This window comes from Pararobbsia silviterrae, from assembly GCF_003628125.1.
GTDB lineage: Bacteria > Pseudomonadota > Gammaproteobacteria > Burkholderiales > Burkholderiaceae > Pararobbsia > Pararobbsia silviterrae.
Map to the genome: position 1 here is coordinate 114,741 of NZ_RBZU01000004.1, position 57,671 is coordinate 172,411.

The 57,671-nt window shown below is 65.1% G+C and carries 49 protein-coding genes, 1 pseudogene and 1 riboswitch (2 of these 51 cut by a window edge); of the genes and pseudogenes, 17 read left to right on the forward strand and 33 right to left on the reverse strand.

The annotated features are described in order from the left end of the window. The 3 genes in view from D7S86_RS10985 to D7S86_RS10995 are tightly spaced (at most 7 nt apart) and all read left to right on the forward strand, a layout consistent with a single transcriptional unit that may run on beyond the window. Positions 1-169, forward strand: the end of a protein-coding gene (locus tag D7S86_RS10985; RefSeq protein WP_121086330.1) for a cupredoxin domain-containing protein. 395 nt of this gene lie to the left of the window's left edge; 169 of the gene's 564 nt are visible here — the last part of the coding sequence; the start codon falls outside the window, past its left edge; its stop codon occupies positions 167-169. Positions 170-176: 7 nt separating this feature from the next. Next, entirely contained in the window at positions 177-1,781 is a 1,605-nt protein-coding gene (locus D7S86_RS10990; RefSeq protein ID WP_205962799.1) for a b(o/a)3-type cytochrome-c oxidase subunit 1, read from the forward strand. Further along, positions 1,778-2,578, forward strand: coding sequence for a c-type cytochrome (locus D7S86_RS10995; protein WP_121086334.1), 801 nt, complete (start codon positions 1,778-1,780; stop codon positions 2,576-2,578). The genes D7S86_RS10990 and D7S86_RS10995 overlap by 4 nt, the downstream gene beginning before the upstream one ends. Positions 2,579-2,594: 16 nt before the next feature. Here D7S86_RS10995 and D7S86_RS11000 read toward each other — a convergent pair whose 3' ends face one another. Further along, positions 2,595-4,013, reverse strand: a complete 1,419-nt coding sequence (locus tag D7S86_RS11000; protein ID WP_121086336.1) for a tetratricopeptide repeat protein — start codon at positions 4,011-4,013, stop codon at positions 2,595-2,597. 352 nt (positions 4,014-4,365) lie between these two features. Between D7S86_RS11000 and D7S86_RS11005 the strand changes: the two genes are divergently transcribed. Further along, a complete protein-coding gene (locus tag D7S86_RS11005; RefSeq protein WP_121086338.1) occupies positions 4,366-5,076 on the forward strand; it encodes a DUF899 family protein in 711 nt (236 codons plus the stop codon). A 167-nt stretch (positions 5,077-5,243) separates the two neighbouring features. Further along, a complete protein-coding gene (dinB, locus tag D7S86_RS11010; RefSeq protein ID WP_121086340.1) occupies positions 5,244-6,401 on the forward strand; it encodes a DNA polymerase IV in 1,158 nt (385 codons plus the stop codon). 92 nt (positions 6,402-6,493) lie between these two features. On the opposite strand, the gene D7S86_RS11015 is transcribed toward dinB, so the two are convergent. From D7S86_RS11015 to D7S86_RS11025, 3 genes are read right to left on the reverse strand one after another with little or no spacing between them, the layout of a single operon-like run. After that, entirely contained in the window at positions 6,494-7,270 is a 777-nt protein-coding gene (locus D7S86_RS11015; protein WP_121086342.1) for an ABC transporter ATP-binding protein, read from the reverse strand. After that, entirely contained in the window at positions 7,260-8,279 is a 1,020-nt protein-coding gene (locus D7S86_RS11020; RefSeq protein ID WP_121086344.1) for an ABC transporter permease, read from the reverse strand. The genes D7S86_RS11015 and D7S86_RS11020 overlap by 11 nt, the downstream gene beginning before the upstream one ends. A 43-nt stretch (positions 8,280-8,322) precedes the next feature. Then, the gene (locus D7S86_RS11025) at positions 8,323-9,306 is read right to left on the reverse strand and encodes an aliphatic sulfonate ABC transporter substrate-binding protein (protein ID WP_240648110.1); all 984 of its coding nucleotides are present in this window, start codon (positions 9,304-9,306) and stop codon (positions 8,323-8,325) included. Between the two features lie 245 nt (positions 9,307-9,551). On the opposite strand from D7S86_RS11025, the pseudogene D7S86_RS11030 reads away from it, so the two are divergent. Next, a pseudogene (locus D7S86_RS11030) lies at positions 9,552-10,166 on the forward strand (ParB-like protein); the annotation flags it as partial. A gap of 415 nt (positions 10,167-10,581) precedes the next feature. After that, the gene (locus D7S86_RS11035; protein WP_147432295.1) at positions 10,582-10,983 is read left to right on the forward strand and encodes a hypothetical protein; all 402 of its coding nucleotides are present in this window, start codon (positions 10,582-10,584) and stop codon (positions 10,981-10,983) included. 78 nt (positions 10,984-11,061) lie between these two features. Here the strand turns inward: D7S86_RS11035 and D7S86_RS11040 are convergent, their stop codons facing one another. Next, on the reverse strand, positions 11,062-11,652 hold the full coding sequence (locus tag D7S86_RS11040) for a TMEM165/GDT1 family protein (protein ID WP_121086352.1): 591 nt from the start codon (positions 11,650-11,652) through the stop codon (positions 11,062-11,064). A gap of 16 nt (positions 11,653-11,668) precedes the next feature. Next, positions 11,669-11,842, reverse strand: a riboswitch (yybP-ykoY riboswitch). Positions 11,843-12,219: 377 nt separating this feature from the next. Here D7S86_RS11040 and D7S86_RS11045 point away from each other — a divergent pair. The 4 genes from D7S86_RS11045 to D7S86_RS11060 all read left to right on the forward strand — a co-directional run bounded on the left by D7S86_RS11045 (position 12,220) and on the right by D7S86_RS11060 (position 15,973). Beyond that, entirely contained in the window at positions 12,220-14,643 is a 2,424-nt protein-coding gene (locus D7S86_RS11045) for a hybrid sensor histidine kinase/response regulator (protein WP_121086354.1), read from the forward strand. 215 nt (positions 14,644-14,858) lie between these two features. After that, on the forward strand, positions 14,859-15,053 hold the full coding sequence (locus D7S86_RS11050) for a CsbD family protein (RefSeq protein WP_121086356.1): 195 nt from the start codon (positions 14,859-14,861) through the stop codon (positions 15,051-15,053). A gap of 243 nt (positions 15,054-15,296) precedes the next feature. Further along, the gene (locus tag D7S86_RS11055) at positions 15,297-15,587 is read left to right on the forward strand and encodes a nucleotidyltransferase family protein (RefSeq protein ID WP_121086358.1); all 291 of its coding nucleotides are present in this window, start codon (positions 15,297-15,299) and stop codon (positions 15,585-15,587) included. Next, on the forward strand, positions 15,584-15,973 hold the full coding sequence (locus tag D7S86_RS11060) for a HepT-like ribonuclease domain-containing protein (RefSeq protein ID WP_121086360.1): 390 nt from the start codon (positions 15,584-15,586) through the stop codon (positions 15,971-15,973). Before D7S86_RS11055 ends, D7S86_RS11060 begins: the two co-directional genes overlap by 4 nt. 105 nt (positions 15,974-16,078) lie before the next feature. Here the strand turns inward: D7S86_RS11060 and mdcE are convergent, their stop codons facing one another. The 5 genes from mdcE to mdcA form a co-directional block, all read right to left on the reverse strand. Beyond that, the gene (gene mdcE / locus D7S86_RS11065; RefSeq protein ID WP_121086362.1) at positions 16,079-16,900 is read right to left on the reverse strand and encodes a biotin-independent malonate decarboxylase subunit gamma; all 822 of its coding nucleotides are present in this window, start codon (positions 16,898-16,900) and stop codon (positions 16,079-16,081) included. Further along, positions 16,897-17,748 carry a biotin-independent malonate decarboxylase subunit beta gene (locus D7S86_RS11070; RefSeq protein ID WP_121086901.1) on the reverse strand — a complete coding sequence of 284 codons (852 nt, stop codon included), beginning with the start codon at positions 17,746-17,748 and terminating at the stop codon, positions 16,897-16,899. Before D7S86_RS11070 ends, mdcE begins: the two co-directional genes overlap by 4 nt. A 19-nt stretch (positions 17,749-17,767) precedes the next feature. Next, positions 17,768-18,073, reverse strand: a complete 306-nt coding sequence (locus D7S86_RS11075) for a malonate decarboxylase subunit delta (RefSeq protein WP_121086364.1) — start codon at positions 18,071-18,073, stop codon at positions 17,768-17,770. Next, positions 18,073-18,993, reverse strand: a complete 921-nt coding sequence (locus D7S86_RS11080; protein ID WP_420813236.1) for a triphosphoribosyl-dephospho-CoA synthase — start codon at positions 18,991-18,993, stop codon at positions 18,073-18,075. Before D7S86_RS11080 ends, D7S86_RS11075 begins: the two co-directional genes overlap by 1 nt. Positions 18,994-19,133: 140 nt before the next feature. Then, positions 19,134-20,795: a malonate decarboxylase subunit alpha gene (gene mdcA / locus D7S86_RS11085; RefSeq protein ID WP_121086366.1), complete on the reverse strand. Its 1,662-nt coding sequence runs from the start codon at positions 20,793-20,795 to the stop codon at positions 19,134-19,136. A gap of 429 nt (positions 20,796-21,224) precedes the next feature. Here mdcA and D7S86_RS11090 point away from each other — a divergent pair, with 429 nt between their 5' ends. Continuing rightward, positions 21,225-21,464, forward strand: a complete 240-nt coding sequence (locus tag D7S86_RS11090) for a hypothetical protein (protein ID WP_121086368.1) — start codon at positions 21,225-21,227, stop codon at positions 21,462-21,464. Between the two features lie 112 nt (positions 21,465-21,576). Here the strand turns inward: D7S86_RS11090 and D7S86_RS11095 are convergent, their stop codons facing one another. The 7 genes from D7S86_RS11095 to D7S86_RS11125 form a co-directional block, all read right to left on the reverse strand. Beyond that, a complete protein-coding gene (locus D7S86_RS11095) occupies positions 21,577-22,551 on the reverse strand; it encodes an ABC transporter permease (protein ID WP_205962789.1) in 975 nt (324 codons plus the stop codon). A gap of 13 nt (positions 22,552-22,564) precedes the next feature. After that, positions 22,565-23,605, reverse strand: a complete 1,041-nt coding sequence (locus D7S86_RS11100) for an ABC transporter permease (RefSeq protein WP_121086371.1) — start codon at positions 23,603-23,605, stop codon at positions 22,565-22,567. Further along, complete coding sequence (locus tag D7S86_RS11105) at positions 23,592-25,211, reverse strand: sugar ABC transporter ATP-binding protein (protein WP_121086373.1); 1,620 nt, start codon at positions 25,209-25,211, stop codon at positions 23,592-23,594. The genes D7S86_RS11100 and D7S86_RS11105 overlap by 14 nt, the downstream gene beginning before the upstream one ends. 17 nt (positions 25,212-25,228) lie before the next feature. Further along, positions 25,229-26,248, reverse strand: a complete 1,020-nt coding sequence (locus D7S86_RS11110; RefSeq protein WP_121086375.1) for a sugar ABC transporter substrate-binding protein — start codon at positions 26,246-26,248, stop codon at positions 25,229-25,231. A gap of 96 nt (positions 26,249-26,344) precedes the next feature. Further along, positions 26,345-27,562, reverse strand: coding sequence for an SfnB family sulfur acquisition oxidoreductase (locus D7S86_RS11115; RefSeq protein WP_121086377.1), 1,218 nt, complete (start codon positions 27,560-27,562; stop codon positions 26,345-26,347). Between the two features lie 46 nt (positions 27,563-27,608). Next, positions 27,609-29,018 (reverse strand): LLM class flavin-dependent oxidoreductase, encoded by a 1,410-nt coding sequence (locus D7S86_RS11120; protein ID WP_121086379.1) that lies wholly within the window; start codon positions 29,016-29,018, stop codon positions 27,609-27,611. 264 nt (positions 29,019-29,282) lie between these two features. Next, positions 29,283-30,479 carry an acyl-CoA dehydrogenase family protein gene (locus D7S86_RS11125; protein ID WP_121086381.1) on the reverse strand — a complete coding sequence of 399 codons (1,197 nt, stop codon included), beginning with the start codon at positions 30,477-30,479 and terminating at the stop codon, positions 29,283-29,285. Positions 30,480-30,874: 395 nt separating this feature from the next. On the opposite strand from D7S86_RS11125, the gene D7S86_RS11130 reads away from it, so the two are divergent. The 4 genes from D7S86_RS11130 to D7S86_RS11150 all read left to right on the forward strand — a co-directional run bounded on the left by D7S86_RS11130 (position 30,875) and on the right by D7S86_RS11150 (position 36,507). After that, complete coding sequence (locus D7S86_RS11130; protein ID WP_121086383.1) at positions 30,875-32,140, forward strand: sigma-54 interaction domain-containing protein; 1,266 nt, start codon at positions 30,875-30,877, stop codon at positions 32,138-32,140. A 496-nt stretch (positions 32,141-32,636) separates the two neighbouring features. Further along, positions 32,637-34,256 carry a sugar ABC transporter ATP-binding protein gene (locus D7S86_RS11140; protein WP_121086387.1) on the forward strand — a complete coding sequence of 540 codons (1,620 nt, stop codon included), beginning with the start codon at positions 32,637-32,639 and terminating at the stop codon, positions 34,254-34,256. Between the two features lie 3 nt (positions 34,257-34,259). Beyond that, entirely contained in the window at positions 34,260-35,324 is a 1,065-nt protein-coding gene (locus D7S86_RS11145; RefSeq protein ID WP_121086389.1) for an ABC transporter permease, read from the forward strand. Between the two features lie 127 nt (positions 35,325-35,451). Continuing rightward, positions 35,452-36,507: a substrate-binding domain-containing protein gene (locus D7S86_RS11150; RefSeq protein ID WP_121086391.1), complete on the forward strand. Its 1,056-nt coding sequence runs from the start codon at positions 35,452-35,454 to the stop codon at positions 36,505-36,507. 106 nt (positions 36,508-36,613) lie between these two features. Here D7S86_RS11150 and D7S86_RS11155 read toward each other — a convergent pair whose 3' ends face one another. The 4 genes from D7S86_RS11155 to clpP form a co-directional block, all read right to left on the reverse strand. Further along, positions 36,614-36,904, reverse strand: a complete 291-nt coding sequence (locus D7S86_RS11155) for a hypothetical protein (RefSeq protein WP_121086393.1) — start codon at positions 36,902-36,904, stop codon at positions 36,614-36,616. Positions 36,905-36,934: 30 nt separating this feature from the next. Beyond that, a complete protein-coding gene (locus D7S86_RS11160) occupies positions 36,935-37,267 on the reverse strand; it encodes a DUF2322 family protein (RefSeq protein ID WP_121086395.1) in 333 nt (110 codons plus the stop codon). A gap of 184 nt (positions 37,268-37,451) precedes the next feature. Next, positions 37,452-39,044 carry an aspartate-alanine antiporter-like transporter gene (locus tag D7S86_RS11165; protein WP_121086397.1) on the reverse strand — a complete coding sequence of 531 codons (1,593 nt, stop codon included), beginning with the start codon at positions 39,042-39,044 and terminating at the stop codon, positions 37,452-37,454. 173 nt (positions 39,045-39,217) lie between these two features. Continuing rightward, complete coding sequence (gene clpP, locus D7S86_RS11170) at positions 39,218-39,844, reverse strand: ATP-dependent Clp endopeptidase proteolytic subunit ClpP (RefSeq protein WP_121086399.1); 627 nt, start codon at positions 39,842-39,844, stop codon at positions 39,218-39,220. Positions 39,845-40,086: 242 nt separating this feature from the next. Between clpP and D7S86_RS11175 the strand changes: the two genes are divergently transcribed. After that, positions 40,087-41,100: a sigma-70 family RNA polymerase sigma factor gene (locus D7S86_RS11175; RefSeq protein WP_121086401.1), complete on the forward strand. Its 1,014-nt coding sequence runs from the start codon at positions 40,087-40,089 to the stop codon at positions 41,098-41,100. A gap of 114 nt (positions 41,101-41,214) precedes the next feature. Here D7S86_RS11175 and D7S86_RS11180 read toward each other — a convergent pair whose 3' ends face one another. The 12 genes from D7S86_RS11180 to D7S86_RS11235 all read right to left on the reverse strand — a co-directional run. Beyond that, the gene (locus tag D7S86_RS11180; protein WP_121086403.1) at positions 41,215-42,012 is read right to left on the reverse strand and encodes a COG4705 family protein; all 798 of its coding nucleotides are present in this window, start codon (positions 42,010-42,012) and stop codon (positions 41,215-41,217) included. Between the two features lie 228 nt (positions 42,013-42,240). Next, positions 42,241-42,963 carry a histidine utilization repressor gene (gene hutC / locus D7S86_RS11185; RefSeq protein WP_121086405.1) on the reverse strand — a complete coding sequence of 241 codons (723 nt, stop codon included), beginning with the start codon at positions 42,961-42,963 and terminating at the stop codon, positions 42,241-42,243. Continuing rightward, a complete protein-coding gene (locus D7S86_RS11190; protein ID WP_121086407.1) occupies positions 42,960-44,150 on the reverse strand; it encodes an alpha-hydroxy acid oxidase in 1,191 nt (396 codons plus the stop codon). Before D7S86_RS11190 ends, hutC begins: the two co-directional genes overlap by 4 nt. Positions 44,151-44,258: 108 nt before the next feature. Then, complete coding sequence (gene hutH, locus D7S86_RS11195) at positions 44,259-45,803, reverse strand: histidine ammonia-lyase (RefSeq protein WP_121086409.1); 1,545 nt, start codon at positions 45,801-45,803, stop codon at positions 44,259-44,261. Between the two features lie 372 nt (positions 45,804-46,175). Next, a complete protein-coding gene (locus tag D7S86_RS11200) occupies positions 46,176-47,738 on the reverse strand; it encodes a DUF2957 domain-containing protein (RefSeq protein ID WP_121086411.1) in 1,563 nt (520 codons plus the stop codon). Positions 47,739-48,093: 355 nt separating this feature from the next. After that, positions 48,094-49,029: a ketopantoate reductase family protein gene (locus D7S86_RS11205; RefSeq protein ID WP_121086414.1), complete on the reverse strand. Its 936-nt coding sequence runs from the start codon at positions 49,027-49,029 to the stop codon at positions 48,094-48,096. Positions 49,030-49,047: 18 nt separating this feature from the next. After that, entirely contained in the window at positions 49,048-49,674 is a 627-nt protein-coding gene (locus tag D7S86_RS11210; protein ID WP_121086415.1) for a LysE family translocator, read from the reverse strand. 198 nt (positions 49,675-49,872) lie between these two features. Continuing rightward, positions 49,873-51,351 carry an efflux transporter outer membrane subunit gene (locus D7S86_RS11215; RefSeq protein ID WP_121086417.1) on the reverse strand — a complete coding sequence of 493 codons (1,479 nt, stop codon included), beginning with the start codon at positions 51,349-51,351 and terminating at the stop codon, positions 49,873-49,875. Beyond that, positions 51,344-52,519, reverse strand: a complete 1,176-nt coding sequence (locus D7S86_RS11220) for an efflux RND transporter periplasmic adaptor subunit (RefSeq protein WP_121086419.1) — start codon at positions 52,517-52,519, stop codon at positions 51,344-51,346. The genes D7S86_RS11215 and D7S86_RS11220 overlap by 8 nt, the downstream gene beginning before the upstream one ends. Beyond that, positions 52,509-55,745 carry an efflux RND transporter permease subunit gene (locus tag D7S86_RS11225; protein WP_121086421.1) on the reverse strand — a complete coding sequence of 1,079 codons (3,237 nt, stop codon included), beginning with the start codon at positions 55,743-55,745 and terminating at the stop codon, positions 52,509-52,511. Before D7S86_RS11225 ends, D7S86_RS11220 begins: the two co-directional genes overlap by 11 nt. 395 nt (positions 55,746-56,140) lie before the next feature. Continuing rightward, positions 56,141-57,262: a porin gene (locus D7S86_RS11230; protein WP_121086423.1), complete on the reverse strand. Its 1,122-nt coding sequence runs from the start codon at positions 57,260-57,262 to the stop codon at positions 56,141-56,143. A 140-nt stretch (positions 57,263-57,402) separates the two neighbouring features. After that, on the reverse strand, positions 57,403-57,671 hold the final stretch of the coding sequence (locus D7S86_RS11235; RefSeq protein WP_121086425.1) for a LysR family transcriptional regulator. The gene runs 634 nt beyond the window's last position; the window shows 269 of its 903 coding nt (coding positions 635-903); its start codon lies off the right edge, out of view; its stop codon occupies positions 57,403-57,405.

The following is a 57,671-nucleotide window of genomic DNA, read 5'->3' on the forward strand; positions in this document are numbered from 1 at the left end:
CGTGTCGACCTTTCATACGACGTTCGACAAACCCGGCGAGCATCTGATGCCTTGCCACGAATATTGCGGCGTCGGCCACGAAGGCATGTGGGCGCACGTCAAGGTCATCGACAAGGACGCGTTTGCAAAGATGGCGGCGAATACGCGGAGGCTCAGCTGTGTTCAATAAACGACTTGTGCTCGCGCACTTCTGGGTCGCCTTCGCGGCATTCGGACTCGCGTTGCTGCTCGGCGAATGGCAGATGTTCATTCGCAGCCCGCTGCATCCGTGGCTCCGGAACCCAGAGCTCTACTATCGCTCGGTCACGGGGCACGGCACGACGATGGGCTATGTGTTTCCGACATTGATCGCGATGGGCTTCGGCTACGCGGTCGTCGAGCTCGCGCTCAAGCGGCCGCTCGTCGGCAGCAAGTGGGCATGGGGCGGCTTCTGGCTCGCGATCGCCGGTACGGTCATGGCCGTCATTCCGGTCGCGATGGGCCTGTCGTCGGTCCTCTATACGTTCTATCCGCCGATGATCGGCAACGCGTTTTATTACCTCGGCATCGTGCTTGTGGTCGTCGGCTCGTGGATCTGGGTCGCGCTCATGGGCATCAATATGAACGCATGGAAACGCGACAATCCGGGCAAGCCGGTCCCGCTCGCGATGTTCGCGACCGTCGCCGGCGCGTATCTCTGGGGATGGACGGCGATCGGCGCGGCGCTCGAAATCCTGTTCCAGATCTTGCCCGTCGCGTTCGGCCTCAAGGACACGATCGACGCGGGGCTCGCGCGCGTGTTCTTCTCGTGGACGCTGCATGCGATCGTCTATTTCTGGCTGATGCCCGCCTATATCGCGTTCTATACGATCATCCCGCGCGCGATCGGCGGCCGGCTCTATAGCGATTCGATGGCGCGGATCTCGTTCATCCTGTTCCTCGTGGTCTCGATGCCGATCGGCCTGCATCACTTGTTCGCCGATCCGCAGGTCGGATCCGGGTTCAAGTTTATTCAATCGGTGTTCACGGCGCTCGTGACGATCCCGACGTTCCTGACGGTGTTCACGATCTGCGCATCGGCCGAGATCGCCTCGCGTCTGCGCGGCGGACGCGGCGCGTTCGGCTGGGTCAAGCATCTGCCATGGGAGCGGCCCGCGATGCTCGCGCTCGCGTTCTCGTTCATCATGCTCGGCTTCGGCGGCGCGGGCGGGCTCATCAACATGAGCTACCAGCTCGATTCGACCGTGCATAACACGCAATGGATCACGGGCCACTTCCATCTGATCTTCGCGGGCGCGATCGTCATCATGTACTTCGTGATCGCCTACGATCTGTGGCCGCATCTGACGGGCCGTCCGATCACGCAACTGAAGCTCGTGCGCTGGCAGCTCTGGCTCTGGTTCATCGGCATGATCGTGTTGACGTTCCCGTGGCACTGGGTCGGCATTCTCGGCATGCCCAGACGCATGGCGTTCTACGACTACACGGATCCGGAGATCGCGGCCCAGGCGTTCTCGGTGATCCTCTCGGTCATCGGCGGCGCGATGCTCGTGGTCTCGGCGATCCTGTTCTTCGCGATTCTGATCGGCGCGCATCGCGGTCCGCGCGCGGAGATCGCCGCCTATGAGTTCGCGCGGCCCGTGCACGCGTCGCCCGCGCTGCCGATCGCGCTCAATAGCTTCGGCCTCTGGGTCTCGCTGATGATCGCGCTGACCGTCGTCAACTACGGTTACCCGATCGGGCAGCTCCTGCTGCGCAGCGATACGTCGGTGCCCGCGATTCGGATCGGAGGTCCACGATGAGCACGGAACCGCTTTTCTCGCTGCGCAATCGCTGGTTCACGACGAGTGCCGCGGCGATGGTCGTTGTCTTCGTCGTGTCGTTTGTGATCGGCTTCATCTGGCTGCCGTCGGTGCAGCGCGATGCGCAATTCCAGGGGGTCTGGAATGCGATCTGCAGTGCGGCGGGTCTGCCGAGGAACTGGTTTGCGGGCGACGAAGCGCCCGTGCAGCCGGCAAAGACGTTGAGCACGGTCGCCCTCTCTCCGTACACGCTCGCGCCGCCGACGCCGCAGTCGATCGGCCGCGGCGCGACGCTCGCGATGCAATGCACGATGTGCCACGGCGAACGCGGCATGAGTCAGGCCAATACGCCGAATCTCGCGGGCCAGTATCCGTCGGTCGTCTACAAGCAGTTGCTCGACTTCAAGACGGGCGCACGCGTCAATGCGGTCATGAGCCCGATGGTCGTCAATCTGTCGGATCAGGACATGCGCGACCTCGCGGCCTACTACGCGTATCTGCCGCGGCCGAGCACGGCGCGCGTGCGCGAGGACGTGCCCGTGCCCGATATCGTCGCGACCGGCGCGCCGATGCGCAATATCGCGCCGTGTGCGTCGTGCCATGGCGGCATCGACAAGAAGGTCGGCAGTCCCTGGCTCAACGGCATGCCCGCGGCCTATATCAAGGCGCAACTGCAGGCGTTCGCAGCAGGGGCGCGCTACAACGACATCAGCGGGCAGATGCGTAATGTCGCGCGCAATATGACGCCCGACGAAATCGAAGCCGCCGCGAGCTACTACGCGGCCAGCGCGAAGTAGCGTGAAGTAGCGCGAATCAGGCGAGGGACGACGGTGCCGCGTCCTTCGCCGCGGCGGCCTTCGCGACGACCGCGCGTCGTTCGAGCATCGCATCGAAGGCGCGCTTGATGCGCACGACAGCCGGCTTCTTATACGGGAACGCCTTGAAGCGCGTGTGCACGAGCATCGTCGCGTTGGCTTCGAAGACAACGACGCGTCCCTCGCGATCGATCCCGCAATCGATACCCCAGTAGTCGAGCCCGACCGAATCGCGAATCGCCACGAGCGCCGCGTAGTGCTTGTCCTTGAAGTAGTGCCGAGGGTTGTTCAGGAAATCGGCTTCCTCGTCCTGCATCCATTTCTGGTGCAGCATGTCGGTCGTCGCGTGGTGGATCTTCCACTGCGTGTCGATCGCGAGGTGATACGGAAGGATCTCGCCGTCGATGAACATGAACCGGTATTTGCGGAAAAAACCGTCGTCGGACCGGTAATCGACATACTGCGTGACGTAGTAATACTCGGCGCGCGTTTGCGCGATGAATGCGACGAGCGCCGCTTCGTCGTCGACCTTGTCGAAATCCTCGCCGCCGTGCGTGCCCGCGCGCCGCACGAGCAAGGGATACGTGAAAGCCGGCGTCTCGCGCGCATAGGCGCGGTCGTGCATCTGCTCGGCCGTATAGCGGCGCGTGACCGGCATGATGCAGTTGTCGATCGACGCGAGGCGTCGCGACATCAGCTCGCGTCCCGTTTGCAGGATGCGTTCGGGATGATTGACGACCGGCCTGCCGATTTTTTCGAGCAGCGGCGCGATATGCGGTAATTGCGACCCGGCGGTATCGAAGTCGGCGATGAGGTTCATGACGACGTCGGTCGAAGCGCGCAATGCCTCGATGTCGTATTCGATGCCCGGCACGAAGGTCAGCATATGGCAGTCGTATGTGCCGATACGCATCATGTAGAAATACGGCGTATTGCCGGCCCCCGGCGCGAACAGCACGAGCACGCGAAACGCGGGGCCGTTGCCGATCGCGTGCGCGAACTTGACGGGGGCGCGCAGCGCCGCGCTGCGCCGGAAGTTGTCTTGCGCTTCGGTGACGCGTCCGACGTTCTTGAGCAAATGCGCAATGATTTCATGCGCGCCCGCATCGGTCGGTTCGAGTTCGATGACCGTCTGGAAACTCACGAGCGCTTGCGCGGCTTCGTTCTGGCTCGCATGCGCGAAGCCGAGCTGCCGGTGCGCGACGACGTCGTCAGGCGCGTCGGCGAGCCGCCAATTGAGCCACCGTTTCGCCTCTTCGGTCCGGCTCGTGAGCATCAGGATCCGCGTGAGGTTCAGGATCGCGTCGGCGTGTTCGGGCTCAGCATCGATCGCCGCGCGATACAGGGGTTCGGCTTGCGCGAGACGGCCTTCCTTATGGTGGACGAGGGCTTCGTCAAGCATCTGTTCAACGGACATGCGGCGGACCAATCCAAGGGGGCTTGCGGGGCACCATATCAGGATGGTTGTCGATTCAATTGACGGAATAGAAATCGTAAGATTACATGCAGTTACTCGTAAGAAATGTGTAAAGCGGTGCGATCAAACGCGTGTTCGCATGGGTGTTCGTCACGTCATGGACGTTTGAAGTACTTCAAGAATGCGGAATTTGAGTTGCTGCGTGACCGGCGGCACGAATTCGCGGCGAACTGACGCGGTGAGTCTAAATGTTCATCGGACATTCGACACGCCCGTGTCGATTCGGCGCATGCTGGTTCGTCGTTGAGGACAAAGCGTCTGCTTTTCAACGCATTTTCCAAGGAGGCATGCGATGTCTGAAATCCAGAGCCTGATTCCCGCGACCGAACTCGCGGCGCGCAACGGTGTGACGTATGCAAACGAAAGCGATGCTTACCGTCGCGCGCGCCTTGCGCTGCTCGCGGAGGAAATCGAGTTGCGGCGTCATATCGAACGCGTCGCCGAAATGCGGCGCGCTTTGCCGCAGGGCCATACGGTCACGCGCGACTATCGATTCATCGGCGAGCGGGGACCCGTCGATTTGGCGGGACTGTTCGGCGACCGGTCGACCCTGATCGTCTACAGCTTCATGTTCGGGCCGCAACGCGCGCGACCCTGTCCGATGTGCACGAGCCTGCTCAGCGCCTGGGATGGCGAAGCCCGCGATATCGAACAACGCGCGGCGCTCGCGGTGGTCGCGCGGTCGCCGATCGAGCGGCTCGTCGCATTCAAGAACGAGCGTGGATGGCGTCATCTGAAGCTCTATTCGAATCCGGACGGCAGCTATGCGCGCGACTATCACGCCGTGCTGCCCGATGGCAGCGACACACCGTCACTCGATGTGTTCACGCGCGCGGACGGGACGATTCGTCATTTCTACAGCGCCGAGATGGGACCCGAAACGTCCGATCCGGGTCAGGATCCGCGCGGCGCGCCGGATCTGATGCCGCTTTGGACCGTGCTCGACCTGACGCCCGAAGGGCGCGATCCGCATTGGTATCCGAAGCTCGATTACGCGAGCTGAACACGCGAGTCGAATACGCGAGTCGAATACGCTAAACGCGCACGTCGAGTGAGTGCGCGACCTGAACGCGCGAGCGGACGACCCGTCGACGTCCGCTCGCGCAATGCATCTACAATTCCGGGTTCGACGCCGGCGGTCGCGCCGGCGCGTCAGATTTCGGAGCTTGGATGACTGCCGGACCGCGCCGCATTGCTCATCTCGACATGGATGCGTTTTACGCGTCGGTCGAGTTGCTTCGCTATCCGGATCTGCGGGGTCAGCCTGTCGTGATCGGCGGCGGACGCCAGGCGACGCCCGAGACGCTCGCCGACGGCAGTCGCCGCTATGCGCGCCTGCGCGATTATGCGGGGCGCGGCGTGGTGACGACGTCGACCTATGAGGCGCGCGCGCTCGGCGTGTTCTCCGCGATGGGCATGATGAAGGCCGCGCAGCTTGCGCCCGATGCCGTGCTGTTGCCGACCGACTTCGAGTCGTATCGCCATTATTCGCGGCTCTTCAAGGCGGCGGTCCGTACGTTCACCGATGCGATCGAGGATCGCGGCATCGACGAGATCTATATCGATCTGACCGATATGCCTGGCGAGGCGCGCGACATCGCCGCGCGGATCAAGGAGGCCGTCCACGCGGCCACGGGGCTCACGTGTTCGATGTGTGTCGCGCCGAACAAGCTGCTTGCGAAAATCGGTTCGGAACTCGACAAGCCCGACGGGCTCACGATCCTGACGCACGACGATGTGCCGCGCAGGGTCTGGCCGCTCGCGGTGCGCAAGGTCAACGGCATCGGCCCGAAGGCGACGGAGCGCCTCGCGGCGCTCGGCATCGCGACGGTCGGCGAACTCGCCGCCGCGGATCTCGGCTTGCTTCAGGACCATTTCGGCCGCAGTTATTCGGCCTGGCTCGCCGAGGCGGCGCAAGGATTCGACGAACGCCCGGTCGTCGTCGAGTCGACACCGAAGTCGATCAGCCGCGAGACGACGTTCGAGCGCGACATGCACGCGCGCCACGATCGCGCTGCGTTGTCCTCGATCTTCACGGGGCTCTGTTCGCGTGTTGCCGACGATCTGAAGCGCAAGGGATATGTCGGGCAGACGATCGGCATCAAGATTCGCTTCGCCGATTTCCATACGGTCACGCGCGATCTCACGTTGCCGAACGGGACCGACGACCCCGTGGAAATCCGGCGCGCGGCGACCGAGTGTCTCAAGCGCGTCAAACTCGAGCAGCGGCTGCGTTTGATCGGCGTGCGTGCCGGTACGTTGACACCCAAGGGCGAGCATAGCGAAATGCCGTTGCCGGTTCAGCAACAGTTTCCGTTCGAGACGTAAGCGCGCGGGCGAGCCGCCATCGCACGTGTGCGCGCCATAGATACGCGCGTTATCCACGCCTCAACGCCTCAACGACATCGCGGCGTCGAGGTTCAGGTTGCGTCGTGGATCGGCGCGCGCGCCTCGGACGCATCGGCCTGCGCAAGCTGTTCGAGACGTTCGAACAGCCGTGCACGCCAGACGGCGAGCGCGGGATCCGCGCGATCGCGCGGACGCGACGCGCCGATCTCGAACGTGTCGACGATGCGTCCCGGGTTCGCGGCCATCACGACGATCCGGTCGCTCAGATACAGGGCTTCGTCGAGATCGTGCGTGACGACGAGCGCGGCTGTATGGTGCGCGCGCGTGACGGACAGCAGCAGCGATTGAAGCCGCATGCGCGTGAGCGCGTCGACCGCGCTGAACGGTTCGTCGAGTAACAGCAGATCGGGCCGCGTATAGAGGCTGCGCGCGAGCGCGACGCGTTGCGCCATGCCGCCCGAGAGCGTTTTGGGCCACGCGTGTTCGCGTCCGGCGAGGCCGACCTCGGCGAGCAAATGCCGAGCGCGTGCTGTGTCTTCGCGTTGCGCGCCGCCGATAAAGCTCACGTTCTTGTCGACGCGCAGCCAGGGCAGCAGCCGCGGCTCCTGAAACATGATGCCGATACGGCTCGAGGGTCCGTCGATCGTTTGACCGCCGAGCGCGATCGTGCCGTCGTAATCGGGATCGAGGCCCGCGATGATGCGCAACAACGTGCTTTTGCCGCATCCGCTCGGACCGATAAGGCTGACGATCTCACCCGCGCGAATCTGCAGTGCGACGTCGTCGAGCACCCTATGCGTCCCGAAGCGGCGCGAAATTTGTCTGGCATCGAGCAGTTCATTCGCCATGGTCGTGTCCTGCCGATGCGATCGCGATGACGGGCGGCGTCGGCACGCGCGCGCCGATGCGGGGAGGCGTGGCGTCGTAGGCGCCGGGTTCGGACGTGTCGTGCGTCGCGCCGTGCGCGTCGCTGATATGGGATTCGACCGCGTCGTCCGACGCACGGTCGGTATCGCGCCAGCGCAGACTGCGCTGCTCGATGAATTTGAGCACGCTGTCGCTGAGCTTGCCGAGCAGGCCGAACAGCACGATCGCGGCAAACACCCAGTCCGTGCGACCGGTTTCGCGGCCGTCGCTGAGCAGATAACCGAGTCCGCGCGTCGCCGCGATCAGTTCGGCGGCGACGACGAACATCCATGCGACCGCGAGTCCGATCCGCAAGCCCGCGAAGATCTGCGGCAGCGCGGCCGGCAACAAAATGCGCCGGACCAGCGCCGCACGGCTCAGGCCCGCGACCTTGCCGAGTTCGACGAGTTTGCGGTCGACGCCATGGATGCCCGACACGACACTCAAATGCACCGGAAAGAACGCGCCGATCGCGACGAGCGTGATCTTCGGCGCCTCATCGATGCCCATCCAGAGCAGCAGCACGGGCACCCACGCAAGCGAGGGGATCGCGCGCAGTGCCTGGAATGTCGGATCGAGCACGGCTTCGAGACGGCGGCTGAGCCCCATCGCGCCGCCGATCAGCACCGCGCAGATCGAGCCCAGCGCAAACCCGGCAAACACGCGCGCGGTGCTTGCGCCGATATGACGAAGCAGACGTTCGGCGCCCATCTGGTACAGCGACGCGGCGACTTCGCTCGGCGCGGGGACGAGGTTCGACGCGAGCCAGCCCGCGCGGACCGCGATTTCGACGAGCGCGAGCACGACGAAAGGCAAAGCGATGCCCGCGCGGCGCCAGGTCCGTAACGACAGCGGCCGGCGTCGTGCAACGTCGGCCGCGTCGGGCGCAGGCGCGGCACGCGTCGCCGAGGACACGCGGGACGGGTTCGGAGCGGGCGCGGGATCGTTCATGGCGCGTCGAAAGCGGGGGCGTTGAGTACGGGGTATCGAGCGTTTATTGCGCGGCAACGGGCGTCGCGAGCGCGCGATGCGCGGTCTGCGTATCGACGAGCGCGTCGATGACCTGGTCGAGATGCGTGCCGGGCTTCACGAGCTGCTCGTCGGTCAGGATCGGTGCGGCGGCCTTGAGCGCCTCGATATGTTCCTTGCCCGGATACGGATTCGAGAAGTCGTTGCGTTCGAGCTGGAGCTTCGCGACGGGCAACGAGATATTCGCGGATTCCGCGACGATCTTTGCTGCGTCGTCCGGGTGCGCGATGATCCACGTGCGTGCGCGGTCGTAGATTCTGAGCACGCGCGCGACGGTGTCCGGATGCTCGCTGAGGAACGCTTGGCGGACATTCAGAAAGCCGTACGTATTGAAGTTCACGTTGCGGTAGAGCAGGCGCGCGCCGTTGTCGATCTGCGCGGCGGCCATATGCGGATCGAGTCCGGCCCAGGCGTCGACCTGACCGTTGATCAGCGCGGTGCGGCCATCGGGATGCTGGAGGTTCACGAGTTCGACGTCGTCGCGCGAGAGACCGACCGTGTGCAGCGCGCGCAGCGTGAAGAGGAACGGGTCGGTGCCCTTGGTCGCCGCGATCTTCTTGCCCTTGAGATCGGACAGCGTCTTGAGCGGCGAATCCTTGCTCACGACGAGCGCGGTCCATTCGGGGCGCGAATAGATATAGACCGCCTGAATCGGATTGCCGTTGGCTTTGCCGAGCACGGCGGCGAGGCCGGCCGTCGAACCGAAATCGATCGCGTTGCTGTTCAGGTATTCGAGCGCGCGATTGCTGCCGAGGCTCAGGACCCACTTGACCGACGTGTGATCGGGCGCGAATTCGCTTTCGAGCCAGCCGAAGCGTTTGACGACGAGACTTTCCGGCGAGTAGTACGCGTAATCGAGCTTGATTTCCGTAGGCGCCGCGGCGGCGGCCGAAGCGAAGGTGGCGGTGAAGCCGGCTACGGCGATCGTGAGCCCGAGCGCAAACCCCATTGCGGTGCGGAGCAGGGAAGCCATCATCGTCCTTGTTGTCATGTGGACCGAAAATGGTATGTCGCCGCGGTTCGCGTGGGAAACGACGAGTCATGGAAAGCTTATGACGGAACGCGTGAAGTCGAAGCCCCGGGGGGCGCGGCGCGGGCTGGGCCGCGGACAGGCGGTGTAAAGTACGCGCTTCAGTTTGCCCATGGATGCGGCAATCCGTCCGAGGATTGCCCCGACTCGCTGGAGAGCCTGTCATGCTGCTGCCGAATACGGATCTGCATTTGAAGCCCGTCAAACTCGACGAACTCCGCCCGACGCAGATGACGGTCGGCTATCGAGAGGTCGCCAAGAAACACGAACATTGGCAGACGCTCGGCGCGAAAGCGCGCGACAGCTCGGTCGCATCGCATTGGTTTCCCGCGATTCTGGGCCCCAAAGCGCGCTACTACATCGTCGATCATCATCATCTGGGCCTCGCGTGGCTCGAATGCGCGGTCGAGACCGTCAACGTAACGGTGCTCAAGGATTTATCGTGGCTCGACCCGACGATCTTCTGGCGCATGATGGAACACAACCAATGGGTCCATCCGTTCGATGCGCAAGGCAATCGGCGCGACTATGAGGCGTTGCCCGAACGCTTGACGGATCTCGTCGACGATCCGTTCCGGAGCCTCGCGGGCGAATTGCGGGTTGCGGGCGGCTACGCAAAGGACGCGACGCCGTTTAGCGAATTTCTGTGGGCCGATTATTTGCGGCAGAAGATGACGGCCAAGCAAATCAAGCGCGATTTCGACGCGGCCTTGAAAGACGCACTCGACCACGCGCATGCGCAGGAAGCCCGCTATCTGCCCGGATGGTGCGGGACCATCGAGCCGTCGCCGGTTGCCCCTGAATCGAAAGCCGCGTCAAAGTCCGAATCGAAGTCCGATTCAAAGCCGAAGAAAATCAAGTCCAAGAAAAGCGAGTAGGACCGCGGCGTCCGTGCATCGCATGAATGACGTGCCCGGGGCTCGGAAGGATCATTTCCTGGCGAGACGCGTTGACGCTCGCGGGCCCCATGTTCGCGGCGATGTCATTCGATCAGGCCGGGACCATCGCGTCGTAGAGTCTCGCGTCGCGTGCGGGCGAGACGCCGACCTTGCTCGCCGACGTCAGTCGATGACCGCCTGGTGCGGTGCACGCGCGAGACGCGCTTCGCTCGCCTAGACTTGAAGTGGGGCGCCGACGCGTGCGGATGTCACGCCGCCGGCCCGCTTTATTCATGGCCGAGGGAGGGTGTCCGTCATGAACGCGATGCATGGGCTTCGGATTGCAAGCCTGCTTGTTGGCGGGTTGATCGGCATGGGTCTGGAAACCGGACATTCGGCGCAGGCCGAACCGGCCAACGCGGCGCAGCCGATCCGAATTCTCGAAGCGACCTACGGGCAGCGTTGCGGCGTGACGCCCGGCAATGCAACGGATGAGGTCGCGCGCCGCTGCAATGGCGTGCAGACATGCACATACGCAGTGCCGACGCGCCTGCCGATACAATCGGGCGCGACATCGCAGGGTGCATGCCGCGGCGACTTCCAGGCGACGTGGCAATGCGGCGACGACGGGATTCATGTCGCCGCGCTCGGCGCTTCGGTTTCGCCGGGCGATGTGCTCATTCTGAGCTGCGTGCCCGAGACCGGGCCCGGCCGTTAGGACGTATGCCCTGCACGTCCGCTCGATGCGTTCGTGCAGGGTGTCGACCTGAACGTCTGCCGAACGCGTTCGCCGTGCCTAGAACAACGGATGCAGTTCCGGATGCAGCGCGGCGCGCAGCGCAAACGCGCCGAGCACGACGAAGATGACCGCGGCGAGCACGTGCACGGCCTTGGTCGGCAAGCGATCGGCGAATTTATGGCCGAGATAGATGACAGGCACGTTCGCCAGCATCATGCCGAGCGTCGTGCCCGCGACGACGCCGAAGAATTCGTGGAAACGCGCGGCTAGCGCGATCGTGACGACTTGGGTCTTGTCGCCCATTTCCGCAAGAAAGAATGTGACGACGGTCGTGCCGAACACGCCGAGACGCTGTTTGGTTTCGACCGCGTCCGCGTCGTCGAGCGTGTCGGGGATCAGGATCCAGACGGCCATCACGGCGAATGAAGCGACGACGGCCCAGTTCATGATCGACGGGTGGATCACGCTCGCGAGCCACGCCCCCAACGCGCCGGAAAACCCATGATTGACGAGTGTCGCGACAAGCACGCCGAGCACGATGGGCACGGGCTTGCGATAGCGCGCGGCAAGCACGAGCGAGAGCAATTGAGTCTTGTCGCCAATTTCGGCGAGACCGACCACACTGGTCGAGACGAGAAACGATTCCATGGGGATTGTTATATCCGGGCCGCACTGTCCATGCGCGATGACTCATACGCCCGCGACCCGGCTCGGTGGACGTATGCGCCATCGGTCTTGCCAGGCTTGACGCTGCGCACGCCATGAGCGATCTGTCGATCCTCAAGTATGTTGACGTGCGCCCCCGGACGTTGCGTCCAGGGCGGCTACTCCCCGAAAGAGCGGCGCCATTTTAGCGAAAAGGCAAACCGCAAGGCAAGGGGATTGAGCGTCGCGACGCAGCCGCATCCGTCGATATTCGGCGCGGCACGCGTGCACGAAGTACGGATTTGAACGATGCGCACGGTACCTTTTTTGCGTGAAAACGTGCGCCATTCTTTCCGATGCATCCCTTTCTTAAGAGGAAATCGCGCGCATATATGGCCGATCTATCGCGAATTTTCCTGCTGACGATTTGCGGCGTCGAATGTCCCGTCATGGATGGCCGGTCGTTTTGAACGGGGGCTGCGCGGTTCGTCAAAAGTAGGGCGCTAGCCGTGTAAGATGCGGAGAATCCGCCCATATGGCCTCCCGGATTTTGCCGCGACTCCCCCGACGATGAAGCGAAACCCGACCGATGATATCGATGCATACTGGCCTTCGGTCCTCGTCGAGCGTGTCTGGGAGTATGCGATTTTCCGATTGACCGAAGACGGGGTCATCGCGAGTTGGAATCCGGGGGCGGCGCGCATCAAGGGCTATGAAGCCCAGGAAGCGATCGGTCGGCACTTTTCGATGTTCTATACCGAAGACGATCGTCGCGAGCACATTCCCGATGTCGCATTGCGTATTGCGCGCGAACGCGGGCAGTACGAATCCGAGGGGTGGCGCGTGCGCAAGGACGGCGTGACGTTCTGGGCGAGCGTCGTCATCGCGGCGCTGCATGACGCGCAGGGCCGGCTCGTCGGTTTCGGCAAAATCGTCCGCGACACGACCGACAAGCGCATCGCCTACGAAGCCGTGATCGAGAGCGAGCGCCGGTTCCGCCTGCTCGTGCAGGGCGTCACCGATTACGCGATCTTCATGTTGTCACCGGACGGCCTCGTGACGAACTGGAATCTGGGCGCCGCGCGCATCAAGGGCTATGAAGCGACCGAAGTCATCGGCACGCATTTCCGGCGCTTCTATGCGCCCGAGGACGCGCTGCGCGGGCTGCCCGAGCTTGGGCTGCGCACGGCCGCATCCGAAGGGCGATTCGAAACGGAAGGATGGCGGATCCGCAAGGACGGCAGCCGCTTCTGGGCAAACGTCGTGATCGACGCGATACGCGACGAGACGGGCGAGCTCATCGGCTTTGCGAAGATCACGCGCGACGTGACCGAGCGTCGAACCGCGCATGAGGAGCTCGAAAAGGCCCGCGCGGCGCTGCTCCAATCGCAAAAGATGGAGGCGGTCGGCAAGCTGACGGGCGGCGTCGCGCACGATTTCAACAATGTCCTGCAGGTCGTGCGCGGCAATCTCGAACTGCTCGAAGGCCGGCATGCGCGCGACGGCTGGACGAAGGAACGCCTCGACAAGGCGATCGAGGCCGTCGATCACGGCGCGAGTCTCGCGTCGCAATTGCTCGCGTTCGGTCGTCGTCAGGCGCTACAGCCGATCGTCGTCGATCCGGCCGTCATGATCCGGAGCATGGACGATTTGCTGCGGCGTGCGCTCGGCGAAATGATCGATGTCAAGACCGTCATCGCGACCGATCTCTGGAACACGTTCGTCGATCCGAATCATCTCGAGAACGTCGTGTTGAATCTCGCGATCAATGCGCGCGATGCGATGCCCGAGGGCGGCAAGCTGACGCTCGACGTGTCGAACACGCAGCTCGACGCGCATTACATCGCGGGCGCCGACGACGTCGGCGCGGGCGAATATGTGCTGTTCGCGATTACAGATACGGGAACCGGCATGACGGCCGAGGTCATCGAGCGCGCGTTCGAGCCGTTCTTCACGACGAAGCCCGAAGGACAGGGTACCGGTCTTGGCTTGAGCATGGCGTATGGTTTCGTCAAGCAAAGCGGCGGGCATATTCGTATCTATAGCGAACTGGGCTACGGAACCACGATCAAGATCTATTTGCCGCGTTCGACCGAGCAAGCGGCCGCGATCGAACCGAAGTCGCCCGTTGCGCTGACCGGTGGCACGGAGACGATTCTCGTCGTCGAAGACGATCGCCGCGTGCAGGCGACTGTCGTCGAAACCTTGCGGCAACTCGGCTATACGGTGTTCAAGGCGGATAACGCGGAGAGCGCGCTCGCGATCGTGCAGAGCGGGATTCATATCGATCTGCTGTTCACGGACGTCGTCATGCCCGGCGCGATGCGCAGCACCGATCTCGCTGCGCAGGCCACGCGCTCGATTCCGAGCCTCAAGGTGCTGTTCACGTCGGGCTATACGCAGGATGCGATCGTGCATGGCGGCCGGCTCGATCCGGGCATTCAGTTACTGAGCAAGCCGTATAGCCGCGAGGAGCTTGCGTCGAAGATTCGCCGCGCGCTCGGCATGTGGGGGGCGGTGGAGGTCGAACTCGCCGCGCAGGCGGATGCGGCGCGCGCTGCGACGCATGATGAATCCGCGCGCGACGATGATGCTGCGCGGGCGCATCGCGCCGCGTCGGATCTCGCGATCCTCGTCGTCGACGACGATGGCGCGTCGCGCGAAGCCATCAGCGAGTTGCTCGAGAGCATGGGATACGACGTGCAGCAGGCGGCGGATGCCGAGCAGGCGATGCATGCGTTGATCGAAAAAAAGACTGATGTGCTGCTGACGGATCTCGCATTGCCGGGGCAATCGGGTCTCGAACTCGCGCGGTCGGCGCTCGCGCGCGATCCGGATCTCAAGGTCATTTTTGCGTCGGGGCGCGAAGCGCCGAGTCGCGACGAGGCCGGGTTCGATTGCGCATCGCTGCGTAAGCCGTTCAGCATCGAGCAGCTTCATGGCCTGATCGCGTCGATCGAGGACGCGCGGGCCGACACGGGTCGGCGCGGCTAAATCGACAGACGTGCGCGATCGCGCGCGTCATTGTGACCGATGTACGCACGCGCCATGCGCGTCGATACCGATCGCGGGCGCCATCACGAGACGGCTCGGAAAATCTGACGGGGTGCGCGGCTGAGCCGGAGGGTCCGACGTATCGGGGTGGGGTCCGGGTACGCGTGTTGCGAACGCATGACGTGCGCAATCCGCGCTAATCAACGGAGAGCACCATGAACAAGGACCATGTGAAGGGAGAAGCCGAGAAGCTCAAGGGCAAGGTCAACGAGGCCGTCGGCAAGATGCGCGGTGACACGGCGCAGGAACTCAAGGGCGATCTGCAGCAAGGCGCCGGCGAGGCGCGCAAACGCGTCGGCGACGTCAAGGACGCGCTGCGCCACGATACCGATCGGACCGGCAAGATCTAGCCGTCGCGCGCGCGGGCCTCGTATGGGGCTCGCGCCCGTGATTCGGTTCGAGCCGTCGACCCGCTGGATCGGCGATCGGACGTCAAGCTTTCAGCGAGATCCGCGGAGACGACGCGATGTACGCCGCATTCGGATGGGAACTCCGTCGACTGTGATTTCCCGGGTACTGCCGTGCCGCTTGACGAGATTCGGTAGACTATGCATATTCAGGCTCGATCGAAGCCGCGCAATCCTGGATATCGCATGAAACCGTCCGTCGCTCTAGAAGTCCATCGGCATGACATTCGACGCGTGGTCGCGACGCATCACGCGACGAACGCTCGCGTGTTCGGCTCGGTCGCCCATGGCGACGACGCCGACGGCAGCGACCTTGATCTATTGGTGGATCCCACGCCGGAGACGACGCTGTTTGACCTCGGCGCGATTCGTCACGAATTACGCCGCTTGTTGGGCGTCCCGGTCGATGTACTCACGCCCAAATCGCTGCCCGACGCGTTCCGCTCGACGGTCCTTGCCGAGGCCGTCCCCGTATGACGCGGGACGTCCAGCGCCTTCCCGACTATTTGAACCATATTGTCGAAGCCATCGACCGTATCGCCCGCTATACCGATTCGCTATCCGAGGATGATTTTCTGCTGAGCGATATCGTGCAGGATGCGGTGATTCGCAACCTGGAAATCATCGGAGAGGCCGCGGCCGCGCGCAATATTTCGCATCGATATCCCGAGTTTGCAGAGACGCATGTCGAGCTTCCGTTGTCGGCTGCCTATGAAATGCGTAACGTCCTCGCGCACGGCTACTTCACGGTGGATCTCGGTATCGTCTGGAAGACGATTCAGCGGAATCTGCCGCCGCTGCGCGAGGCCATCGTCGGCGTCATGAGCGAAGCCGTGCTGCGTCGTACTGCATCGAGATCCTGAGCATTGCGGATCGGCGCCGTTTGAAAGCGAGCCGTTCGAACGCAACCGATACGGTCGTGAAGTCACTCCGTGTCGAAGCGATAACCTCACGACCGCTGCGAACCGCTAACCCCGTTCCCACTCCGCGCGTAATGTCTCGCGGACCACGCGCGACGCCGCGCGATGGGCGCCTTCGAGGCGGCTTTCGAGTCCGCGCGACGGATCGTTGCGGATGTCGGTCAGCGCGTCCGCGAGCGTGCGTTCGACCGCGTCCAGATCGTCTCGCGACGGCGCATCCGGCGCGCCGACATCGAGCAATTTCCACAGCAAGCCCAGCGACGCATAACTGCCGATGTCGTAGGCCATCGGCGGCACGTTCGCGGCGAACGCCTCAAGCGCCGCCACCGAACGCATCGTCACGCGCGCCGCGGAAGCCTTGCCCATCGCATGAACCATGACCTCGGGATCGGACAGCGCAATGATCCGGTTCGCCTGGTACCCATGCGCGAGAAACGCCCCCGACATCGCACGTCCGACGATCAAGGCAATGACCGGATGCCCTTCGAGACGCGCCGTCGCATACGCATCCGCCGCCGCGGCAAGCGCCTGATGAATCCCGTATGCCTCTTCGCTACGCCCGTACGCCTGACTCGCGACATCGACGACTGCGACGATCGGCCGCTTGCGTACGGCGTCCGCATCGGCCGCGATCACGTCGCGGAGCGCGCGAGCCAATTGCCATCCCTCGACGAGACCGACTTCCCCGCCGCGCGCACGCGGAAACGGATTGTCGGGATCGGGCACGACGGCGATATAGCGCGCGGATTCGCCGTCGAGCACGGCATCGACGACACGCAGCGACGCCGGATAACCGGTCAAGGGCGTTGCGCCGCGCGTCAGCGCGTCGAGCCATACCGTGCCGCGCTTCGAGTATCCGGTCTCGCTCATGACTTGAATCCCTTGCTGTAGATCGCTTCGACTTGCGCGGCGGTCGCGGCCTGTCCGGCCGGCACCTCGCTCAGACGATGCAGAAAACCCGCGACGCGTTCGCTGCGGCACGCATCGGGACGTCCCTCACGCAACGCTGTGACGACAACGTCGCGCACCGCATGCGCATCGTCGTCGACGAACACGTCGGCGAGCGCGGTCCGATATCGCTGAAGTCCGCCCGTGAGACCCCAGATGAGTCCGCGATCGCGCGAATCGAATTCGGCGACGCCGGCTTCCTGCTCGATGACCTGCGGTCCATTCAGACCGAGCCGCGCTTCGCGCGTGACGATCAGATAACTGCAGACGCCCGCGGCGATCGACATGCCGCCATAGCAGCCGATCGGGCCGGCCGTGATGCCGATGACCGGCTGATAGCGGCGCAGATCGACAATCGCCGCCTGAATCTCCGCGATCGCGGCGAGACCGAGGTTCGCTTCCTGCAGCCGCACGCCGCCGGTTTCGAACAGGATCACGGCGCGTGTCGGAACGCCCTTGCGATTGTCCTCGGCCGCGAGTTCGAGGCTGCCCGCGATCTTCGCGGCCGATACCTCGCCCATACTGCCGCCCTGGAATGCGCCGTCGATGCCGAGCACCACAGCGGGTTGCCCATCGATCGTGCCCTTCGCGACGACGACGCCGTCGTCGGCTTGCGTGACGATCCCTTGTTGCTTGAGCCAAGGCGAAACGACGCGCTCGAACGGATCGATGAGCTCGCGAAACGTGCCCCGATCGAGCAGACGGACCGCGCGTTCGCGCGCACTGAGTTCGATAAAGCTTTCGCGATCGAGCAAGGCTTGCGTGTCCATGGCCGTGGCCTTATCCAGGTTATCCATGCGCGTGCTCCAGGGCTTCGAACGCCTGCAGAATGCGCATCTGCACGACGCCCGGCGTGGCGCCGAAGTCATTGATTTCAAGCGTGACAGCAGGATGCGCGCCGTCGCCGAGCACGCGGTCGAGCACCGCGCGCCAGAGATGTCCCATGCCGTCGACGGACGTCGTGACCTGGACGCGCGTGCGGGCCGTCGCGCTCGCTTCGAGCAGCACTTCGAGATCGCCCGATGCGACGACGCCGGCGAGTGCGCGCCCCTGTGTCGACCGCGCGGCCGGAAAGTCGAGTTCGATGCGTTCCATCAGTCGTTCTCCGAAGAGGGGTGTTCCGCGGGATGTTCCGCGTCGAGGCCCGCAAGCCGATCGAGAAACAGCGCGGCGGCGAGCAGATCGGCAGCGCCGCCCGGCGATACATGAAGATCGAGCAGACGACGGTCGAGCGCCTTGAGCGCGCGGCGCCCTTCAGGCGAGCCCGCGCCGCCGCGTTCGAGCGTGTCGCGCGCGCCGTGTTGCAGCGTGCGCAGCGCGTCGCGTCCGCCGCGCGCGAGCACGCATGTATCGTCGAGACTCGCCATGATCGCGAGCAAGGCATTGAGACGCGCGGCCGTTTCGGTGTCGCCAGCGCATCGCGAGCGCGCGAGTTCGGGAAGCGCAACATCGATGACATGCGGAAATGCGGCTTGCGCCTGCCCGCATGCGCCCCCGACTTGATACGTACGGCGCGCGGCTTCGCCTTTGTTGCCCGTCGTCGCGGGAGCGTGGCGATCGGGCAGACGCGCGAGCGCACCGGCGCGCGACGCGACGTCCGCGGCAGACAGGCGATCGAGATCCTGCGCGGCCGCGGTCACGAGCAGGCCGAGCGCCCAGATCGCACCGCGATGCGTATTGATGCCGCCCGTCGCGTCGAACATGCGCGCCTCGCCCTCGCGGCCAAGTGCACCGATCGTTTCGCGGAGCCGGCGATCGTCAAGGATCGACAGGCCTGCGCGCGCCATCGCCTCGAAGGCAGGCTGCAACGCGGTCGCCGACGTACACATGAGCGACCAGCTCAGATCGCGGTGCGCGCCGCTGCCGCGCAGATCGACGAGTCCGGGTTTCGGCGACAGCGTGACCTCGTCGATCAGCGCGGCGACGACGGACTCGGCGAGGCGCGCGGCGCTCACGCCGTGCGGTGCACGGAGGTCGCGCGCGCAGACGCGCTTCGCGGGCAGATCGGCGCACATCGAAAACAGATCGGCCGGATAGAGCTTCGGCATCGACTGAAGCGGGCTGGATGTCGGCGACGCGGACGTTGACGCCATCGACACGAACATCGGGCCGGATGCCGGCATCCGGGCGTGCCGCGAAAAACGGTCGATCGCCATCACCAGCTCCTGAATCGTGCGGGCGGCTCGTACAGATCGCCCGACCACGCAACGAGGTCGGCCATGCTCTTGGCGGCCAGCAAGGAACGGCTCGCCTCGGTCGGATGGATGCCGAGATCCTCGGGCAGCGCGACGAGACCGTCGTGCCGCAATTGCGCGCGCTCGGCCGGCGTGCTGCGCAGACCGATCGGCGTGACGCCGGCCACCGCGGCGATCATCTTCTTGCGTTCTTCGAGCGAGCGCGCCTTGTACAGATAGGCGATGCCTTCCTCGGTCAGCACATGCGTGACGTCGTCGCCATAGATCATGACGGGCGCGAGCGGCATGCCCGCGACCTTGCCGACTTCGACCGCGTCGAGCGATTCGACGATCGTCGGCTGCGTGCCCGACTGGAACGTCTCGACCATCTGCACGACGAGTTTGCGGCCGCGTTCGAGCGGATCGTCGGTCTGCAACAGATCGAGCCATGCGGGTGTCGCATGACGGCGTCCATGCGGATCGTGGCCCATGTTCGGCGCGCCGCCGAAGCCCGTCAGACGCCCGTGCGTGACCGTCGACGAATTGCCGAGACCGTCCATCTGCAGCGTCGAACCGATGAACATATCGACCGCGTATTGACCGGCAAGCTGACACATCGCGCGGTTCGAGCGCATCGATCCGTCGCGGCCCGTGAAGAACACATCGGGCCGCGCGGCGACATAGCGTTCCATGCCGAGCTCGCCGCCGAAACTGTGCACGCTTTCGACCCAGCCCGACTCGATCGCGGGAATCAGCGTCGGGTGCGGATTCAACGTCCAGTGGCGGCAGATCTTGCCCTTGAGGCCGAGCTTCTCGCCATAGGTCGGCAGGATCAGTTCGATGGCCGCGGTATTGAAGCCGATGCCGTGGTTCAGCGATTGGACCTGATGTTTCTCATAGACGCCGCGAATCGCGAGCATCGCCATCAGCACATGAATCGGCTTGATCAGACGTGGATCGCGCGTGAACAAAGGCTCGATGAAGAACGGCTTGTCGGACTGGACGACGAAGTCGATCCACGACCCCGGGATATCGACGCGCGGCAGGTCTTTCGGATCGTCGACGATCTCGTTGACCTGCGCGATCACGAGGCCGTCGCGAAACGCGGCCGCTTCGACGAGCGCCGGCGTGTCTTCGGTGCTCGGTCCCGTATAGAGGTTGCCCTGACGGTCGGCCTTGTAACCCGCGACGAGCACCATGTTCGGACACAGATCGACGTAAAGCCGCGCGTAGAGCTCGATATACGTATGGATCGCGCCGATCTCGAGGTTGCCGTCAGCGAGGAACTGCGAGATCCGCAGGCTTTGCGCTCCGGCGTACGCGAAGTCGAGCTTGCGCGCGATGCCGCGCTCGAACAGATCGAGATGCTCGGCACGGCTGACCGCCGGAATGATCATGTGAAGGTGGTTCACGCGGGCCGGATCGACCTTGGCCAGTTCGCGCGACAGGAAATCCGCCTGCTTCTGGTTGTTGCCTTCGAGCGCCACCTTGTCGCCGGGCACCAGCAGTTTTTCGAACACCTCGACCATGCGCGCGGTCGGAATCACGACGCCGTCGACGATGCCGGCGACGCTGGCCACGCGTCGCGCTTTCTCGGCGCGTCGCGTCGCCCAGCGCGCGGGCGGCGGGTTTTGCATCTCCATGGTGCCTCTCTCGCTGTGATCTTCGGACGCAGTCTAGGGAGTCGGGTTCGCCCGTGCAATCACGCTTCTCGCGGGACCGTTATCCGCAGAGTAACGGTTTCGGGCGCGAAATGGCTACGAAATGGGCCATGCGAATCCGCTATGCGAACACCGCATGCGGTACGTGTGCCGAAGCCGACCGTGTCGAACCGACCGTGTCGGACTGACCGTGTCGGACTGACCGTGTCGAAACGCGTTGTCGTTTTTACCGTGGGAATCGCCGCGGCGCGCGCCGATGCGGCCGCGCGAAGTCGAAATCGATGCCGTCGCGCCTCGATGCGAAACGAATCCGTCGATGGCGCCCGACGCGGGCGCAGGGTATTCGCGTCGACGGTAAGGAACATGTCTTGCGTGCCCTGTGTCGGCTTCGCCATCCAAGGAGGATTCGACATGTCACAGAAACACGCCGCTCATGCAGGCACGCATGCAGCCAGCCACGCAGCCAGTCACGTCCGCGCATCGGTCCACACGGCCGAACATGGCGGCAGCTATCTTTGGGCCATTACGTTGCTCGACACCGATCGCCACGATGTCCGGCGCGTGCTGTTGTCCGACGATGCGTTCGCGACGCCGGCCGCCGCGCGCGACGCGGGCGAAGCCGCGCTCAAGGGGATGTCGCAGGACCACTGACGCATGAACGGGGCGATGGCCGTGTCGGCCGTCGCCCTCGCGCAGGGGATCGACGTAATCGGCTACCTGGCCGGTTGCGGGTTAGAACGCGCGCGCATTTTGCGCGGCGCGCTCATGTCCGCGACGACGACACGAAGCTGAACGCGAGAATCGCGAAGATCAGCACGCCGGTCGAGACTTGCTGCCAATAGAAATTCCAGCCGATCAGCAGCAAGCCGTTCGCGACGACGTTGAGGAACAGGACGCCGAGAAGCGTGCCGACGATATTCGGCCGGCCGGTGCGGCTCAGTGTCGTGCCGATGAACGTCGCGCCGATCGCATTGAGCATGAAGGCATTGCCCGACAGCGGCACATATGCGCTGACCGTCGACGACAGCACGATGCCGGCAACCGCGGCCGCGAGCGCGCATGCGATATACGTGAGCCCGCTGACGCGGCGCGCGCGCAAGCCCGAGTAATACGCGACGGCTGGCTGCTCGCCGACCGCGATCAGCGCGCGGCCGAATCGCCCGCGCGCGAGCACGAGGCCATAGACGGCGGCGACGCCCGCAACGATCAGAAGCGGCACGGGAATGCCGCCGAGCTTCGCCGACGCGAGTCCGATATGCACGCCCGGGATCAGGTAAATCGGCAGGCCGCCGCCCGAGAGCAGTTGCTGGACGCTCGTGCCGACGAACAGGGTGCCGAGTGTGGCGAGAAAAGGCGTCAGGCGCAGTCCGCCGATCAACACGGCGTTGAAGGCGCCGGCTGCCGCCCCGGCCGCGAGCGCGCCGGCCGAGGCCGTCGCGAAGCCGAAGCCGCTGTTCAACAACACGATGAACGCGAGGCTCGAAAAATCGAGCGCCGTGCCGACCGACAGATCGATGCCGCCCGCGGCGACCGCGATCGTCATGCCGGTCGAGACGATCGCAAGCAGCGTGAAGTTGTTGAGCAGCAGGCTCGTCAGGTTGGCGACCGTGAGAAACGTCGGCGTCGTGAGCGCAAAGAACACGACGACGGCGATGAAGACGGCGGGCACGGCGAGCCGGTGCCACGCGAGCGGCGCGCGGCGCTCGCGGGCCGGTGATGCCGCTGCGGTATCACTCATGTCGGCGCTCATATCAGATCGCCTCCCGTTGCAATGCGGTCGATGCGGCGACGACCGCGATGATGAGCACGCCCTGAACGCCGTTGACCCAGAAGCTCGAAATGTTGAGCAACTGAAATCCGTTGATCAGCAGCCCGACGAACAGCGCCGCGATCAGCGAACCCGATACGGTCGGCACGAGCCGCCGTGAAAACATCACGCCGAGATAGGCGATCGCGACGACCGACAGCAGCATCTCGCCCGAACCGGTCGTGCTGCCGTTGAAGAACGCGGCCGAGCAGAGCGCGGCGAGCGCGCCGCAACCGCCGCTGATCACATAGCTCGACGCGATATACGGCTTGAGTCCGATGCCGCTCGCGCGCGCGGCGTCCGGATGCTCGCCGACCGCATAGAGGCGCAAGCCGAACGGCGTGTACTGGATCGCGGCGATGAGCAGCGCGGCGCTGGCGAGCAGGATCCACGCGAGCATCGGCATGCCGAGCGGACCCGCTCCCGCGAGCATCGTCAGCAGCGGCGAATCCGCGGGCACGACCGTGTTCTGCGTGAGCACGAGTTCGAGGCCGGCCGCGAGGTTCATCGTCGCGAGCGTCGCGAGCAGCGGCGGCAGACGCAGCAGAACGACCGCGATCGCATTGAGGCCGCCGATCGCGAGACCCGTCGCGAACGCCGCCGCGACAGCGAGCGTATCGCCATGGCCCGCGTGAACGAGCGTCGCGTAGACGGCCGCGCTGAGGCCGAGATTCGCGGCGAGCGACAAATCGATGCCGCCCGTGACGACATGGCGTCCGCCGCCGATGATGACGATCGTCAGGCCGAACGCGAGCAGGCCCGGCAGCGCGGATTGCGCGACGACGTTCGCGAGGTTCGCCGGCGTCGCGAAGTTCGGCGCGGTGAGGCCGAACACGACGAGAATCAGCGCGAACGCGACAAACGAGCCGCGCCGCGAAAGCGTCAAGGCGAGCGCGCGCGCATGGCTGCGCGTGCGGCGGCGTGTGGGAGCGGGGGAGGCCTGCGCCGATGCGGCGCGCAGGTCGAGCCCTTCAGATTGCGACATGGGTGGGTTCCTCGCTGGATGTCGCACGCGCGGCGAGCGGCGTCTGGGCTGCGCCGAATGCGGATAAGGCGCCGGTGTCGCTCGCGTGCGCGTCGCGCGCATGCGCGCCGGTCGCGCAGGCCAGCAACGCGTCGCTGTCGGCTTCGCCGGCGTCGAAGGTCCGCGCGATGCGGCCGCGATACATCACGGCGACGCGATCGCAAATGCCGATGAGTTCCTGCAGATCGGACGACAGCACGAGTACGCCCGCGCCGCCTTCGACGAGCGTGGCGATCAGTTTGTAGATCTCGACCTTCGCGCCGATATCGACGCCGACGGTCGGTTCGTCGAGGATGTAGAGCCGCGATTGCCGGCTCAGCCACTTCGCGAGCGCGACCTTCTGCTGGTTGCCGCCGCTGAGCTGACGCGCGAGCGCATGCGGTCCCGGCGTGCGGATCGCGAGATCGTCGATCAGACGCGCGACGGCCGAGCGTTCGCGCACGCGCGATAGAAAACCCAGACGCGAGAATGTACGCAGGCTCGCGAGCGTGGCGTTCTCGGTGACGGACAGCGATGGCGCAATGCCTTGCGCGCGCCGATCCTCGGGCACCAGCGCGATACCGCGCGTGACGGCCTCGCGCGGCGAGCGCAGCGTGACGGGCGCCGCATCGATCGCAATCGTGCCCGCATCGGGCGATTCAAGTCCGAACAGCGACCTGACCAACGCCTTCGCTCCCGAGCCGACGAGCCCCGTGAGTCCGACGACTTCGCCGCGATGGACCGACAGCGAGACGTCGTCGTAGGCGCGATCGAGCGTGAGCCCTTGCACGTCGAGCACGACGTTGCCGCGCGAGGCCGTATGCCGCGGATACATCTCGGCCACGTCGCGATTGACCATGCGGCGCGCGATCTCGGCGACCGGTGTCGCGGCCGGATCGACGACGCCGACGTCGCGGCCGTTGCGCAGAATCGTGACGGCGTCGCAGAGCGCTTCGATTTCCTGCAGATAGTGCGAGATATAGATGATCGTGAGTCCGCTGTCGCGCAGTCGGCGGATGATGCCGAGCAACTGGTCGACCTCGCGCTTGACGAGCGACGCGGTCGGCTCGTCGAAGACGAGCACCGACGGATTCGCGAGCAGCGCGCGAGAGATCTGCACGATCTGTTGCTGCGCCGTGTTCAGTTCCGCGATGCGCGCGCCCGGCGGCAACGTCACGTCGAACAGCGAATGAATGACCTCGGCGGCGCGCCGTTGCATCGCGCGTCGGTCGAGCCACGGCCCTTTGCGAATCTCGCGGCCGAGAAAGAGCGCTTCGCCGACCGTGAAGCTTGGCGCAAGCAGACGATCCTGGTGAATGAAATGCACGCCGAGCGATTCGACGGCCGACGGATCGAGATCGGCGACCGTATGGCCGCCGATCCGGATGATGCCGGCATCGGGCGCGTGAATGCCCGCGAGGACCTTGATCAGCGTCGATTTGCCCGCGCCGTTCTCGCCGACGAGACCGTGCACGCTTCCGCGCGCGACGCGCAACGATGCGCCGTCGAGCGCGCGATGCGCGCCGAATTGCTTGACGATCCCTTCGAGATCGATGGCGAGCTCAGGAACCGAGACCGTCGATGTCATCGTTGCGCTCCGTTCGATCAGTCGCCGCGCAGCTTCTTGACTTCGTCGAGATTGCTCGACGTCGCCAGCAGCGCGGGGACGAAGGTGTCGCTCGGCAGATCGTGCGCGCCGGCCAGATAGCGCGCGACGTTGTCGACGGCGGTCTTGCCGATCACGGCGGGTTGCTGGGCCGCGACTGCGCCGACCGGCGAGTTGTCGACCTTGAGCAGATCGAGCACTTCCGGCGTGCCGTCGACGCCGAAGGTCTTGATTTCCGTGCGGCCCGCCGCGATCAGCGCCTTGCTCGCGCCGAGCTGCGGAATATCCCAGGCCGACCAGATCGCCGCGATCGAACCCTTCGGATACTTGTTGAGCAGCGCCGTCGTTTGCGCATACGCGTCCTGCACCGTGTTCGGAATCACGTCGCGCAGCTCGGGCTCGATGATCTTCACGTTCGGGTAGGACTTGAGCACCTGCTTGAGTTCGTCGTAGCGAATCGCGCAGACCGGCACGCCGTAGAACCCGTTGAACACGAGGATATTGCCCTTGCCGCCGATCGATTGAACGAGCTTGAGCGCGAGCGACGAACCGATCGACCAGTTATCGGACGTCGTGTTGTTGATGCTGTTCTGCGAGGGCACGTCGACCGTGAAGACCGGAATGCCCGCGTCGCGAATGCGCTTGAGCGACGGATCGATGACCGACAGCGTGCCGAGCGTCTGGATCACGGCGTCGGGCTTCTGCGTGATGACGGTCTGGAGCTGCGACACGAGGTTCTTGTCGATACGGCCCGCGTCGAGCGTGATCGGCGTGCCGCCGAGACGCTTGACTTCGGCGACTTGCGCTTGATAGGCCTTGAGGTCGAAATAGTGATCGGTGCCCGTCACGCTGATCGCGATGCGCTTGCCTTTGAGCGAGAGCGTGTCGTCGTCGGCCGCGTGCGCGGCCGAAGCGACGCCGAGGGCGACCGCGAACGCGGCGGCGATCGTGCGCAGCACGCGCGTCGAACGGCGGGGACGACGGGTCTGTCGGGCGTGCGGTGTGTGCTTCGTGTTCATCGAGGGTATCCGGGAGTGTGGAATATGGTGTTGGGTTGGGGCCCACACGGCTGGGCCGCGTAGGCCGGACATCGCTTGCAAAGATGCGGTCCTTCGTCAGTTCCAGGCGTGCCGCGGCGGCTCGACGCCGTTGAGCACGTAGTTGCCGACGAGGTGATATTTCCAGCGCACGGGGTCATGCAGCGTATGCGTGCGCGCATTGCGCCAGTGGCGGTCGTAGTTGTGCTCGGCGAGCACGGATTGCGTGCCCGCGAGCTCGAAGAGCTTTTCGCCGGCGCGCAGCGCGGCTTCGGTCGTCAGCACCTTCGCTTGCGCGACCGCGACGGACGCGCGCGCGACGTCGGCCGACGTCGGTTCCGCGGGCAAGGCATCGATCGCTTGCGCGGCCTTTTCGAGCAGCGCTTCGGCGGCCTGGATCCGGATCGCGAGATCGCCGATCTCGCGTATCGTCAACGGATCGTCGGCCGCGCGTTCGACGCCGCTGTCGACCCATGCGCGCGACCGCTCGCGCACGAAGCGGATCGTGTCGTCGAGCGCGGCGCGCGCGATACCCGCATCGATCGCGGCCTGGATGATCTGCGACAGCGGACCGTTGCGCGTCGGCTTGTCGTAGGCCTCGTACGACGCAAGGACCGCGTCGGCCGACACCTCGACGTTGTCGGCGATGACGGTGCCGCTCGCCGTCGTGCGCTGACCGAAGCCCGACCAGTCGTCGACGACCTTGAGCCCCGGTGTGCCGCGTTCGATAAACGCGAGCACGCCGCGTTGTTCGTCGTCGAGCGCGAGGATGGGAATCCAGTCGGCGAATAGCGCGCCCGTCGAATAGAACTTCGTGCCGTTGACGCGCAAGCCGCTGCCGTTCGCGGTGATGCGTGTCTTGAGATCGAGCACGTTGCGCGTGCCGCGCTCGGAGAAGCCGTTGCCGAAACGTTTGCCCGCGAGGACCTCGGCGAAGAAGCGGCGCTTTTGCTCGGGCGTGCCGGCCAGGCCGATGACGTCGACGATGCCGAGATGATTCTGCGGCAGTTGACCGAGCGACGGATCGGCTGCAGCGACGATCCGGATGACTTCGGTCAACGTGACGTACGAGACGGCCGCGCCGCCGTATTCGGCCGGCACCGTGATTGCCCAGAGGCCGCTTTGCGAAAACACATTGAGTTCGTCATGCGGAAGACGCCGTTGTTGATCGCGCAGCGAGGCGTCGGCGCGGAACAGCTCGGCGACGTGATGCGCGGTCGCGATCGCATCGGCGTCGTCGCGAATCACGCGGGCCGGCGCGCCGGCGGGAGGAATCGAAATCGTCGTGGAGGTCATGGCGTGCGGCAGTGAATGTCGGTTGTCGATTGTCGGTAGGCAACGGTCAAGCGGATTGATCGGCCGTGACGGCGTGCGACGAAGCGTCGGATGCCGTGCGCCGGTATTGCGTCGCGCGATGCTCGGCGGGCAGGCGCGGTCCTTGTCCGAAGAGCTTTTCGCGCAAGGTGCCTTCGCTATAGGCCTTCGGATAGGCGCCGCGTCGCTGGAGCTCGGGCACGAGTAGTTCGACGACGTCGGTGAACGTCTCGTGCGCCACGGCATACGCGAGGTTGAAGCCGTCGACGTCCGTCTCCTCGACCCATTCCTGCAGCGTGTCGGCGACCGTCGAAGGCGAACCCACGAGCACGGGGCCGAGTCCGCCGATGCCGCCCCATCGCGCGATTTCATTGACGGTCCAGACCTTGTCGGGATCCGCCGTCGAGAACGCTTCGAGCATCGAACGCACAGCGTCGGTCTGGATGTACTGGACATGCTGCTCGGGCTTGAATTGACCGAAGTCGACACCGCTCCAGCCCGAGATGAAGGTCAGTGCGCCGTCATAGCTCGCATGCGCGTTGTATTCGTCGACCTTCTTCTGGGCCGCGGCGTCGGTCTCGCCGACGATGACGGTCAACAACGTATAGATATAGACCTTGCGCGGGTCGCGGCCGGCTTCGGCGATCTGGCGGCGAATGTCGGAGACGTATTTCTTGAGCACCACCTTCGACGGCGCGGCCACGAAAATGCATTCGGCGTTCGAGGCCGCGAACTGTTTGCCGCGGCTCGATGCGCCCGCCTGATAGAGCACCGGCGTGCGTTGCGGCGACGGCTCGCTCAGATGAATGCCGGGCACCTGGAAGAACTTCCCTTCGTGCGCGATCGGATGGACCTTGCTCGGATCCGTGAACAGACGCCGTGCGCGGTCGCGCACGACGGCGCCGTCTTCCCAACTGCCTTCCCAAAGCTTGTAGAGGACTTCGAGATACTCGTCGGCGATCGCATAGCGGTCGTCGTGCCGGACTTGCGAGGACTGGCCCAGATTGCGCGCGCCGCTGTCGAGATACGACGTCACGATATTCCAGCCCGCGCGGCCCTTGGTCAGATGGTCGAGCGTCGACATGCGGCGCGCGAACGGATACGGATGCTCGAACGAGATCGACGTCGTGAGGCCGAAGCCCAGATGCTTGGTCACGAGCGCCATCGGGGGAATGACCTGCAACGGATCGTTGACGGGCACCTGTGCGGCTTCGCGCAGCGCGTGTTCGTTCGAGCCGTGATAGACGTCGTAGATCCCGAGCACGTCGGCGATGAAAATGCCGTCGAAGATGCCGCGTTCGAGAATCTGCGCGAGATCGGTCCAGTACTCGAGGTCCTTGTAGTCGGACGAGCGATCGCGCGGATGGGTCCACAAGCCCGGGGACTGGTGGGCCACGCAGTTCATTTCGAAAGCATTGAAGCGAATGTGTCGAGTCATGGTGTTCAGCGGGTTCGAAGCGCTTTTCAATACAGGCTGGGAGTGCAATGCAGCATCTGTGCCAGTCGTGCATTCATATTGGATGTCGGTGCATTACGGCGCGATGCGCGCGTCGCGTGGGCCTTCGCGTGCATGTGCGTCTCAAGTGCCGTGCGTTCGATATCGATCCTGGATGCATCGAGGCGCATGCTACGTGCGTGACGCCACGCATGTCTGCTGATCGGGTGCTGCTTCAGAAGCACCTGCGTGTCGGCGTGCCTTGCGTTACGAATAGAACGTCGGGCGAGGCAGCTCGCGATTGATGGCCCAGTCGCCGAGTTCGCGCGTCTTGTAGTCGAGCGGGTCGTGCAGCGTGTGCGTACGCAGGTTTCGCCAGAAGCGATCGAGGCCGAGTTCGCCGCGTGTCGAGCGCGCGCCGAGCACGTCGAACAAGCGCGTCGTGATGTCGAGGCCCGCCTTCGCGCTCGCGAGCTTGGCCGTCGCGATCGCGATCGCGGTATCGCCGCGCTCTTCGCTCGTGAGCCGGTCGCCCGCTTCCCATGCGCGATCGAATGCGGTTGATGCTCGTTCGGTCAAGGCGCGCGCACTTTCGAGTGCGAGCCAGAACTCGCCGCCGCGTTCGAGCGCATACGGATCCTTCGCTTGGCGATCGGCGCTCGACAGCGGCCAATGGCGCGCATCGGTGCGCACATAGTCGCGCATCGCGTCGAATGCGCCCTCGGCGATGCCGAGATAGATCTGGGTCAGCGTCGCCTGTGCGATCAGCGGGCGCAGCGTCGCGCGGATCGAGCCGAGCGGTCCGGGTCTCGCGAAGATTTCCGATTCGTCGACGCGCACGCGTTCGAACGTCACGCCGCCGCTGTCGGTCTGGCGTTGTCCGATGTTGTCCCAGTCTTCGTGCAGCGTGATGCCGGTGCGCGTCGTCGGGATCGCGGCGATCACGAGGCGGTCGAGGCCGTCCTGGCGCGCCGAGGCGATCAGCATGTCCGAGTCGAGCGCGCCCGAACAGAACGTCTTTTGACCGTTGAATTCGCGCCAGCCTTCGCGCGGCGTGCTGACGGTGCGCGTGTCGAGCGGGTTCAGCGTATTGCCCCAGAACCATTTCTCGCGAATCGTCGCGTCGAAGAGCGGCGCCCATTGCGCGCGTTCGCCGAACAGACCCGCCGTCGCGAGCATCAGATGATGAAAGCCGTAGACGTGGGCGATCGAACTGTCGGCTCTCGCGAGAATCCGGACGGTCTCGAGCGTGACGGACCATGACGCGCCGAGGCCGCCGAATTCGCGCTCGATGCTCAGGCCGAGCAGACCGCTTTCGCGCAGCATGTCGCGCTGGATTTTCGGCGTACCGCCGGCCTTGTCGCGTTCGATCGCGGTTTCCGACAACCAGTCGGCAATCGATTGTGCGATCTGCGGCGGACTCGAAGGCAGCAGCGACAACGCGGGAGATGCGAGGGACGACATGCTCGACGCTCAGGAGGAAAGACGGGTGTCCTTTGCATCGTTCGTGCCAGCGGCGCTGAATGGTGTCGCGAGATATCGCACGCGTCGTCGAGCAGGGGCGGCGGGACGGGTCAGGGCACGCGTGTCACGTGTATTTAAAGAAGGGGGCGGCGGTGCGGCGATCCGCGCGCAGACGGCACGACGCGCGGTCATCGAGCCGTTCATCTGTTGCTGGAGCAGCAACAGATGCGGCTGCAGGTGTTGCTCAGGCAGCAGTCCGTCAGCAATCCGTCATCGATTGTTACGCGCGGGTGTTCATAAACTTAGCAATCTTCGTTGTTTCCCAGCGTTCGACGATCGCTGTAGCCTTTGAACTCCGGTTTGCCCTTCGGCGACGCACTGCCACGGAGTCATGGATGACACTGCCCCTCGACAAGACGGCCTTTTCGGCGCCGGCGCCGCTTGCGTCGCATACGGCGAGTGCGTTCGTGTTCGAAGACCCCGCTTCGCATGCGCTGCTCGCGCGGATCGCGCGGATCGGGCCAAGCGACGCGAACGTTCTCGTGATCGGCGAGACGGGATCGGGCAAGGAATTGATCGCCCGCATGCTTCATGCGCACAGCGCGCGCGCCGACCGGCAGTTTGTCGCGGTCAATTGCGGCGCCTTGTCGGAGACGCTCGCCGACAGCGAATTGTTCGGGCACGAACGCGGCGCGTTTACGGGCGCGGCCGCATCGAAGCCGGGCTGGTTCGAAGCCGCGAACGGCGGCACCTTGTTTCTCGACGAGATCGGCGATCTGCCTTTGTCGATCCAGGTCAAGCTGCTGCGCGTGCTTCAGGAGCGTGAAGTCGTCCGGCTCGGATCGCGTACGCCCGCGCCGATCGACGTGCGTCTGATCGCGGCGACGAATGTGAATCTCGCCGAGGCCGTCGCGCTGGGCCGCTTTCGCGAAGATCTCTACTATCGGCTGCGCGTCGGCGCGATCGAGGCGACGCCTTTGCGTGAACGGCGCGGCGATATCCTGCCGCTCGCGCGGTATTTCGTCGACAAACATCGCGCTCGCGGCACAGACCGCGCGATCGCGATTTCGGATGCGGCCGCCGCCATGCTGGTCTCTCATGCATGGCCCGGCAATATTCGCGAGCTCGAAAATGTCGTCCAGGGCGCGCTCGTCGATACGCACGACGGCGTACTCGGCGCGGATGCGATTCGCGCCGCGCTGGCGCCGCAGTATTTCGTTTCGGCGCGCGGTGTCGCGAACATGGAAGTCGGACCGCGCGCGCATGAGCGCGCAAGTCAACATGTCAGTCAACGTGCAGCTCAGCATGCGGGTCAACGCGCCGGCGAGCGTGCGCGCGCGCTCGCGCAACCCGAGGATCGCGCGCGCGACGACGCGAGTGCGCTCGAACACGCGCTGGTCGAATTGTTCGAAGCAGGGGAGAGCAATCTCTACGAACGCATCGAAGGCGCGATCGTCTCGGCCGCATATCAATACTGCGACCGCAATCAGGTGCAGACCGCGAGACTGCTCGGGCTGAGCCGCAATATCGTGCGCGCGCGTCTGATGAAGATCGGTGAGCTCAAAGGCGGACGCCGCACGGCGCCCGCGGAAATCGAGCCCGATATCGTGCGTCCCGCCGACGCTGAAGCGCGTTCGACCGAGCTTGCCGTGCACGATTGATGTCCGTTGTCGGGTCGTGGCGATGACGCGTGTGATCGTGTCGTGATGTCGCCACGGTGGTGCCGTGACGCGGCTGTGACAGTGCCGTGAAGCGACCCGCTTAATCACCCGCTTAATCGAACGCTATCGAATAAGGCGCACGAAGAATTCGTGCGCCTTATTCGCATGTTTTCAATCGATATGGGATCCGAACGAATATCGCATTTCGCTGATATCGAAAGCAAAACTCGTTCGTTGCCAGTCGCGCGCGGGATTCGTATAAATGGGGAACGTTCATTGTCCCGTTCACGAAGAGGCTTCTGTTGAGCACGTTCGATCTCGCCGCCGCGCAGTCTGCCCAAACCGCATACGTGGCCTTTCTCGCTGTATTGGCGTATGTCACGCATCGTGCCGCCGCGATGACGCACGCCGCGCGCCGTGAGCGGCTCGCCTATCGGATCGTTCGTATCGAACATCGCAGCGAACGTCGTGCCGAACGTCGCATTGGGGGCGCAGCGTGAGCGATGCACCGGTCGTGCTCGACGCACGCGGCCTCTCGAAGCGATTCGGTCCGACCGTCGCGCTCGCGGATTTCAATCTGTCGATTCGCGCAGGTGAAGTCGTCGCGCTGATGGGCGCGAACGGCGCGGGAAAATCGACGGTCGTCAAGATTCTGAGCGGCGTGCTCGCACCCGATAGCGGGTCGATTGCATTACGCGGTCATCCGTACGCGCCCGCGTCGACGAAGCACGCGAAGACGCTCGGCGTCGCGACGATGCATCAGTCGGTCGCGGATGCCGGCGTGCCGACGCTGTCGATCGCCGAGAACCTGCTGCTCGAACGCACGAGCAGCGCGCGTACGCGCTGGTTCGCAACGCCGTCGTCGCGTCTTCGCGATGCACGCGGCATTGCCGCGCGTGTCGGCGTGACCGGCGATCTGCGCGCGCCGCTCTCGGAACAATCGGTCGCGACCAAACAATTGATCACGCTTGCTCGCGCGCTCGACAACGATCCCGCGGTGCTGATGCTCGACGAGCCCACCGCGAGTCTGTCGGCCGCGGAAGCGCAAACCTTGTTCGAAGCGATCGATGCACTGCGTGCGCGCGGTGTCGGCATTCTGCTCGTCTCGCATCGGATGGGCGATTTGCGGCGCATCGCGGATCGTGCTGTCGTGCTGCGCGATGGCCGGCATGCGGGCGATTTTCCGGCGCCGCTCGATTGCGATGCGGCGTTGCAGGCGATGATCGGCCGCGCATTGACGCTGCGTCGCGCGGAATCGGGCAAGCTCGCATCGGCCGTTGATGAATCGGCGACCGCTGAATTGGCGATCAATGAGTCGGCGATCAATGAACCGGTGCATTCGACTTCCACGCACGATACAGCCGCGACGATCGCGCCGGTCCGCGACGGTGCGACGCACGCAGGCGATACTGCCCGGCACCGCGGCTTCGAAGCGCGCGGACTCAAGTTGTTCGACGATGCGCCGCCGCTCGACTTTGCCGCATCGCGCGGCGAAATCGTCGCGATCGCGGGCCCGATCGGCGGCGGCAAATCGCGTCTCGCGCGCACGCTGTTCGGCATCGAACCGATCGCGAGCGGATCGATGACGCTCGACGGTGCGCCGTGGCAACCGCATAGCGCCGCGCAGGCGATCGCATCGGGCGTGTTCATGCTCGGCGAGGATCGCTGGCAGACGTCGTTGTTTCCCGACAGCGTGCCGTTCGCATCGATCGAGGGCACGTTGAGCTTTCCGTTTCTTTCGCGCTGGTTTCGTCGAGGCCGCGTCGCGCGACGTCATGAACGGCGCGTCGCGCGCGATGCGATTCGTCGCATGACGGTGCGTTGCAAAGGTCCCTCGGATCGCGTCGTCAATCTGTCGGGCGGCAATCAGCAGAAAGTCGCGCTCGCGCGGTGGCATGTCGAACCCGCGCGAATGCTCTTGCTCGACGAACCGTTCCAGGGCGTCGATGTCGGCGCGCGCGCGGAGATCGTCGACATCCTGCGCGCGAATGCCGCCGACCGCGTGACGCTCGTGTTCGTGAGCGACCTCGAAGAGGCGCTCGAAGTCGCCGATCGCGTCTTGCACTTCGACCGCCTGCGTATTGAAACCCTGACCGACTTCCTTGCCGAACATTGATCGATGAAGACCACCTTGCATGAAGACGCGGTGTCCGCGCCGTTGTTGTCCGCGCCGCTCGCGACGCGCGTCGTGTCGCCGCGCACGCGGTTGCGCGAGGCGCTCGAACGCGGCGGCATCGTGTTGTTGCTGATCGTGCTGTGTGCCGTGTTCACGTGGTGCGAGCCCGTGTTTCTCGGCGTCGACAATCTGTTCAATATTCTGCAGTCGGCGGCGATCGTCGCGCTGCTTGCGGTCGGCGTCTCGATCACGCTCGCGGTCGGCGGGTTCGATCTGTCGATCGGCAGCATCGCCGCGACCGCGCAGATGGCGGCCAGTTACGTGCTCGTCGTCTGGCACGGCAGCGCATTCGATGCGTTCGCCGCGTGCCTTGCGCTCGGCGTCGCGACGGGACTCTTCAACGGGGTGTTGATCACGCGATTCCGCGTGCCTGACCAACTCGCGACGCTCGGCACGCTGTTCCTGCTCGCGGGCCTGCAACTGATTCCGACGGGCGGCCGTTCGCTCGCGACGGGTTCGATCCTGCCCGACGGCACCGAGACGACGGGCACGTTTCCCGACGCGTTTCTCGCGTTCGGCCGCGCGCGATGGCTCGGCGTCGTGCCGGTGCCCGTGATCGTGCTCGCTGCGATCACGCTCGTCGCGGTGCTCGTCATGGAATTTTCGCGTTGGGGACGCGTGCTCTACGCGACGGGCGGCAACGAAACGGCCGCGCGGCTCGCGGGTGCGCCGACCGCGCGGTATCGGATCGGTGCGTATGTCGCGTCGGGCGCGATCGCATCGGTGGGCGGCGCGCTGATCGCGGCGCGCGTCGGACGCGGCGACGTCGGCGCAGGGCACTCGCTGCTGCTCGACGCGGTCGCGGCCGCGTTGATCGGTTACGCCGTATGGGGGCTCAAGCGTCCGAACGTCCTCGGCGCGGTGACGGGCGCGGTCTTCGTCGGCGTGCTGCTCAACGGTCTCACGATGCTCAACGCGCCGTACTACATGCAGGATTTCATCAAGGGCGCACTGCTGGTCGGCGCGCTTGCGTTCACGTTCAGCATCGGACGCAAGACGACACGCTAGGGCTTCGACTGCGTACGGAACGCGGCAACACCGAACACGGCGACGTCTTTTCGTTCACGCGCGCGACGGGACGGCGTCAAGCACACGCAAGACATTCGACATTCCACACCCTGCTTCTGGAGAGACCATGAAAACCACGCTGAAGAAACTGATCCACACCCTCGTTCTTGCGGCCGCCATCGGCGCACCGCTCGCATCGCACGCGGCGGGCGGCATCGCGAACGCGCCTGCGCCGTTCGATCATGGTGGCGTCAAGATCGCGCTCGTCAACTACCTGTCGACGGGCGATTTCTTCCAGGCCTATGAGGCCGGCGCGCAAAAGCAGGCCAAGGCGCTCGGCATCGATCTGCGCATCTATGAAGGCCGTCAGGATGCATCGCAGCAGCGCGATCAGATCCAGCAGGCGATCGATCTCGGCGTGGCCGCGATCGTCGTCAATCACGGTCTGCCGGAGTCGCTCAAGGACGTCGTTCAGCAGGCGCTCGACAAGGGCATCAAGGTCGTCGCGTTCGACGTCGATCTCGCGAATCCGAAGGTGCCGCAAGTCGAGCAGAGCGATCACGATCTCGCGAGCCTGTTGCTCGACCAGGCCGTGAAGGACAACGGCGAGACGTTCAGCGCGGCCTACGTCTACGTGCCGGGCTTCGCGCCGCTCGATCGCCGCGATCAGGTCTGGCAGTCGTTCAAGCAGGCGCATCCGGGCGTCAAGGAAGTCGCGCGTTTCGGCACGGTCGACAACCAGATCGCGCAATCTGTCGCGAACGAGGCATCGGCCGCGTATCGCGCGCATCCGGATGTACGCGTGGTGTTCGCACCGTACGATGAATTCGCGCGCGGCGCGAAACTCGCGGCCGACGAGGTCGGCAACGCATCGAAGCTGCGTATTTATAGCGCGGATATCTCGACGGCCGATATCGAAGCGATCCGTACGCCGGGTAGCCCGTGGGTCGCGACTGCGGCGACGAACCCGGCCGTCGTCGGCGCGGTGTCGGTGCGCGCGGCGGCACTGCTTGTCGCGGGTCAGGACCCGGGGCACCACATCGAAATCAAGCCGACGCTGATCACGCGCGACGATCTCGTCAAGAACGATATCCATACGGTTTCGGAGCTCGGCGCGAAATTCCAGGCGTTCCGCAAGAGCGACGCTGCGCAGGTCGCATGGATTCCGGACGCGAATCTGTAATCGATCTGAATACAGTGGCAGACGTTTGACGCGTTGGAGGCGTCAAACGTTGTAGTGAGACGGCGCGCGTCGATCGATGCGCGCCGTTTTTTTTGAAGCGTGCGTGTCAGGCCTTGTCCGACGATGCCGCGAGCGCGGCGCGCAACAAACCGTCGACGAGCCCGTTGAGCCCTTCGGGATGATCGGCCGCGCGCGTCTTGAGTTCGTTCACGAGTGTCGCGTCGAGCTTGCATGCGAAGGGCACGAGCCCTTTCGCCTGGTCGAGCTTGCGTTGTTCGCGGCGATCGAGCGGCAGCTCGGCCGCACCCTTGCCGAATCGCTCGGAGTGCGACTGCTTCATGGCATGGGTCAGTTTGAGGGCCTTGTTCTTTTCAAGGTCCGTTTTTTTCATGGGCATGGGACGGTGTCCTGCAGAGTGGGTCGTGGCTCAGGCGAGCCGAATGACGTCGATCTTGAGCGCCGGGCCGCCGCTCGCGATCTCGATCAGACGATCGACGTTCGGGTGCGCACCCGGGCGATTGCGTGCGTCGGCCGTATGTTCGGCGAACAACGCGAGGCCATGTTCGGCGGCCATCGCATCGAGCGAACCGAATTGCTCGCGCAGATAGTGATAGACCGAAAGCGACCCCTGTTTGCCGGGCTTGTTCTCGATCGACGCGACCACGTCTCCCTGATGATCGATCAGATCGAGCCGTTCGATACCGTCGATCGGCGGCAATTGCGCGAGATTGTCCTTGAAAACGGGGGTGGGGTGAATCATCGGGAGGTCCTGTTGTTTCTGAACGCGTCGGAACGCGAAGCGGGCCTGTATCTTATCCGATCCCCGCGCGGCCGATCGCCAAGGCGCGGATCGGCGCACGCGTCGGTGTGCCGGTCGGTGCATGGAGAGGGCATCCATGGGGGCAACGACGGCCGCACCCTCCGACGCAACGAGACGCAATCGGCTAGCTGCCCGCCAGCGAGATCGCAAGCTGCGCGAACAGCACCTTGACGATCGTCATCGACGGAAAAATCATCGCGTACATGAGGTCGGGGCGGTCCGTCGGCGCGATCCGGTTGCCGAACGCGAGAATGCCGGGGTTGCCGGTCGCGCCGCAGAGCACGCCGACCGACGTGTCGAACGGCAGCTTGAAGACCGCCATCGCGAGCAAGGCCGTGACGCCCACGAGCACGAGCAGCACGATGACGCCGTAAAGCAAGAGCAGCGGCCCGGCCGCGCCGACCGTATCGACGAACTTCGGCCCGCACGAGATGCCGACCTGAGCGAGAAAGATCGTCAGTCCGAGATTGCGCAGCACGAGATTGGCCGAGAGCGGCATGACCCAGACGAAGGGGCCGCTGCGCCGGATCTTGCCCAGACAGAGCGCGAGGATCAGCAACGCGGCGAGTCCGAGACTGAACCCGCCCGTGCCGGGCAGCGGCAGCTTGATCGCGCCGGCGAGCAGCCCCGCCGCCGCGCCGATGCCGAGACAGATGAAGCTCAGGTCGGCGGTGCCCTTGATCGAGTCGCCGAAAAACGCGCGGATCGCTTCCATGTGCGCGCGATTCGCGAGCACGCCGACGCGATCGCCGCTTTCGAGCACGATGTCGGGGTTCGGCAGCAGATCGACATCGCCGCGCCGCACGTGCGCGATCGCGCAACTGACGCCGTCGGGATAGCGCAGATCGCGCAGCGGCATGCCGACGACGAGCGCGCTCGATGCGAACACGCGCATATAGTCGAGATCCTCGCGGTGGCTCATCATCCGGCCGGGCTGGATTTCCCCGCAGCGCGCGGCCGTTTCGCGCAGGACTTCGGGATCGGTCGCGGTCGCGAGCAGCACGTCGTCCTTCTGCAGAACCAGGTCGCCGTCGGGTAGCTGATTGTGATGCTGACGGCGCACGGCCGCGATCGCGAGACCTTGCGGCAGGCGCGTCGTCAGGTCGTGGAGTTTGAGACCGACGAACGCGGGATTGCGAAGCGCGATTTCGGCCATATCGATGAGCTTGGCCTTCGGTGCATCGATCCTGGGCTTCAGGAGCACCTTGAGCGCGAACAGAAACAGGATCGGGCCCGCGACGCCGATCGGATAGGTCACGCTGTAGCCGACGGCCGCATCGTTGTTCTTGAGGGTTGCGATCGTGGCTTGCAGGCTCGCGGTGCTCGTGCCGGTTCCCGCGAACATGCCGAGCGCGTCGGCGAGCCGGATATGCGTGAGCGGAACGAGCGCCCACGCGACCAGACCCGAGGCGAGCACGCCCGCGCATGCGGCCGCATTCGCCTTGATGCCCATGGGACTCGTCAGGCCCCGGAAGAATTGCGCGCCGTACTGGATGCCGATGCCGTAGAGGAACAGCAGCAGCCCGAGCGTGCCGAGCAGCGCGGGCGGCGCGGACTTGGGCGCGAATGCGCCGAGCGCGAGACCGACGAACAGGACCGCTCCGGACCCGAGGCAGACGCCTCTGACGTTGATCTCGCCGACGATGTAGCCCAATGCGACGGTCAGGAACAGCGTGAACAGCGGCTGGGTTTCCAGAAACAGCCTTGCCTGATCCATGCGGCCTCCTTGGATGCGCGGGTGGACGACGTGCCGTTTCATTGAAGACCATTTGCCCATGGGCGTCCAGTCGAGCCGCTGCGGGATCGCCGGAACACTTGGTTCGCTATCGGATTGCGCGAGGCGCGAGGTGCGGGCCTCGCGCGGCCGTGCGCGGCAAGGGGGCGCGCGGGCTAAAGCGTGTCGCGCAAGCTCAGGACGTCGTCGATGAGACCGTACTGCTTCGCCTCGTCGGCCGACATGAAGTTGTCGCGATCGCTGTCGCGTTCGACCTGTTCGACGGGCTGGCCCGTGCGTTCGGCGAGGATGGCGTTGAGTTTTTGCCGCTGAAACAGGACCTCGCGCGCCTGGATCTCGACGTCGGCCGCGGTGCCCTGGCTGCCGCCCGAGGGCTGATGGATCATGATGCGTGCATTGGGCAACGCATAGCGCTTGCCCTTGTGGCCCGCGGCCAGCAGGAAACTGCCCATGCTGGCGGCAAACCCCGTGCACAGCGTCGAGACGGCGGGCTTGATGAACTGCATCGTGTCGAAGATCGCGAAGCCGTCGTAGACCGATCCACCTGGTGAATTGATGTAGAGCGAGATGTCCTTTTCGGGGTTCTCGGCCTCGAGGAACAGCAGTTGCGCGACGACGAGGCTCGCGGACTGCTCGTTGACGGGGCCGATCAGAAAGATGATGCGTTCACGCAGCAGCCGCGAATAGATGTCGTACGCGCGTTCGCCGCGCCCCGAGTGCTCGATGACGGTCGGCACGAGTCCGAGGTTCAGGGGGGCGGATGGGCGAAACGGATCAGGCATGGCGGCGTCCTTGGAAGGAGGGATCGGTAGCGCGCGCGGGATCGATCAGGATCGTTACCGATTCTTGCGGATCGCGATGGATCGGCCGCGCGTCATCCCTATGACGGCCGGACGCGCCGCGGTGTGACGCCGATTTTTTTTCGTGCGACTGTCACGCGGACGGGGTCTCGCGCGTCATACGCGTGAATCCCGGCGTTCTGGCAGACTGGCGGCGCCGGCCCACTTCGAACGGAGCACCCCGCATGACCGATTCATCGATCGACCGGCGCGCACCCGCGCGTCTCGACGGCTCGGACGCGTTCGACCGCGAGCGCGGCCGCCTCGTGTCCATTGCATACCGGATGCTCGGCAGCCGCGCGGAGGCCGAGGACATCGTGCAGGACGCGTGGCTCAAGTGGCAGGCGTCCGACCGGGCCGCGTTCCTGCAGCCTGTCGCGTGGCTCACGACGGTCGTCACGCGGCTGTCGATCGACCGGTTACGCGCGCTTCGCACGGAGCACGCGGCGCGCGAAAAGGGCGTGTTGCCCGAACCGTGGCTCGATCCGGTCGTGCCGTCCGCGGAAGATCGCGTGCTCGACGGCGCGCAGTTGTCGTATGGCCTCATGCTGTTGCTCGATCGTCTCTCGCCTGACGCGCGCGCGGCGTTCCTGCTGCGCGAAGGGTTCGACTGCGACTACGAGACGATCGGCGCGGCGCTCGGCAAGCCGGCCGACCATTGCCGGCAACTGATTCATCGCGCCAAAGCGCGCCTCGCGCGCGCGGGGGCGCCGCTCAAGCCGAACGATTTCGATCGTCAGCGCACGGTCGTCGAGCACCTGCGGGCCGCGATCGATGCGCAGGATGCGACGGCCTTGCTCGCGGTGCTCGACGGGGCGCGCGTGGTCGCCGACGCACCGGAGCCGATCGGTGTGAGCGCGGTGGCGCGAATCCTGGCAGCGAATGCGCGCGTAGCCGCGAGCGGAACCGAGACGGTGTCGAGCATCGCGCATGCGCGTCCCGCGTTCATCGCCGAGACCGTGTCTTTCGGGGTCGAGGCGGGGGTGGCGCTCGTCTTGCACGGCGAGATAACGGCGCTTTGTGTGCCGTGGTTCGATCGCGACGATGCGCTCACGCTGTACGTCGTGAGCCGGCCTTCGTCGCTGGCTCGCGCGAACCGCATGCTCGGACACGCGGCGATCGCACGCTTGATCGCGCGTATCGCCTTGAATGCACCGAGCGCACGGAACGTATGCGGCGCTGAGATCGCACTCGCTTAGCCTCGACCCGCTCGATCAGGTTAATCGGCTCCACGATGTCGGTCCGAGCCGATCGGGTCGCGGTGTCCGATCGGTATGTGAAGGCACGGAGCACACGGAAGGATGCGCGCCGGGCTACTTCGACGTCGCGCGCCGGGCGGCGCGCTGCGGCATCCAGTGAATGCAGCCGAGCATGACGAGCACGAGCACGCCCGATGCGCCGAGGCGGCTGATGTCGAGGCCGCCTTGCGAGAACGGCTTGTCGAGCAGGTCGCCGAGCGTGGCCCCGAGCGGGCGCGTGAGCACGAACGCGGCCCAGAAGATCGCGGTCCGCGACACGCGCGGCACGAACCACAACAGCGCGATGACGACAAGACACCCGCCGAAGATCGCCGTGCCCGCGCCGTAGCCGAGTCCGAGACCGCCGCGATCGTCGCCCGCGACCCAGTCGCCGAGCGCCGTGCCCAGCGTCTGCGAAAACAGGATCGTCGACCAGTAAAACCATTCGACGCGCGCGTTGACGACGCTCTCGATCGACACCGAACCCTCGACGCGATACCAGACCGCGAGACTCAGCGCGAGCAACGCCAGAATGATCGATACGCCGCCCGGATAGCCGACGCCCAGCGATCGATCGAACGCGTCGGCGAGCGTCGTGCCGAGCGTCGTCGTCGCGACGATGGTCGCCCAATACAGCGACGGATGAAATGCGCGCGCGCGGATCTGCGCGGCGACGAGGATCACGAACGCGACGAGAAAAATCAGCGAACCCACGAGATACCCGAGATTCAGCGACATCGACACCCAGTCGCCGGCGGTCTCGCCGAGCGTCGTCGCGGCGATCTTGACGATCCAGAAACCGAGGGTCAGCGCGGGCACTTTGCTCGCGGCGTGTTCGATGAAGTCGCGATGGGCGCGATCGGCGGTCGGCATCGGAGGCTCCTTGCGGCGCGAAAGGGTGAGGCCAGAACGCGCCACTCTATCGAACGCCGCCTTAACGGCAGCTTAATTCGCCGAGCGGATGTGAGCGCGGCGTCACACGTGCGGTGCGAGTCGCTCGATGCGGATTCATACGCCCGACGCACTGCGTTGTCCCGCAATGTGGGCTTTATTGCGTCACGACATGCGTCGCGCGTGCCGTGCCGTGCGCGACGTATCCGCCTATAACTTGCGGCGGCTACCGAGACTGAAGCGCGATCCCGGACACGTGAGCAAGGTCTTCGTCGCGGGCGCCGAGTCGGTCCATGTGCGCCGGATGACGAGCAGGCACGGTTCGCGCGCGTCGATATCGAGCAGTCCTTGTGTCTCGGCATCGGGCGTCACGGCGAACACGAGGTGTTCGAGTTCGGTCGCCGGGCGAATCGCGCGCAAATAGTGGGTCGTCGTCTGCGTGCTGAAGTCCTGTTCGAGATAGTCGGGCGCGAACGACGGCGTCACGTAGCGGTCTTCGAGCTGGATCGCCATATCGTCCTCGTAGTGGACGATCAGCGAGCGAAAGATCTTCGCGCCGGGCCTGAGGTCGAACGTCGTGGCCATATCGAGCGACGCGCGCACCGCTTCGAGCTTCGCGACCTTCGCATGGTGACGATGTCCGCGCGACTGGATGTCTTCGGCGATGTCGCGGATTTCGAGCAGTTCCGTGCTCGGCACCGGCGACGAGATAAACGTGCCGACGCCCTGCACGCGCCGGAGCATGCCCTGCGCCGATAACTCTCTGAGCGCGCGATGGACCGTCATGCGGGAGACGCCGAGTTCTGCGACGAGCTCCTGTTCGGTCGGCAAGCGCGTGCCCGACGACCACTCGCCGCGTTCCATGCGTTCGGTGATGTATCGCTTGACCTGGTCGTAAAGCGGAACGGCTTTGTCCTTGTGGTTCGCGATCATGCCCGTAGCCCGGCGTGCGCGGGCCGAAGATAGTTCGGAGAGAGGTCGGCGACCGAACGGCAGCCGAGGTGTCCGAGCGTGCGCTCGATTTCGCTCGTCAGCAGCGTCAATGCGTGCGCGGCGCCTTCGAAGCCGCCCGCCGCGACGCCATAGAGCGTGGCGCGGCCGAGCATCACGGCGTCGGCGCCGAGACACAGCGCCTTGACGATCTCGGTGCCGCGCCGGAAGCCGCCGTCGACGATGACCGTGAGCCGGCCGCGGCAGGCCGCGGCGATCTCGGGCAGGACGTCGAGCGACGTCACGGTCGAATCGAGCTGCCGCCCGCCGTGATTGGTCACGACGATGCCGTCGGCGCCGAGGCGCACGGCTTCGAGCGCGTCCGCGACATTGAGGATGCCCTTGATGACGAGCTTGCCTTGCCAGTGCTCGCGCAGCCAGCGCACCGACGACCAGTCGAGCGCGGTTTCCATCTGCTTCGCGATATAGACCGCGCCGTTCGACGCGCGGCGCTCGCCTTCGGGCAGATAGCGCGCGATGTTCGCGAACGCGGGCACGCCGTGCGGCACGAGGACATTCGCGATCCAGCGCGGATGGCGCAGTACGTCGAGCTTGTTGCGCCAGTTGAGCTGCATGTCGCGCACGTAGCTGCGCCGGTCCCACTCGCGGTTGCCGTAGTAGACCGCGTCGACGGTCAGCACGAGCGTGTCGCATCCGGCGTCGCGCGCGCGATCAAGGAGATTCCGCGTGACCGCGCGCTCGCGCAGCATATAGAGCTGCATCCACGTGCGGGCCTGACCGCCCGCGACGACGTCCTCGATCGTGCAGTTCGATACCGTGCTCAGCGTGAAAGGGATATTGCGTTGAGCGGCGGCGCGCGCGAGCGAGATATCGGCGTCGCGCCGTTGCATGCCGTTATAGCCGGTCGGCGCGATCACGAGCGGATACGCGGCGCGTTGTCCGAGCAGGCTGATCGACGTATCGCGCGCGGTCGCGTCGACGAGCGCCGACGGCACGAACCGCCACGCGTCGAAGACGCTGCGATTCTCCCGGAGCGTGACCTCGTCCTCGGCGCCGCTGTCGACGTACTCGAACACGAAGTTCGGCAGCCAGCGCTTCGCGACGAGCCGCAGCTCGTCGATATTGCGGGTACGCCGGAAGTCCCGGCCGGCATAGAGCGAACGCTTCATCGTCGGATTCCCGTCTCAACGCGGTTCATGGAAAAGCGCGCCGTCCGATCGCTCGCGGGACGATCTGTTATCGGCGCTCGCGCATTTTCCTCCGATGCGCGACGCGTCTCAAGCCGAATAGCTCGGCAGCACGCCGCGATGCGGCGCGGGCAGCGTCGCGGCATGCGCCCAACGCTGGATCGCGGCGATATCGGGCGCGAAATAGCGGTCGGTTTCATAGAACGGCACGCGTTCGCGAATCGCGTCGTGAATCTGCTCGATCGCCGCGCTCGAGCGCAGCGGACGCCGGAAATCGACGCCTTGGGCCGCCGCGAGCGCCTCGACCGCGACGACACCCGCGGTGTTCTCGACCATGTCGCCGAGCCGGCGGCCCGCGAACGTCGCCATCGAGACGTGATCCTCCTGATTCGCGGACGTCGGCAGGCTGTCGACGCTCGCCGGATGCGCGAGCGTCTTGTTTTCCGATGCGAGCGCGGCGGCCGTGACCTGCGCGATCATGAAGCCCGAATTGAGGCCGCCGTCCTTGACGAGGAACGGCGGCAGGCCGCTCAGATGCGCGTCGAGCAGCAGCGCGACGCGGCGCTCGGAAATCGCGCCGATTTCGGCGATCGCGACCGCGAGCGCGTCCGAGGCGAACGCAACGGGCTCCGCGTGGAAGTTGCCGCCCGACAGCACATCGCCTTCATCGGCGAACACGAGCGGATTGTCCGATGCCGCGTTGGCTTCGATCTGCAGCACGCGCGCCGCATACCGGATCTGGTCGAGCACGGCGCCCATGACCTGCGGCTGGCAGCGGATCGAATACGGATCCTGCACGCGGCCGCAATCGTGATGCGAGGCGAGGATCGCGCTGCCCGAGATCAGCGACAGATAGACCTCGGCGATGTCGATCTGACCTTGCTGGCCGCGCGCGCGATGAATGCGCGGGTCGAACGGCACGGCCGAGCCCATGATCGCTTCGGTCGACAACACGCCCGCGAGCACGGCCGCGCTGAAGACGTGCTCGGCGCCGAACAGGCCCGCGAGACCGAGCGCGGTCGAGACCTGCGTGCCGTTGAGCAGCGCGAGCCCTTCCTTCGGACCGAGTACGAACGGCTTGAGGCCCGCGCGGTCGAGGCCGGTCTTCGCGTCGACGATCTGTCCGCCGATGCGGACCTCGCCGACGCCGAGCAGCGTGCAGGCGAGATGCGCGAGCGGCGCGAGATCGCCTGACGCGCCGACCGATCCCTTCGAAGGAATGCACGGATAGACGCCCGCGTTCGCGAGCCGCGTAAGCGCTTCGATGACGTCGACGCGCACGCCCGAATACCCGCGCGCGAGGCTGATCGCCTTGAGCGCCATGACGACGCGCACGACGTCGTCGGACATCAGCGCGCCCGTGCCGACGCTGTGCGAGAGCACGAGGTTTTGCTGGAGTTGCGCGAGCTTGTCGGCCGGGATCGTCGTTGTCGCGAGGCGGCCGAAGCCGGTGTTGATCCCGTAGACGGTCTGGCCGCGCGACATGACGGCGTCGACGACCGCTTGCGATGCGGCCGCGTGGTCGAGCGCGCTCGGCGCGATGTCGAACGTGACGCCGCCTTCGTAGATGCGGCGCAGCGCGTGGAGACTCACGTGGCCGGGTTCGAGCGTCAGATGCGAGGTCGATGCGTTCATGGCGGATCCCGAGCGGGCAGCAGTTAGGTGTCGAGATTGTACATACAAAGTCATCGATAGCAATCGAAGGCGCTTGGTCTTGTGGGGGGTGAGCGCGATTGGAGTGCTTAAAATAAATATTTATCGTTATAAATCAGCTAATTGATCATGATTTAGTGCTGGGGGCATTCATTGAGTAGCGCGCTAAATAATCAATACATTTGATTTGTTTGTATTGATGTGTGCTCTGTTGCAACGTGACGCGACCTGATCTCGCATCGATCGGCCGGTGCGGCTTGCGTGGCGGCCGACCGATCGCGCTCGGTCGCCGCGGCGAAACGATCGCGGCATCGCGTTCGATCGGCACGGCGATCTGCCAAAGATGGATGCCGCCTATTGCACCACCATCCCCACGCTAAAGAACGGATTGAACAGATTGCTGTTCATCACCATCGCATAGACGCCGCCGACCTGGATGGTCCAGCCGATCGCACCGGCGTTGAAGATCGCGACGGGACTGCCATTGCTGCTCGCGTTGAACGCCTGAAGCGCCGTGACGCCAACGAGGCCCGGTGTGCTTTGCGTGTAGTCGAGCGAGAACGCGCTCGTGCGCGTCGCCGTCGCGCTCGGAGCGATGAACGACGCCGTTGCGCCATTGAACGTGGTGGCCGTGTAGTTCGCCGCGAGCGTTGAGGTCGCCGTGCCGTCTAGGCAACTGCCGGCCGTCGGGTCGAAATACGTGCCGTCAAAGACGCCAGGCAGATTCGGATGCGGTTCTAGGTCATTGAAGCTAGGTTCGCTGGCGCCTTGGAGGCCTATGTTCCCGGCATTCCCGACGATCGCGCATTCGGGCGCACTCGTCGGACCGATATAGCTGCCCGTGATCGCGCTGGCCGGTAATGCGGTTGCGGGCGCCAACACCGACATACCGAATTCCAAATCGATGACCGAATTCAGCAGAGCACTGTTATCCGATGGAATGTACGACTGTCCGACGCGAATCACGACCGGGATTAACGCGCTGCCGAGCTTGCCGACGATCATGATGGCTTGGGCTTGGCTCGGCGCGAGCAGTATGATCGGCTGCTCTTGACCCGCACTCGGGTAAGCCGAGCTCGACGACGTCGGTTGGCTGACGAACACATTGTCCGACGTCGAGTCCGCATTCGCGCGCAAGGTCCACGGCGTGCCTGTCGTGTTGCACGAGTAGTCGCTGCCCGTGGTGATCGTGCATGAGCCATCCGCGTTGAGCGTCTCGTTCCAGTTGACCACGTCGGGCTGCCAACCCTGCGGAGAGACGGTCTGAAACGACGTGCCGGTCGGTGAGAGATGCATGCCGAGTTCGTTGTAGGCGCCGGCGACCTTCGCGAAATCCGTTTCGGTCTCGGCGAAACCGATAAACGAAAAGAAGTCGAACGTACGGGACGGTATCGCGCCCAAATTGCCGAGTAGCGCGACGCCGTCGAATTCGATCGTCGCGCCTGGAATACCGCCGGTCACGATACCTTCGCCGACGAAAAGCGTCGGCGGGTCGGCCGGATTGATCGTGACGGTGTATGTGCCGTCCGCCGACACGCCATTGTCGAGGACGAACGTGCACCGGTTCTGCTCGGCGCTCGCGAACGTCGTCGCGTGATGGAACGAGCCAGTGATCGTGTCGCCGGCGCGCGTCGTGTTGATCTGGCCGGCGGTCGTCGGGATGTCCGACAGGACGAACTGCATTTGATAGGACAGATGCGTCGTGTCGAATTGCACCTTGATATAGTCGCCGCCGCTCGAACCGCCGGTATAGGTCGTCGAATAGTCGAGCGAAGCGGGGCAGAGTTGCGTGACCGCCGCGGCCGGCGATGACGACGGCGACGACGACGGATTATTACCCGAGCATCCCGCGAACAGCGTCGCGGCAAGGGTGACAACGATCCATCGCGTCTTGCGCAGCCAACTGCTTTGAAACATACCGATTCCCCAAGTTGTGTACGGGTGCGGCGCTGATGCGCACATCTCCCCCTGTTTTGGCCGACGCGCGGCGGCGGATGGACTCGATGCCGCGCATATACGACCGTCGCATCGCTGGCGACGGGCTGTCAATACGCCAACTGCTGTATGTGGATCGTTGGTGTGCGGAAAGTTTGATGAAAGTCATGCGGCGCGGCCTGTAGGGGGCTCGCATCGAGGCAGGCGGGAGAGGATATGGGGCAAGCGGCGGTAGGCGGGACCCCGCGAGTTCGCGCGGCGTCCGCAGGCGGACGCCGTGACGCGAAATCGTTTGAGCATCGATTACATATCCATCGCCCCAGGACGACGCGCGGCCTCAGTTTGACGCGGCCTCGCGTGCGCGTCGCGCCTCATAGCTCGTGAGATGCGCGGCGACGACGCGCAACATCGTCAGCGACGTACCCGAGGCCGGTGCGCGCGCGAGCAGGTCATCGATCAGATGCGCGCCTTCGATGCGCGCGCCGCGTTCGATGTCCTTCGCCATCGACGCGCTCATCGGCGAGCCCGCGGCCGTCAGGATCGAGAGGCCGCGTTCGCGGGCGGCGTCGCGCGGCGCGAACCCGTTGTGTGCCGAAATCGCGGCGCACTCGTCGAACAAGCGGACCGCGAGATCGGCCGCGCCGGCGGCGACATAGTCGCCGACCGTGCCGCGCATCAGACTCGTGATACCCGCGAGCGATGCGATGAATCCCCACTTCTCCCACATCTCGTGAAGCACGTGCGTGCTGGCCCGGCTCGTGAAATTCGTGTCGGCGAATGCGGCTTCGATCGCCGCGATGCGATCCGAGTGCGAACCGTCGAGCTCGCCATAGACGATCTGGTGAAAGTCGCTGAGATGCAGGACGGTGCCCGCATCGTCGAGCGTCGCCGAGATCAGGCAGAGGCCGCCGAGCACGCGCGTATCACCGAAGCGGGCCTTGAGCGCATCGATATGCCGCATGCCGTTGAGCAGCGGCAGGATGACCGTGTCGGGCCCGACCGCGGGCGCGAACGACGTCATCGTCGCTTCGAGGTCGTAGGCCTTGCAGCCGACGACGATGACGTCGTAGTGCGACGCGATGTCCGCGCTGAGCACGACGGGCGGATCGGTCAGGCTCAGATCGCCGCACGGGCTGCGGACCTGGAGTCCGGTTTTCGCGATCTGCGCGGCGCGCCGTTCGCGCAGCAGAAAGGTCACGTCGCGGCCCGCGTCGAGCAGCCGCGCACCGAAGTAGCCGCCGAGCGCGCCCGCGCCCACGATCAGAAAACGCATCGAATGCACTCCTTGAAGTCAGCGTGTGATGAGCAGACGTAGACCCAGCGCGACGAACACCGTTCCCGCGATGCGATCGAGCCATGTGCTCGCGCGCGGGCTGCGCTGCAGCCATTGACCGATGTGGCCTGAGAAAAATCCGAGCAGGCCGAAGAGCACCGCGGCCTGGGCCGTGAACGTGAGGCCGAGCGCGGCGGTCTGCCAGGCGGCGTGGCCTTGAGCGGGCACGACGAACTGCGGCAGAAACGAGAGAAAGAACAGCACGACTTTCGGATTGATCGCATTCGCGAACAAGCCTTTCGCGAAGAGACGCCAGACGGATTGGGCCGCGCCCTCGACGGTCCGCGCCCGCGAACCGCCGCGGCTGCGCAAGGCCTGAACGCCGAGCCAGATCAGATAGAGACCGCCCGCGATCTTGAGCGCGGCGAACGCGATCGGCGACGCGGCGATCAGCGCGCTCACGCCGAGCGTCGCGAGCAGCGTATGCGACAGGCAACCGAGCGCGCAGCCGAGACCGAACGCGACGCCCTGACGCCGCCCGCGCGACATGCCCATGCCGAGCACCATGAGGTTGTCGGGGCCCGGCGACAGCGTGATCAGAACCGCGGCGGCAAGAAAGCCGAAAAACTGTTCGGGGGTGAGCATCGGATCCCACGCAGGCGAGTGACGGGTGTGCCGATCATAGCGCACGCGCTACGAGGCGCACGGGAGGATGAGGTCCCCCCGGTGCAGCCTCGGCGCAAACATGATGCGCGTTCGATACCCGCGCCCGGCATCGACGGGACAGGTTCAGTTGCAGTTAAAACTGAAACTGCAACTGAAACGCACATCGTCACAGCACGGTCAATGCGCCTTGTCGGTCGACGTATTCGACGCGAGCGCGGGCATTGCGTCCGCACTTCGCAAATCGTCGGTCGACCAGCCGCCGCCGAGCGCGCGCACGAGATCGACGTCGGCGCCGAGCTGACGCGTCTGGATGTCAATGACGCTGCGTTGCGATTCGAGCAGCGCGGTCTGCGCCTGCACGACGTCGAGATAGCCGACCGCGCCCTGCTTGTACCGGTTCAACGACAGATTGACCGCATCCTGTGCGGCATCGGCGGCGTCGCGTTGCTGGCCGAGCGCGGTGCCGAGGTCGTTGAGCAGCGTGAGGTTGTCCTCGACCTGCTGGAACGCGGCGAGCACGACGCCGCGATACTGCGCGCCGGCCTCGTCGGTGGCCGCCTTGGCCGCTTCGAGTTTCGCGCGACGCAGGCCGCCGTCGAAAATGAACTGCGCGATCTGCGGACCGATCGCCCAGAACGTGTTCGGCGCGCTGATCAAGCCCGAGTAGAGCGCGCTCTGGAAGCCGCCCTGGACGCTCAGCACGATCTGCGGATAAAACGCCGCCTTCGCGACGCCGATCTTCTCGTTGGCTTCGGCGACGCGGCGTTCGGCCGCGGCGATATCGGGCCGGCGCTGCAACAGCGTCGACGGCACGCCGGCCGGAATCACGGGCAGCGGAATCGCGGCCGTGTTCTGCGGCAGCGAGAACTCGGACGCCGATTCGCCGACGAGGACCGCGATCGCGTGCTCGTCGAGCGCGCGCTCGGCGATGTTCTGCGAGAGCGCCGATTTGGCCGACGCCAACTGCGTCTTCGCGCGCGAAACGTCGAGCCCCGAGACGATGCCGCCGCCATGCAGCTGTTGCGTGAGGTCGAGCGCTTTCGCATACGCGTCGACGGTCTGCGTGAGCAGCAGCGTCTGGTCGTCGTAGCCGCGCAGCTTGACGTACGCGTTCGCGAGCTGGACTTCGAGGCTCAACTGGACGGAAGCGAGATCGGCCTTCGTGGCCTGCGCTTCGTCACGGCTGGCCTTGACCGAATCGCGCACGCGGCCCCAAAGATCGACTTCGTAATCGACCTCGGCGTCGAGCGTGACCGTGTTGTAGTCATTGGGTCCGCCGACGCGCAGGGGCCGGTTTTCGGACTGGCGGTCGCGTTGCGGACTGAACCCGGCGCCGAGCGTCGGGTATTCGGCCGCCGTCGTCTGACGCACGAACGCGAGTGCTTGCGAATAGTGCGCGAGCGCGGCCGCGAGGTCCGTGTTGTGCGCGATGAGCCGCTGTTCGAGATCGTCGAGCTGCGGGTCGCCGTAGATCTTCCACCAGCCGTCGCGACGCAACTGGTCGGCAGGCTGAGCGGCCGACCACGGGCCTGTCGTCTTGTACGTCGCGGCCACCGGCGTCGCGGGCACCGTGTAGTCGGGCGCGAACGAGCAGGCCGCGCAGGCGAGCGTCGCGGCGAGCGCGCACGCGGTCTTCATCGAACCATGCTTAGCCATGCGATTGCGCCTTCTTTGCCGTCGTCGCGATCTCGACGGCGTCGCCGTCGGCGAGCCCGTCGGGCGGCGTATCGATCACGCGGTCGCTTTGCGCGAGACCCGAGCCGATCTCGACCGAGTCGCCGAAGTCGCGCACGATCGTGACCTTCTTGAACTGGACCTTGTTGTCCGCGCCGAGCGTCGCGAGCGTGGTGCCGCGCTGGTCGAACACGAGCGCGCTCGCGGGCACGCGCAGCGCATCGGGCTGAACGGGCAGCGAGAAGCTCACGTTCGCGAACGCGCCGGGCAGCAGCGCAGTGCGCGGATTGTCGACGAGCAATTGAACGAGCGTCGTGCCCGAGGCGGCATTGACCGCATCGGCCTTGGCGATCACGCGTCCCGTGAACGTGCGGTTCGGGTACTCGGGAACCGTCAGTTGCGCGGTCGTGCCGATGCGGACCGACGGCGCATAGTTCTGCGGCAACTGCACGTAGACGCGGAGCTGGTGCACGTCGGAGACGACGAACAGTTCCTGGCCGGTGCCGCCTGCGTTGATGAGCGCGCCGACGTCGGTGTCGCGCGCGGTCACGACGCCGTCGAACGGCGCGACGATCCGCGCGAAGCCCTTGGTCGCGACGAGACGATCGACGTTGGCCTGCGCGGCTTGGACCAGCGCGGTCTTCGACGTGTAGTCGCCCGTGCGTTCATCGACTTCCTGCTTCGAGACCGAGTCCGAGCCGAGCATCGCCTGCCAGCGATGCGCGGTCGTCGCGGCGAGCTGCGCGTTGGCTTGCGCGCTCGCGAGATCGGCGCGCGCCTGCAGCAGTTGCTGATCGATCTCGGGCGTTTCGATGAGGCCGAGCACCTGGCCGGCCTTGACCGGCGTGCCGATATCGACCGCCCACGACTTCAGATAGCCGTTGACGCGCGCATAGATCGGCGCGCGCGTGAAGGCTTCGATGCGGCCCGGAAGAATCAGCGCCGGAGCTTTCGCGTCGTGTATCGGCACGATGACGCTGACGCTCGGCACGGCCTGCTCGTCGGTCCACGATTTGAGGTGACGGGCGTCCGTGGCGCGCACGGCGACGCCGGCGGCGACGACCGCGAGCGCGATGATCGCGCCGACGATGACGACGGATTTGACGCGGCCGCGCGGCAGCGGCGGAGTGGTAAGCGAATCAGACGACATGAGCAGGACCTCGTGGTGCGGAAGCCGAACCGGAATCGGGCGCGGGGCCGGAAGCCGGACCGGACGCTGCGCCCGGTGCGCCGGCGGGGCCCGAGCGTGCGTGAACGATGTAGAAAATGACGGGGACGAGCAGCAGCGAAGCCGTCGTCGAGAAGATCAGACCGCCGATGACGGCGCGGCCGAGCGGCGCGTTCTGCTCACCGCCTTCGCCGAGCGCGAGGGCCATCGGCGCCATCCCGATGATCATCGAGAGCGCGGTCATCAGCACGGGGCGAAAGCGTGTGTAGCCCGCTTCGAGCGCGGCCTTCATCGCGTCGCCGTGCTCGGCGAGCCGTTCGCGGCAGAAGCTCACGACAAGAATCGAGTTCGCGGTCGCGACGCCCATGCACATGATCGCGCCCGTGAGCGCGGGCACCGACAGCGTCGTATGCGTGGCGAACAGCATCCAGACGATGCCCGCGAGCGCGGCGGGCAGCGCCGAGACGATCACGAATGGATCGGCCCACGACTGGAAGTTGACGACGATCAGCAGATAGATCAGCACGACCGCGCCGAGCAGCCCGAACAGCATGCCGGCGAAGGCGCTGTTCATCGTCTGGACCTGACCGAGCAGCGCGACCGTCGAGCCCTTGGGCAAGGTGTCCGCGTGCGCGTGCACGATGCGCTGGATGTCGGCGGCGACTGCGCCGAGATCGCGATCCTGCGTCGTCGCGAAGATCTCGACCATCGGCTGCACGTTGTACTGGCTCACGATCGCGTTGCCCGAGGTCCGCTCGATATTGGCGAGGCCGCCGAGGATCTGCGCACCGGAGTTCGGGCCCGAGCTGATCGGCATGTTCTGCAGCGCCGCGAGCGAGTCGATGCTGTATTGCGGCTCTTGCAGCACGATCGGGTACGAGATCCCGTTCTTGTTGTTGAGCCAGTACGTCGGCGCGACCTGGCTCGACCCCGCGAGATTCACGACCATGCTGTTCGTGACGTCGCGTTCGCTGATGCCGACGAGCTGCGCGCGCGTGCGGTCGACGTCGACGTTGAACGTCGGATTGCCTTGCTTCTGCTGGATCCGCGCGTCGACGACGCCGGGCACGCGGCGGATTTCGCGCAGCAATTGATCGGCATAGGTGAAGTTCGCGGCGAGGTTGTTGCCGCGGATCTGCAGATCGACGGGCGCCGGCGAACCGAAGTTCAGGATCTGGCTGATGATGTCCGCGGGCGGGAACGAGAACGTGACGCCCGGATAGAGGCGCGGCAATTTCTCGCGCATCTCGCGCACGTATTCATCGGTCGGCCGATGGTCTTCGGACAGCGCGATCTGGATGTCGCCGTCGAACGAGCCGATCGTGCCCGTGTTGTTGTACGCGGTGTTGATCCCCGAGACGGGCTGGCCGATGTTGTCGACCATCGTCGCGAGATCGGCCGGCGGAATGATGCCGCGGATCGAGCCTTCGACGTCGGCGAAGATCTGCGAGGTCTTCTCGACGCGCGTGCCCGTCGGTACGCGCACGTGCATGAGGATCTGGCCCGCGTCGACCGACGGGAAGAAGTTGCGGCCCAGCAGCGGCACGAGCGCGAACGAGATCACGACGAAGCCCAGAAAACCGCTCACGAAGGGCTTGCGATGCGTGAGCGCGAATTCGAGCACGCCGCGATACGCGCCGCGGATCTTCTCGAAGCGCGCTTCGAAGCCGCGCTGGAAGCGGCCGAGCGGGCCGACCGGCTTCGCGTGATGGTCTTCGTCGAGGTTGTGCTTCTTGAGCAGGTAGTTCGCCATCGTCGGCACGAGCGTGCGCGAGAGGATGAACGACGAGATCATCGCGAAGATCACGGCCTCGGCCATCGGCACGAACAGGAAGCGCGCGACGCCGTTCAGGAAGAACATCGGCACGAACACGATGCAGATACAGAGCAGCGAGACGAACGCGGGCGTCACGATCTGCTGCGCGCCGTCGAGAATCGCGGTCTCGACTTCCTTGCCGTGTTCGAGGTGCCAGTTGATGTTCTCGATGGTCACCGTCGCGTCGTCGACGAGAATGCCGACCGCGAGCGCGAGCCCGCCGAGCGTCATGATGTTGAGCGTTTCGCCGAGCGCCGAGAGCGTTGCGATCGAGCCGAGAATCGCGAGCGGGATCGACGTCGCGATGATGATCGTCGAACGCCAACTGCCGAGGAACAGCAGGATCATGAGGCTCGTGAGCGCGGCCGCGATGATCCCTTCGCGCGCGACGCCGCTGATCGCAGCGCGCACGAACAGCGACTGGTCGCCGATCGGCGCGATGTCGAGCGCGTCGGGCAGCGACGCCTTCGCGGCGAGCGCTTTCTCCTTGATGCCGGAGATGATGCCGAGCGTCGAGACCGAGCCGTTCTTGAGCACCGAGATCAGCACCGAACGCTTGCCGTTCACGTGGACGATGTTCGTCTGCGGCGGCGCGCCGTCGCGCACGTTCGCGACGTCGCGGATATAGACCGTCGTGCCGTTGACGGCCTTGATCGGCAGATCGCCGAGCGCCTTGATTTCCGAGGGCGCGTTGTTGAGCTGCAGCACGTACTCGAAGTCGCCGATCTTCTGCGTGCCGACCGGCGTGATGAGGTTCTGCGTCGCGAGCGCGTTCGCGACGTCCTGTGCCGACAGGCCGCGGGCCTGCAGCGCCGACGGGTCGATGTCGATCTGGATCTGCCGCGTCTTGCCGCCGAACGGGTAGGGAATCGAGGCGCCCGCGACCGTCGTCAGGAACGGCCGCAGACCGTTGAGGCCGATATCGCCGAGGTTTTGCTCGGACAGCCCCTTGCCCGACAGCGCGAGCTGGATGATCGGCACCGTCGACGCGTTGTAGTTGAGGATCAGCGGCGGCGTCGTGCTCGGCGGCAACTGCTTGAGCTGCGTCTGCGCGACGGCCGTGACCTGCGCGTTCGCCGTGCTGATGTTGACGCCGGGCTGGAAGAAGATCTTGATGATGCCGAAGCCGTTGATCGACTCGGCCTCGATGTGTTCGACGTCGTTGACGGTCGTCGTCAGCGTGCGTTCGAACGGCGACGTGATGCGGCCGACCATCTGGTCGGGCGGCAGACCCGTGTATTGCCAGACGACGCTGATGACCGGAATCTTGATATCGGGAAAGATATCGGTCGGCGTGCGCAGGGCGGCGAGCGGCCCGACGATCAAAATGATGATCGCCAGGACGACAAAGGTGTATGGCCGTCGGAGGGCGATACGGACTAAGCCGAGCATGAAGAATCCAGGGCGGTGGTATCGGAGAAGACCGGATACTAAACCAGTCATTTTTCGCCTGTATACCAGTGCACAGGTAAATCACTCTTGAACGGACATTAATAATCCGTGCCAAGTCCGATGGGGCGGCTATTCAAGGTGGGGAGCGCGGAACGCGCGGGGTGTCAATGAAAGATTTTTTAATCTTCTTGCGACGTATGACGGGCCTCAGCGGCTTGCCCGATCGCGCGCGCGGCGATTATCCCTAATCCTCGAAGGGTCGTTCTCCATGCGATATCCGCTTATTCGATTTGCTTATTACGTGCGGATATCGCACGGCGTCGATTAATCCACCTTTCAAAAAGCTTTTGCGTCTGAATAATCGACCCGCGCGCCGAATTCGGGTTTAAACGCGATCAGAACTGATGCAGGATGCCCGCGAATCCGCCGGTCTGGCTGTGGCCGGGATACGGATTCTGGCTGTTCTGGATTGCCTGCTGGCTCGTCGTGTTGAAGGCGGCGCTGTTGTCGGGCGGTTCGGCGAACAGCGAGAAGTTTGCCGTCGAGCTGTTCTGCACGGTCGCGGCCGTCAGGAACAGGAACGTGCGTTTCGACAGATTGTAGGTCGCCGTCGTTTCGTAGAGCGTCGCGTTGCCGCCGCCGCGATTGACGTTGATGTGATATCCGCCGACCGTCAGCGCCGCCGCAGGCGTGAATTGATAGGTCACGCCGAGCCATTCGTGATCGCCCGAGGTCGGACCGTCGTCGGTGACGGCGTTCGCGTTCAGGTGTTCGTAGGCGGCCTGGATTTTCCACTTGCCGAAGATCAGATTGATCGCGGCCGTGTATTCGCGGCTGAAGGCGAACAGGTTCGAGAACTGGCCGTTGCCGTCGCGGATTTCGTCATAGAGGCCGCGGACTTCGAGAAAGCCCTTCGTGTACGTGATCTGCGCGCCGGCCGCGCGACCCGTCGTGGCGAGCGCGGCGGGCGTGCCCGCATTGCTCGCGCCATTGAAGTTCGTGCTATTCGATAGCGCGTATTGCCCCGCGAAATCGAAGCCGTAGAAGTTCGGCGACTGGTAATTGAACGAGTTGCTGACCTGCGGCCAGTTGCGTCCGCGCACGAGCGAGGCCGACGAAAACGCTTCCTGCACGAACGGATCGAAGTCCCAGACGCCGTTCGAGATGAACAGCGAGCGGCCCATCTCGAAGGTCCCCCAGGTCGGATTGGTGAGGCCGACGAGCGCGTAGCGATTGAAGAGATCGCCCGATGAACCCATCTCGCCGGTCATGATCTGGAAGCCTTCCTCGAGCTTGAAGATCGCCTGCGTGCCGCCGCCGAGATCTTCCGATCCCTTGAGGCCCCAGAGGCTCGTGCCCCAGTCGCCCGACTCGGCGCGCCAGCGCGCGCCGTCCTTGAGGCCGTTGACGTATTCGAGGCCGGCGTCGATGCGGCCGTAGAGCGTCACGCTGTCCTGCGCGTGCGCGCCCAGCGACGCCGCCGTGAGCGCCGACGCCGCGATCCAGTGCTTGCGCATGTCTCCTCCGATTTGCGTGTTCGTTTTCGTGAGGTTTGCGCGAGCCCCATGCACGCGCGTGCCGCGCGGCGCGCGCCGGGCTCGTTGCGTCGCTACTCTAGCGCGCGCGTTCGAGCTTTGCAGACCTTGGCGCGTATCGATTAAGACCGCATCCAAGCGGGCTCGCGAAACGCATCGACAAGGAAGTCGATCAGCCGGCGCACCTTGAGCGGCAACTGCTTGCGCGACGCATAGACCGCGTAGATGCCGATCTCGGGCGCGCGATAGCCGGGCATCAGCGCAACGAGCGCTCCGGCGCGCAAGGGCTCGGCCACGAGGAAATCGGGCTGGAGGATGATGCCCTGGTGATCGAGCGCGGCCGCGAGACATGTGTCGCCGTTGTTCGCGACCATGCGCGAGCGCGTGCGCA

Excerpts from the sequence above, each read along its gene's own strand:
- D7S86_RS10995 (WP_121086334.1), top strand. The coding sequence starts at position 1,778 with ATGAGCACGGAACCGCTTTTCTCGCTGCGCAATCGCTGGTTCACGACG.
- D7S86_RS11000 (WP_121086336.1), bottom strand. The coding sequence starts at position 4,013 with ATGTCCGTTGAACAGATGCTTGACGAAGCCCTCGTCCACCATAAGGAA.
- D7S86_RS11005 (WP_121086338.1), top strand. The coding sequence starts at position 4,366 with ATGTCTGAAATCCAGAGCCTGATTCCCGCGACCGAACTCGCGGCGCGC.
- dinB (WP_121086340.1), top strand. The coding sequence starts at position 5,244 with ATGACTGCCGGACCGCGCCGCATTGCTCATCTCGACATGGATGCGTTT.
- D7S86_RS11015 (WP_121086342.1), bottom strand. The coding sequence starts at position 7,270 with ATGGCGAATGAACTGCTCGATGCCAGACAAATTTCGCGCCGCTTCGGG.
- D7S86_RS11020 (WP_121086344.1), bottom strand. The coding sequence starts at position 8,279 with ATGAACGATCCCGCGCCCGCTCCGAACCCGTCCCGCGTGTCCTCGGCG.
- D7S86_RS11025 (WP_240648110.1), bottom strand. The coding sequence starts at position 9,306 with ATGGGGTTTGCGCTCGGGCTCACGATCGCCGTAGCCGGCTTCACCGCC.
- D7S86_RS11035 (WP_147432295.1), top strand. The coding sequence starts at position 10,582 with ATGAACGCGATGCATGGGCTTCGGATTGCAAGCCTGCTTGTTGGCGGG.
- D7S86_RS11040 (WP_121086352.1), bottom strand. The coding sequence starts at position 11,652 with ATGGAATCGTTTCTCGTCTCGACCAGTGTGGTCGGTCTCGCCGAAATT.
- D7S86_RS11045 (WP_121086354.1), top strand. The coding sequence starts at position 12,220 with ATGAAGCGAAACCCGACCGATGATATCGATGCATACTGGCCTTCGGTC.
- D7S86_RS11050 (WP_121086356.1), top strand. The coding sequence starts at position 14,859 with ATGAACAAGGACCATGTGAAGGGAGAAGCCGAGAAGCTCAAGGGCAAG.
- D7S86_RS11055 (WP_121086358.1), top strand. The coding sequence starts at position 15,297 with ATGAAACCGTCCGTCGCTCTAGAAGTCCATCGGCATGACATTCGACGC.
- D7S86_RS11060 (WP_121086360.1), top strand. The coding sequence starts at position 15,584 with ATGACGCGGGACGTCCAGCGCCTTCCCGACTATTTGAACCATATTGTC.
- mdcE (WP_121086362.1), bottom strand. The coding sequence starts at position 16,900 with ATGAGCGAGACCGGATACTCGAAGCGCGGCACGGTATGGCTCGACGCG.
- D7S86_RS11070 (WP_121086901.1), bottom strand. The coding sequence starts at position 17,748 with ATGGACACGCAAGCCTTGCTCGATCGCGAAAGCTTTATCGAACTCAGT.
- D7S86_RS11075 (WP_121086364.1), bottom strand. The coding sequence starts at position 18,073 with ATGGAACGCATCGAACTCGACTTTCCGGCCGCGCGGTCGACACAGGGG.
- D7S86_RS11080 (WP_420813236.1), bottom strand. The coding sequence starts at position 18,993 with ATGTGCGCCGATCTGCCCGCGAAGCGCGTCTGCGCGCGCGACCTCCGT.
- mdcA (WP_121086366.1), bottom strand. The coding sequence starts at position 20,795 with ATGGAGATGCAAAACCCGCCGCCCGCGCGCTGGGCGACGCGACGCGCC.
- D7S86_RS11090 (WP_121086368.1), top strand. The coding sequence starts at position 21,225 with ATGTCACAGAAACACGCCGCTCATGCAGGCACGCATGCAGCCAGCCAC.
- D7S86_RS11095 (WP_205962789.1), bottom strand. The coding sequence starts at position 22,551 with ATGAGTGATACCGCAGCGGCATCACCGGCCCGCGAGCGCCGCGCGCCG.
- D7S86_RS11100 (WP_121086371.1), bottom strand. The coding sequence starts at position 23,605 with ATGTCGCAATCTGAAGGGCTCGACCTGCGCGCCGCATCGGCGCAGGCC.
- D7S86_RS11105 (WP_121086373.1), bottom strand. The coding sequence starts at position 25,211 with ATGACATCGACGGTCTCGGTTCCTGAGCTCGCCATCGATCTCGAAGGG.
- D7S86_RS11110 (WP_121086375.1), bottom strand. The coding sequence starts at position 26,248 with ATGAACACGAAGCACACACCGCACGCCCGACAGACCCGTCGTCCCCGC.
- D7S86_RS11115 (WP_121086377.1), bottom strand. The coding sequence starts at position 27,562 with ATGACCTCCACGACGATTTCGATTCCTCCCGCCGGCGCGCCGGCCCGC.
- D7S86_RS11120 (WP_121086379.1), bottom strand. The coding sequence starts at position 29,018 with ATGACTCGACACATTCGCTTCAATGCTTTCGAAATGAACTGCGTGGCC.
- D7S86_RS11125 (WP_121086381.1), bottom strand. The coding sequence starts at position 30,479 with ATGTCGTCCCTCGCATCTCCCGCGTTGTCGCTGCTGCCTTCGAGTCCG.
- D7S86_RS11130 (WP_121086383.1), top strand. The coding sequence starts at position 30,875 with ATGACACTGCCCCTCGACAAGACGGCCTTTTCGGCGCCGGCGCCGCTT.
- D7S86_RS11145 (WP_121086389.1), top strand. The coding sequence starts at position 34,260 with ATGAAGACCACCTTGCATGAAGACGCGGTGTCCGCGCCGTTGTTGTCC.
- D7S86_RS11150 (WP_121086391.1), top strand. The coding sequence starts at position 35,452 with ATGAAAACCACGCTGAAGAAACTGATCCACACCCTCGTTCTTGCGGCC.
- D7S86_RS11155 (WP_121086393.1), bottom strand. The coding sequence starts at position 36,904 with ATGCCCATGAAAAAAACGGACCTTGAAAAGAACAAGGCCCTCAAACTG.
- D7S86_RS11160 (WP_121086395.1), bottom strand. The coding sequence starts at position 37,267 with ATGATTCACCCCACCCCCGTTTTCAAGGACAATCTCGCGCAATTGCCG.
- D7S86_RS11165 (WP_121086397.1), bottom strand. The coding sequence starts at position 39,044 with ATGGATCAGGCAAGGCTGTTTCTGGAAACCCAGCCGCTGTTCACGCTG.
- clpP (WP_121086399.1), bottom strand. The coding sequence starts at position 39,844 with ATGCCTGATCCGTTTCGCCCATCCGCCCCCCTGAACCTCGGACTCGTG.
- D7S86_RS11175 (WP_121086401.1), top strand. The coding sequence starts at position 40,087 with ATGACCGATTCATCGATCGACCGGCGCGCACCCGCGCGTCTCGACGGC.
- D7S86_RS11180 (WP_121086403.1), bottom strand. The coding sequence starts at position 42,012 with ATGCCGACCGCCGATCGCGCCCATCGCGACTTCATCGAACACGCCGCG.
- hutC (WP_121086405.1), bottom strand. The coding sequence starts at position 42,963 with ATGATCGCGAACCACAAGGACAAAGCCGTTCCGCTTTACGACCAGGTC.
- D7S86_RS11190 (WP_121086407.1), bottom strand. The coding sequence starts at position 44,150 with ATGAAGCGTTCGCTCTATGCCGGCCGGGACTTCCGGCGTACCCGCAAT.
- hutH (WP_121086409.1), bottom strand. The coding sequence starts at position 45,803 with ATGAACGCATCGACCTCGCATCTGACGCTCGAACCCGGCCACGTGAGT.
- D7S86_RS11200 (WP_121086411.1), bottom strand. The coding sequence starts at position 47,738 with ATGTTTCAAAGCAGTTGGCTGCGCAAGACGCGATGGATCGTTGTCACC.
- D7S86_RS11205 (WP_121086414.1), bottom strand. The coding sequence starts at position 49,029 with ATGCGTTTTCTGATCGTGGGCGCGGGCGCGCTCGGCGGCTACTTCGGT.
- D7S86_RS11210 (WP_121086415.1), bottom strand. The coding sequence starts at position 49,674 with ATGCTCACCCCCGAACAGTTTTTCGGCTTTCTTGCCGCCGCGGTTCTG.
- D7S86_RS11215 (WP_121086417.1), bottom strand. The coding sequence starts at position 51,351 with ATGGCTAAGCATGGTTCGATGAAGACCGCGTGCGCGCTCGCCGCGACG.
- D7S86_RS11220 (WP_121086419.1), bottom strand. The coding sequence starts at position 52,519 with ATGTCGTCTGATTCGCTTACCACTCCGCCGCTGCCGCGCGGCCGCGTC.
- D7S86_RS11225 (WP_121086421.1), bottom strand. The coding sequence starts at position 55,745 with ATGCTCGGCTTAGTCCGTATCGCCCTCCGACGGCCATACACCTTTGTC.
- D7S86_RS11230 (WP_121086423.1), bottom strand. The coding sequence starts at position 57,262 with ATGCGCAAGCACTGGATCGCGGCGTCGGCGCTCACGGCGGCGTCGCTG.